The following is a 56,385-nucleotide window of genomic DNA, read 5'->3' on the forward strand; positions in this document are numbered from 1 at the left end:
CGGATGCCGTCGTTGTCGTTGTCGGCGCTCTTGCCGTCCCAGTCGCCCGGCACGTACGAGTCGCGGAAGCGCAGGTTGCGCACGACGACGTTCTCCACGTGGTCGAGCCGCAGCCCGACGCCCACCAGCTCGGCGCCGGACGCGAACCCGACGATCGTCTTGTCGCTCGCCACGTCGATCATCGAGCCGAACTCGGCCGGCTCGATGGTGCCCTTGACGTAGATCGTCAGGGGTCCGTCGGATGCCGCGGCCTCGGCGAGCGCGGCCGCGTCGCGGACGGTGACGGAGCCCCCGCCCGCGCCGCCGGTCGTGCCGTGCGGCAGGTCGTCGGTGGGAGTGGAGGCGAAGCCCGTCGCCACGGGCGACCAGACGGGCCCGTCGGCCGTCGACGTCGCGGGCGCGCCGATGCGCTCGAGGACGGCGGCGCCTGCCGCGGCCGGGTCGACGTCGGAGGGCGCCGCCTGCGCGGCGGGGGCGAGCAGGGTCAGGGCCAGCACCGGGGCGCCGAGCAGCGCGGCCGTGCGGGTGGTCGTGAGTCTCATCGTTGCTCCTCGGTCAGGGTCAGGAGTGGCGGGGGTCGTCGGTGGAGAGTCCGCCGCCCACCAGGGGGACGTCGTCCAGCACGGTGCCGGCGGCGGCGTCGCGCAGGGCGAGGGTCTCTCTCGGGCCGCCGGCCTCGGCGTCGTAGGCGTTCTCGAGCGTGAGGTGGCGCAGGGTGACGCCGTCGGCGAGGACGGTCGCGGTGGCCCAGTCGCTCGCGGGCTTGTCGTAGGTCACGACGACGTCGGCGGGATCGCCCGTCGCGCCGCGGATCGTGAGCCCCTCGGCGCCCGGCCAGACGGTGAGCACCTCGCGGTACGTGCCCGGTCCGACGACGATCTCGACCGGCCGGGGCGACCGCGACGCCGCGCCCACGGCGGCCTGGATCGAGAGGTAGTCGCCGGTGCCGTCCTGCGCCACCGTGACCTGCCGGCCGAGCCGGTCGTCGCGGGTGGTGCGGGTGCCGGCGTACCGGCTCAGCAGCGGCACGACGTCCTCGACGGGATCGGCTTCGTAGTCGTAGAGGTCGGACGCCTCGAACGTGGGCCCGGTCTCGGCCGGCTTCTCGCCCCAGTTCCCGCGGAACAGGTTGTCGCGCTGGTGGAGCCTGGCGGCGTCGCCGCTGAGGATGAGCGGGTTGCGGGCGTTCTCGTAGACGCTCGACTCCACGAGCAGCTGGGAGCCGCCGCGCGACGTCGTGCCGTACGAGCTCACCCCGGACAGCCAGTTGTTGTACAGGTGGCCGAGCGCCACGTTGTCGATGCTGGCGTTGCGCTGGTGCACGTTCGAGAACCGGTTGTGGTGCAGCGTCAGCGTGGTCACCACGTTGTCCGTCCACCCGACGCCGAGGGTCTTGTTGTGGTCGTGGAAGAAGTTCCACGACGCCGTCACCGCGGTGGAGTCCTTGCGGACGTCGAGCTGGCCGTCGCCGAGCCGCGCGAACTCGTTGTGGTCCACCCAGACGTGGTCCGACGTGTCGATGCGGATGCCGTCGTTGTCGTTGTCCGCGCTCTTGCCGTCCCAGTCGGCCGCGACGTACGAGTCGCGGAACGTCAGGTTGCGGATGATGACGTTCTCGACCTCCAGCAGCCGCAGCCCGCCGCCGACGAGCTCGCCGCCCGCCGCCGCGCCGACGATCGTCTTGTCGCTCGCCACGTCGATCATCGAGCCGAACGGCTCCACGTCGAGGGTGCCCTGCACGAGGATCGTCAGCGGCTCCTCGGCCGCGGCCGCCTCGGCCAGCGCCGCGGCGTCGCGCACGGTGACGGTCCGCCCGCCCGCGCCGCCGGTGGTGCCGTCGGGGAGCTCGTCGGTCGGCACGGACGCGAAGCCCGTGGCGGTGGGGGACCACACGGGCCCGTCCGCGGAGGTCGTGGGCGGGGCGCCGATGCGGTGCAGCAGCGCTCGGCCGGCGGCCTCGGCGTCCGTGCCCGACGTCGCGTGCGCCACGGGGGCGAGCAACGTCAGGCCCAGGACCGGGGCGGCGAGGGCCGCCACGGCACGGCGGGCCCGTGGTCGCGGGCGGCGGGAGCGAGGGGAGGGGGTGCGGTGCGGGGTGGGTCGATGGTCCGCGCTGAAGGGCATCGTCGCGCCTCTCGTGAGACTCGGGCCGGGTGGCCCTCGGGTCGGGACGAGCGGGGCGGCGGCCGGGGCCCGTCGACGACGGCGGGGTGCCCGTGGTGCCTGTCGTTGCTGGTCGTGCTGCTCGTGGTGCGGCCGACGTCGGTGTCGGTCTTCCCGTGCCCGTCGCGCTCTGCGACCGGAAACGCCTCAGAAACCGGTTTCTCACAACGTAGCCGAGGACGAGCGCCCGCGTCAATAGTTCAGCCGCCGATATCAATCGGAGGCGGCGGAGGGCGGAGCCGTCAGGCGGCGATGCCGAGCCTGTCCCGCCAGCGCTCCCACGGCGGGGCGACCGCCCAGTTCAGCCGCAGGGTGCGCACGGCCCGCACCAGGCGTCGACGGCGGGCGTACCGCAGCGACCGGGCGGACACGCCGACGCGGAGCCGGCGGTCCCGGACGATCCGACGGCGGGGCCCGAGGGCGAACGCGAGGTCCAGGTCGTCGTGGATCTCCGGGTCGACCCGTTCGACCTGGTCTCGCACGGCCCGCCAGGTGCTGCGACGGAACGCCATGCAGGAGCCCCACAAGGCCGTGTGGCCGAGCGCCATCCGGGTGCTGGCGTAGTACGCGAAGAGGTACAGCGCGCACGCCCAGCGGCCGCCCCGCAGGTCGGTGAACGTCCCCGTCCCGGTCACGGCGTCGGCCGCGGGGTCGTCGGCCAGGTGCTGGGCGACGGCGCGCACCCAGCCGGGCGCGGGCTGCGAGTCGGCGTCGAGGCGCGCCACGATCTCGCCCCGGGCCGCGTCGTACCCCGCCGCCGCGGCGGCGGGGATGCCGACCCGCGGCTCGTGGACCACGACCGCCCCCGCGCGTCGGGCGACGTCGGCGGTCTCGTCCGTCGAGGCGTTGTCCACCACGACGACCTCGAGCGGGGCGAGGGTCTGCGCCGCGAGCAGCGCCAGGCACCGCTCGAGCGCGGCGGCGTCGTCGCGGGCAGGGATGACGACCGAGACCGTGGGGAGCGGCCGTCCCGAGAACCGGGCACCCCGCGCCCCCGTCACGGGAGCCCCCGTGCCGGAGTCCGGGCGGCAGCCCGGGCGACGAGCCACGCCGCCACGGCGCTGCCCACGAGCGCCGCCGCGAGGTCGCCGACGGTGTCCGGGTACGTCACGTGGATGTTGTCGTCGACGAACGTGTGCCCCACCGCCTCGAGCAGCTCCCAGACGACGGCGAGCAGCGCGCCGAGGCCGACGGTCGTCAGGGCTGCCGTCGCGCGGGGGCGGACGGGAGACGTCGCGAGGCCGTCCCGGGTCAGGACCTGGTGGGCCAGGGCAGCGAGCGCACCGGTCGCGACGGCGTGCACGAGCAGGTCCAGGCCCGCGACCCGCTCGTAGAGACCGGCCACGGCGCACCATGCGGCGGCGAGCACGGCGGTCCCGCACGCGACGTCGAGCCGCGCGGCGGCGCCGGATGCGCGGGGCACCATCGATCCGCCCAGGACGAGGGCGAACAGCGCGACCGCGACCCAGTCCGACGTCGCCGCGGCGACCAGGAGGCTCACCAGGGCCGCGACGCGGACCGCGTCGCCCAGCACGATGCCCCACGTCGGCCGCCCCGGCGAGGGGCTCCAGGCCGTCCTGGCGCGCGTGGTCCATGGTGCCGGCGTCACGTGGCCAGCCTAGGCAGCGATGGCGGAAGCCCACCCGCCGAGGAGGCGGGAGGGCCTCGGCCGCCACCCCTCAGGACAGCCGGGCGGCGCCCACCCGTCCCACCGCGAGGTCGGCGACGTCGCCGGCCCCGGTGATGTCGAGGCGCCGGTCGACGACGGCCGCCACGACGTCGACCTCGAGCGACGACCCCGCCGGCACCGTGCGGACCGTGTCCCAGGCGAGCGCCGGGCCCAGCCCGACGTAGTCGCCGACGCGGGCGAACCACGGGTCGGGCTCCCCGGAGGCCTGGGCCAGCACGAGGGTGGTCCAGGCCGGCCCGGTGCGCCGCACGACGGCCACCCACGGGCTGCGCGAGCCGTGCACGTCGCCGCCGCGGTCGGGACTCAGCGCGAAGGCCTCGTCGCCGGACGGGAGCCGCCAGAACCAGCCGCCGTACCCGGCGCCGGGCCGGCCGTTGGTCGCCGGGCTGCCGATCTCGAGGTCGGCGTCGCCGGCGAGCAGGCTGCCGTGCCAGCCGAGCGCCCAGGCGTCGACCTCCGGCAGCACGACGGCGGTGAGCCGCCGCTCCTCGGTCAGCTGCACGCCGCCACGCTCGTCCAGCCAGCGCACCTGCTGGGTCAGGGTGGCGCCGTCGTCCGTCACCTCCGTACGCCCGGCCTCCTGGCGGCCGTGGTTCGCGAGCAGCGTCGGTCCCTGGTCGCGCACGTACGTGCGCCCGCCCCAGTGGCTGGTGCCGTCCACGTCGGCCACCGCCATCGAGACGCCGTAGTGGTGGCGGTGGTCCAGCGGGCTCTTCGTCGTCATCGCGACGCCCTGCGCCGAGTGCACCGGGTGCAGGAACGGCCGCGGGCTGTGCACCCCGGGCATCCCCTCGCCCCGCGAGTAGCGGCTGAGGGGGCGGTCGTCGCCGACGCCGAGCACCCAGTCGTCGTCGACGGGCCGCCACCGCGCCCGGACGGTGTGGTCGCGGGCGTGCGCGCGCCCCGCGAGGTCCGCCGACGTCACCCCGAGCCGGCGCGCGGGCGGTACCGGCCCGGTGCTGCCCCGCACCACCAGCCCCGGGGTCACGTGCACGGCGATGCCCTCCGCGCCGAGCCGCGTGCGTTCGGTGCCGAGCACGCGGGCGTGCAGCAGCTCCCAGGCGCGACGGCCGAGGTCGGCCTGCGGCACGGCGGCCGTGGTCAGCGACGGCGTCGCGTAGCGGGCGAGCTCGATGTCGTCGAAGCCGCCGATGGAGATGTCTCCCGGCACCGCCACACCGGCCTCGTTGAGCCGCGCGAGGAGGCCGAACGCGACCAGGTCGTTGAACGCGACGACGCCCGTCGCCCCGGTGGCCAGCACCGCGTCCGCCGCGCGGTACCCGGCGTCCACGGTGGGGCCGCACGGCACGGTCGTGACGCGCAGCCCCGGGTGCCGCTCGCGGGCGTCGTCGAGGGCGCGGGCGCGCAGCCCGTTCGACGCGCTCGAGCGCGGGCCGGCGACGTACGCGAGCTCGCGGTGCCCGAGCGCGACCAGGTGGTCCACCATGCTGCGCACGCCGGCCGCGTAGTCCACGCGCACGCTCGGCACGGTGAGGCCGGGCACGTGCCGGTTGACCACGACGACCGGCTCCAGGCGCGGGAGCAGCTCGAGCAGCGCGTCCTCGGACGTGCGCGGCGCGGCGAGCACCAGCGCGTCGCACCGCTGCCGCGCCTCGAGCGCGACCTCGGCCTCGTCGGCCGTGTTCTCGGCGGTGTCGGCCACCAGGACGCGGTAGTCGTGCGGCGCGGCCGCCGCCATCGTGCCGCGCAGGATCTGCTGGAACATCGGGTTGGCGAGGTCCGGCACGACCAGCGCCACGGAGTTGGTGCGACCCAGGGACAGGCTGCGCGCCACCCGGCTGGGCTGGTAGCGCAGGTCCTTCGCGGCGACGCGCACCCGCTCGGCGATGTCCCGGGCGACGCTGGCCCGGCCGTTCATCACCCGCGAGACGGTGGCCCGCGACACGCCTGCGGCGGCCGCCACCTCGTCGATCGTCGGGCCGCCCGAGCGGGCCATCAGGCGTCCTTCCCGGCCACGGTGACGCGCACCGGGCCGAAGGTGCCGCCGTCGCCCGGCCGCAGGTCCGCCCCGAGCGGGGCGCTCGCGAACAGGCCGACCTCCGCACCGATCCAGTGCCCGACGACGGCCTGCCACGGGGGCGCGGCCTCGTGCCACTCCGCGTCGTCGTCCCCTGGCGGGGCGTCGTCGCGCCAGGCCCAGGTGACGCGGCCCTCGGCGTCGACGGCGGTGCGCAGGACGACGCCCGTCGCGCCCGCGGCCACGGGCTCCTGCGCGAGGATCTCCTCGTCTCCGTAGGTGCCGCCGCGCCGCACCGTCACCTCGACGCCGCCGGGCGTGCGCACCAGCCCGGCCCAGGCGTACTCGCGGCCGAGGACGACGACGCCCGCCCGGGTGCCGGGCGCGTCGCCCACGAGCCCGACCCGGGTCTCCCACGTGCTCGGCTGCCCCGGCAGCTGCTGGCACAGGACGGCGCCCTGGTCGCGGAGGTTGCCCCGGGGCGAGGGCTGCGCGGGCAGGCGCAGCGCGCCGCCGCCGTCGGCCACGGCCCAGCCCTCGGCGGGGTTCGCCTGCCAGTGCCAGCGCGGTGCGAGGCCCGGGGAGGCGAAGTCGTCGCTGCGCACCGGCTCTCCGGGCTCGGCGCCCGGCACCGGCATCGGGTGCGTGAGCACCGGGGAGCCCTTCTCGCCCATGACCGGCCAGCCGTCGTCGTCCCACCGCATCGGCTGCAGGTGCACCACGCGGCCGAAGACGCCGCGGTCCTGGAAGTGCAGGAACCAGTCGGCGCCGTCCGGCGTGTCCACCCAGGCGCCCTGGTGCGGGCCGTTGACCGGGGTGTCGCCCTGCGCCAGCACCACGCGGTGCTCGTACGGGCCCCACACCGACCGCGCGCGGAACGCCGTCTGCCAGCCGGTCGCGACGCCGCCCGCGGGGGCGAAGATCCAGTACCAGCCGTCGCGGTGGTACAGCTTGGGACCCTCGAGCGTGCGGAAGCCCGGCAGCTCGTCGCCGTCGACCACGGTGCGCGCCGGCCCGACGACGCGGCGCAGGCCCGGGTCCACCTCGACCACCGTGAGGCGGTTCTTCACACCGGCTCGGCTCTTGGCCCAGCCGTGCACGAGGTAGGCGCGGCCGTCGTCGTCCCACAGCGGGCAGGGATCGATGAGGCCCTGGCCCGGCACCAGGCACCAGGGCTCCGACCACGGGCCGCGCGGGTCGGCGGCCGTGAGGACGAAGATCCCGTGGTCCGGGTCGGGGTAGACGATCCAGAACAGGCCGTCGTGGTGGCGCAGGCTGGGCGCCCACACCCCCGAGCCGTGGCGGGGGAGCGCGTAGTGACCCGCGGGCGGCACGGCGGGCAGCGCGTTCGCCACGTGCTCCCAGGACACGAGGTCGCGCGAGTGCAGCACGGGCAGCCCGGGGGCGCGGTTGAAGCTGGACGCGATCAGCCAGTAGTCGTCCCCGACGCGCACCGCGTCGGGGTCCGGCCAGTCCGCGTCGAGGACCGGGTTGCTGTAGTGGGTCATGGTCGCCTTCCGTCACGTCGCTGGGACAGTCGGCGAGAAACCGTGAGAAACCGGTTCCCGCCGTGCTGTGCCCAGCCTAGCAACCGGTTTCCGCCGGAGGGAACGCCCGGTCGCGTCGAAACGGTGCGGCGGCGGCCCCTCAGCCGGCGAGCACGTGCGACACGTAGAGGGCCGCGGCGCCGACGAACGAGACCGTGCCGACGGCGAGCGCCAGCGTCTGCACGCGGCGGTTGCCGACGCCGGCGCGGAGCCGGACGACCGCCCAGATCACGGCGGCGGCGGCCACGAGCGGGACCACGAAGAGCGCCAGGGACGCGACGGCGAGGACGACCAGCCAGACGTCCGCGGCGGGCGTGGCGGCGGGGGCCGCCGGCGCGGCGGCGGCCGCGGGCGCGGCCGGGGTCGACGCGGCGGCGATGGCGTCCACCGGGCCCAGCTCGTCCAGCACGCGCCGGGCGCCGGCATCGTCCGACCCGTGCAGCGCGAGCGACTCCGCCGCGTGCTCGCGCACCGCGGCGAGGGTCTCGGCGCGCTCGCGCGGCTCGCTCGCCGCCAGCGCGTGCTCGAGGTCGGCGAGGTACGCCTCGACGAGCGGGGGGAATGCGGGTGCTGCGGTCATCAGGGCTCCAGGGTCGTGCGGACGTCGGCGGTGAACCGGGACCAGGTGGCGGTGAAGGTCTCGAGCGCCGCCCGCCCCTCGGTCGTGAGCTCGTAGTACCGGCGCGGCGGGCCCATCGGGGACGCGACCTGCGTCGTCGTGACCCAGCCCTGCTGGCGCAGCCGCGAGAGCAGCGGGTACAGCGTGCCCTCGCTGGTCAGCAGGGTGCTCGTGGCGCCGAGGCGCTCGGCGAGCTCGAGGCCGTAGGCCGGCCCCGATCGCAGGCAGGCCAGGACGCAGTACTCCACGACCCCTTTGCGGAGCTGGGTGAGGACCACGTCGGAGCTCGGTACCATGCGACACAAGGTAGCACTCTCTTGCGTCGCAAGGTAGTGGTCGCCGGGGTCCGACGACGACCCGCCCCCGTCAGCCCGCCGCGCTGCGCACCAGGGCGGTGAGCTTCTCCTCGAACGCGGGGGTCCAGGCCAGTACCGCGAAGGCGGTCGGCCAGAAGTCGCCGTCGTCGAGCTGCGCCGCGGGGTCGAAGCCGACGGTCGCGTAGCGGGTCTTGAACTTCGCGGCGGGCTGCACGAAGACGACCATCTTGCCGGCGGCGTCCGCGAAGCCGGGCATGCCGTAGTACGTCTTGGGCACGAGGTGGGGCGCGACCTCGGTGGCGACCCGGTACAGCCCCTCGGCGATGTCCCGGTCGGTGCCCTCGAGCGGCTCGATCGCCTCGCGCACCGCCTGCTCGCCCGCGGCACGGTTCTTGCCGGCCTTCTCCTGCTCGCGCAGCTCCTTGGCACGCTGCTTCACTGCCGCGCGCTCGTCGGCGCTCAGACCCTCGGACGTGGCCATGACGTTCCTCCCGGTCGGTGGGGCGGCGCCGTCGTGCGCCGCTGAGGACCAGGCTAGGGAGACACCTCGCCGCCGCGCTTCTCCGTTCCTGATCAGTACGGGACCGGTGCGGGACCGGTGCGCGACACGGGCCCGCGCACGACGACGCCCCGCCGCCCGGGGAGGCGACGGGGCGTCGTGCGGCGGGCCGGCGTCGGCGACAGACCCGCACCGGGGTGTCAAGGCCCGGTGTGCTGGAGGGCGGTCGGCCCTACAGGTGCGGCAGCACGTGCCGCGCGTACCGCTCGCCGACCGTGCGGGCGGTGTCGCGGGGGTCGTCGGCCCAGATCTCCTCGTTGAAGATCTCGGTCTCGACGTCCCCGGCGTAGCCCGCCTCGGCGACCCAGCGCGAGATCGTCGGGAAGTCGACGTACCCGTCGCCCACGTGGCCGCGCGAGTTGAGCGGGTCGGCGGCGAGCGGCAGGTTCCAGTCGCAGACCTGGTAGCCCGCGATCCGCCCCTCCGCCCCGGCCCGCGCGATCGACTCGCGCAGCTGCGGGTCCCACCACACGTGGTACGTGTCGACGACGACGCCCACGGTCTCCGGTGCGAACGGCGCCGCGAGGTCGAGCGCCTGCCCCAGGGTGGAGATCACCGCGCGGTCGGCGGCGAACATCGGGTGCAGCGCCTCGAGCACGATCCGCACGTCGTGCTCGGCCGCGAACGGCGCGAGCTCGGCGATCCGGTCGGCCACGCGGGCGCGGGCGGCGACGACGTCGCGGTCGCCCGGCCCTGCGTCGGGCCGCGGGCCCCGACCGGGCTCGCTGAGGGCGGGCAGGCCGCCGACGACGAACACCAGCTCGCGGGTGCCGACGCCCGCCGTCTCCTCGATGGCGCGCTTGTTGTCGTCGAGCGCGGCGGCGATGCCCGCCGCGTCCGCTGCCGTGAGGAACCCGCCGCGGCACAGGGACGAGACGCGCAGGCCGGCGTCCGACACGATGCGGGCCGCCTTCTCCGCGCCGTGCTCCTGCACCTGGTGGCGCCACAGGCCGACGGCGCCGAGCCCGGCCGCGGCCGCGGCGTCGACCGCCTCCGCGAGCGTGGCGTGCTTGACCGTCGCGGTGTTGAGGGAGCAGCGGCTCAGGTCGGTGTCGGACGCGTGGCGCACCCCGGTGGGCTCCGTGCCCGACAGGCTCATGCGGTCACCCCGTTCGTCACCAGCAGGGCGTCCAGACGGCGGGCGGCCAGCGCCGGGTCGAGCAGCATGCCGCAGCCGTCGGCGAGACGGGCCAGCTCCACGAGGTGCGCCAGCGAGCGGCCCGACTGCAGCCCTCCCACGAGCTGGAAGCCGGACTGGAAGCCGTTCAGCCACGACAGGAACGCCACGCCCGTCTTGTAGTAGTAGGTCGGCGCCGCGAAGATGTGCCGGCCCAGCTTCTCGGTCGAGGCGAGGATCGCGTGACCGCGTGCGCCCTCTCCCGCGTCGAACGCCTGGAGGGCCGTGGACGCGGCCGGGTAGATCGCGGCGAAGATGCCGAGCAGGGCGTCGGAGTGCCCCTGCTCGTCGCCGGCGATCAGCTCGGGGTAGTTGAAGTCGTCGCCGGTGTACAGCCGCACGGGGGAGCCGTCGAGACCGGCCAGCGCCCGGCGCAGGCCGATCTCGTGCTGTGCGTCGAGCAGCGACACCTTGACGCCGTCGACCCGGTCCTGGTGGGCCTTGACGAGGTCGAGGAACGTGGCGGTCGCGGACGTGACGTCGTCGGACCCCCAGTAGCCCGCCAGGGCCGGGTCGAACATCGTGCCCAGCCAGTGCAGGACGACGGGCTTGTCGGCCTCGGCCAGCACGGCGTCGTAGACGCGGGCGTAGTCCTCGGGGGAGCGGGCGACCTTCGCCAGCGCGCGCGAGGCCATGACGATGACCTGCGCCCCGGCGTCCTGCACCACGTGCACCTGCTCGCGGTAGGCGTCGATCACCGCGGCGAGGCCCGCCTCGCCGGGCTCGACCGACGCGGGGTCGAGCTGGTCGGTGCCCGCGCCGCACGCGATGCGCGCGCCGACGGACGCGGCCTCGGCCGACGACCGGCGCACCAGCTCCTGCGTCGCGGCCCAGTCCAGGCCCATCCCGCGCTGGGCGGTGTCCATGGCGTCGGCGACGCCGAGCCCGAACCGCCAGATCTCGTGCCGGTAGGCGAGCGTCGCGTCCCAGTCGACGACGGCGGGCGCGCCCGGCACGTTCTCCGCGCCGACCTGCGGCACGACGTGCGCGGCCGCGAACGCGACGCGCGACGTGATCGGCGCGGCCGGGGCGTGCCACGGGCCCGGCGCGTTGAGCTCGCGCACCTCGGTGCCGGTGGCGCGTCCCGCGGCGTCGAACCGCGGGAGGCGCACGGTGACGCCGCTGGGCGCCAGCTCGGGGGCGAGCGCGGGGTTGAGCGTCTGCGTCGTCACAGCGTGATCTCCGGGACGTCGAGGCGGCGGCCCTCGGCCGACGACCGCAGCCCCAGCTCGGCGAGCTGCACGCCGCGCGCGGCGGACAGCAGGTCGAAGCGGTGCGGCCGGCCGGCGACGACGTCGCGCAGGAACTCCTCCCACTGCAGCTTGAAGCCGTTGTCGAGGTCGGCGTTCGCGGGCACCTCGAGCCACTGGTCGCGGAAGGGCTCCGTGACGGGCAGGTCCGGGTTCCACACGGGCTTGGGGGTGTGGGCGCGCTGCTGCGCGACGCACTTGCGCAGGCCCGCCACGGCGGAGCCGTGGGTGCCGTCGATCTGGAACTCCACGAGCTCGTCGCGGTACACGCGCACCGCCCAGGAGGAGTTGATCTGCGCCACGACCGGGTCGCCGCCCGGCGTCTCGATCTCGAAGATGCCGTACGCGGCGTCGTCGGCCGTGGCGGCGTACTCCTTGCCCTGCTCGTCCCAGCGGGTGGGGATGTGGGTGGTGGTCTGCGCGTTGACGGTCTTGACCGCGCCGAGGATGCCCTCGAGGACGTAGTTCCAGTGGCAGAACATGTCCGTGGTCATGCCGCCGCCGTCCTCCTTGCGGTAGTTCCACGACGGGCGCTGGGCGGCCTGGTGCTCGCCCTCGAACACCCAGTAGCCGAACTCGCCGCGCAGCGACAGGATGCGGCCGAAGAAGCCCTCGTCCACGAGACGGCGCAGCTTGACCAGGCCCGGCAGGTACAGCTTGTCGTGCACGACGCCGGCGGTGACGCCGGTCTCCTCGCGCAGGCGGGCGAGCTCGACGGCCTCGACCAGCGTCTCGGCGGTCGGCTTCTCCGTGTACACGTGCTTGCCGGCCTGCATCGCCTTGGTGAGGGTCTTGGCGCGCAGCGACGTCATCGAGGCGTCGAACACGATGTCCGTGGCCGGGTCGGCGACGATCCCGTCGAGGTCGGTCGTGTACTCCGTGACCCCGTGCTGCGCGGCCAGCTCGGCGAGCTTGGACTCGTTGCGGCCCACGAGGACGGGCTCCACCTGCACGCGCGAGCCGTCGGGCAGCTCGACGCCGCCCTGATCGCGGATCGGCAGGATCGAGCGCACGAGGTGCTGGCGGTAGCCCATCCGGCCCGTGACGCCGTTCATCGCGATGCGCAGCGTGCGCGTGGGTGTGGTGCTCACTCGGGACTCCTTCGTCGATGCGTCTCGGCGGTGGCTGCGACGCGATGGCGGAATGCGCTTTCCATCAAGTTAGGCGCTGCTGCTGCTGCCCGTCAAGCAGGAGCTCGGGCCGGCTCGGCGCGCGGCGGGTGAAGACCGAGCCGGTTGACACTCCGAAGCCCTCCGTGTTTCCTATAGGAAACACGATTCCACGATCGACGGAGATCTCCTTGCGCACTGCGGACACCTGGCCCATCGCCGCCAACATGCTGTCCTTCGGCTCCACCGCGGCCGACGGCACCCCCAACGTCGACGCCCCCGCCGAGTCCTGGCGCGGGCAGCTCCAGCAGGTCGCCGACCTGGGGTTCGCGGACGTCGACCCCACCGACGCGTGGCTGTCGATCGGGGAGATGACCGACGCCCGGTTCGCCGAGCTGCTCGTCGTGCTCAAGGAGGTCGGCCTCGCCGTCCCGTCCGTGTCGACGACACGCCGCAGCGTCGTCGACGCCACCCGCGGGGAGGACTACCTGCGCTTCGGGCACACGATCATCGACCGCGCACCGGCGCTCGGCGCCGAGGTCGTGAACTTCGGCTTCATGCAGGCGCTCACTCCGGCGCAGGAGAAGGCGCTCTGGTTCTGGCTGGCCGAGGGGCACCACGACGACCTCGCCGACGCCGAGAACCGGGACCTGGCCGTGCGGCGCATCCGCGAGCTCGCCGACCACGCGGCCGAGGTGGGGGTGCAGGTCAGCCTCGAGATGTACGAGGACACCTACATCGGCACGCCGGACCTGGCCGTGCGCTTCCTCGAGGACGTCGACCGCGACAACGTGGGCCTCAACCCCGACCTCGGCAACCTCGTGCGGCTGCACCGCGAGATCGAGGACATCCCGACGATGTTCGCGAAGGTGCTGCCGCACACGAACTTCTGGCACATCAAGAACTACACGCGCGACGTGGACCTGGCGACGGGCGCGTACGCGACCCACCCGACCCCGCTGGTGCAGGGCGTCGTCAACTACCGCGTGATGATCCGGCAGGCGCTCGAGCTCGGCTTCGAGGGCGTGTTCGTCTGCGAGCACTACGGGTCGGACAGCCTCGGCGTCGCGGCGCTCAACCGCGAGTACATCCGCGGCGTCCTGCGCTCCGCGGGGCGCTGAGCAGGTCCCTCCGGCGCCACGCGCCGCCCCACCCCCGTCACCGCACGAGCAAAGGTGCTGCCCCCATGACGTACGTCCACAACCGTCCCGAGGACTTCGCCCGCGAGGCGCTCAGCGGCCTCGTCAAGGCCCACCCCGGCGTCCTGCGCCGCGTGCCCGGCGGCGTCGCGCGCGCCGAGGGCACGCGCCCCGGCAAGGTCGCCGTCGTCGTCGGCGGCGGCTCCGGCCACTACCCGGCGTTCGCCGGGCTCGTGGGGGAGGGCGTGGCCGACGCGGCGGTGTGCGGCGAGGTCTTCGCCTCCCCGTCCACGCGCCAGGTGCTCGACGTGTGCCGGGCCGCGGACGCCGGGGCGGGCATCTGGCTGTCCTTCGGCAACTACGCCGGGGACGTCCTCAACTTCGGCGCCGCGGCGAGCCGGCTGCGGGCGCAGGGCGTCGACGTGGCCGTGCGCCTCGTCACCGACGACGTCGCCTCCGCCCCCGCCGACCGCGCCGAGGAGCGGCGAGGGGTCGCGGGCGACCTCGTGGTCTTCAAGGTCGCGGGCGCGGCGGCGGAGTCCGGCGCGGACCTGGCCGAGGTCGACCGGCTCGCGGGCCTGGCCAACGAGCGCACCCGCTCCTTCGGCGTCGCCTTCGACGGCTGCACGCTGCCCGGTGCCGACGCGCCGCTGTTCAGCCTCCCGGAAGGGACGGCCGGCTGGGGCCTCGGGATCCACGGTGAGCCCGGCATCGGCGAGGAGGCGGTGCCGCCCGCCGCGGACCTGGCCGCCGAGCTCGTCGACCGCGTGCTCGCGGACCGGCCCGACGACGCCGACGGCCGCGCCGCCGTCGTCCTCAACGGCCTCGGCACCGTCAAGTACGAGGAGCTCTTCGTGCTCTGGGACCGGGTGCACGACCTGCTGACGGAGCGCGGCGTGACGCTGGTGGCCCCGCTCGTCGGGGAGTACGTCACGAGCCTCGACATGGCGGGCTGCTCGCTCACCGTGGCGTGGCTCGACGACGAGCTCGAGCCGCTGTGGCTCGCGCCCGCCACGACGCCCGCGTTCCGGCACGGGGGCTGGCGCGCGGCGCCGGTCGCGGCCGCGCCCGACGTCGTCACCGAGCCGGAGCCGCCGCTCGTCGTCGCGGCGTCGGCCGAGGGCACCGAGGCGGCCCGCCTCGTGGTGCGCGCGCTGCACCGCGCGCAGCAGGTGCTGCACGACGCGGAGGACGAGCTCGGCGCGCTCGACGCGATCGCCGGCGACGGCGACCACGGGCGCGGCATGTGCCGTGGCGTCGACGCCGCGGTCGAGGCCGCCGACGAGGCGCTCGCCGCCGGTGCGGACGCCCCGTCCGTCCTGCGGCGCGCCGCGGACCGCTGGGCCGACCGCGCGGGCGGGACGTCGGGGGCCCTGTGGGGCGTCGGCCTGCTCGCCCTCGCCGACCGGCTGCCCGCCGACGAGGCGCTGACGGGCGTCCACGTCGCCGACGGCGTGCGCGCCGCGCGCGACGAGGTCTGCGCGGTGGGCGGGGCACGGGCGGGCGACAAGACGCTCGTCGACGCCCTCGACCCCGCCGTCGAGGCCCTGGCCGCGGCGCACGGGAACGGTGCGGCGGCACCCGACGCCTGGCGGGCCGCCGTCCGCGCCGCCCGGGACGGCGCGGACCGCACCAAGGACATCACGGCACGCCGCGGTCGCTCGCGCGTGCTGGGGGACAAGAGCCTCGGGGTCGCCGACCCGGGGGCGACGTCGCTCGCGCTCCTCCTCGCGGAGGTCGGGGACGCGCTCGGCGTCAGCACGGACGACGTGGAGGTGGCGGCACGATGACCACGACCCAGGGAACGACACACGAGACGACCGCGCTGCGGCTCGCGATCGGTTCGGACGACGCCGGGTTCGACTACAAGGAGCTGCTCAAGGCCGACCTCGAGGCCGACGACCGGGTGGCGTCGGTGACCGACGTCGGCGTCGGGGGCGACGAGCACACCCCGTACCCCTACGTGGGCGCGGCGGCCGCGCGCCTCGTCGCCGAGGGGAAGGCCGACCGTGCGCTCCTCGTGTGCGGCACCGGGCTCGGCGTCGCGATCGCCGCCAACAAGGTGCCGGGCGTCCGCGCCGTCACCGCCCACGACTCGTTCTCGGTCGAGCGGGCGGTGCTGTCCAACGACGCCCAGGTGCTGTGCTTCGGCCAGCGCGTCGTGGGCATCGAGCTCGCCCGCCGCCTGCTGCGCGAGTGGCTGGGCTACCGGTTCGATCCCACCTCGGCGTCGGCCCCCAAGGTCGCGGCGATCGGCGAGGTCGAGGCCGACGCGGGCACGGGGGCGGTCGCCGAGCCCGCCGGGTCCTGCGGATGACGCGCCGCCCGCTCGTCGCCGTCTCGCTCAAGGCGTACCTCGGGGCCGCGGACACCGAGCGCTGGCTCGCCGCGGTCCGCGACGCCGCCCCTGCGGGCGACGTGGACCTCGCCGTGCTGCCCGCCTTCCCCCTGCTACCCGCGGCCGCGCGGCTGCTCGGGGGGACCGGCGTCGCCTGGGGCGCGCAGGACGTGGCCCCGGCCGCGCACGGCGCCCAGACCGGCGAGGTCACGGCGGCCCTGCTCGCCGAGCTCGGCTGCACGCTCGCCGTCGTCGGCCATGCCGAGCGACGCGCGACGTTCCACGAGGACGACGACGTCGTCCGGGCCAAGGTCGCGCGCCTCGCCGAGGCGGACGTCACCCCGCTCCTGTGCGTGGGGGAGTGCGAGCAGGTCTCCCCAGCCGAGGCGGCCGACGTCGCGACGGCGCAGCTCGAGAGTGCGCTGCGGGGCCCCGCCCCGCGCGAGGTGGTCGTGGGGTACGAGCCCGTCTGGGCGATCGGCGCCCCGCGGCCGGCACCCGCCGAGCACGTCGTGACGGTCGCGCACGCGCTGCGCGAGCGGCTCGACGCGCTGGGCGTCGACGGCCGCGTGCTCTACGGCGGGGCCGCCGGCCCGGGCACGCTCACCGCCCTCGCGGGCGCCGTCGACGGCGTGTTCCTCGGGCGCTTCGCCCACGACGTCGCCGCCCTGCGCGACGTGCTCGACGAGGCCGCGGCCGCGCGACCTGCGGATTCGGCCGCCCGGCCGTGACCGCCACAGACTGGACCACGAGAGAGGAAGCAACGATGGTCACCAGCATCAGCAGCGTCGCCGTGATCGGTGCCGGCTACATGGGAGGCGGCATCGCGCAGTCGCTCGCGCTCGCGGGCCTGCCCGTCACGATCGCCGACGTCTCCGCCGACGCCACCGAGGCCGCCTTCGCGCGCCTGCTCGCGGAGGCGCAGGAGTTCGAGGACGCCGGTCTGTACGACGCCGGCGCGACGGCGACGATCCGTGCGAACCTGCGCACCGCCCCGTCGATCGAGGACGCGGTCGCGGACGTCGACTTCGTCGAGGAGGTCGTGTTCGAGTCGGTCGAGGTCAAGCACGACGTGCTGGGCCGCATCTCGGCCGCGGCGCGCGAGGACGCGATCATCGGCTCGAACACCTCGACCATCCCGGCACGCGTGCTCGCGACGGCGGTGAAGAACCCGGAGCGGTTCCTCACCGTGCACTTCTCCAACCCCGCCCCGTTCATCCCCGGCGTCGAGCTCGTGCTGGGGGAGCGCACCGACGAGGCCGTCGTCCCCGTCGTCAAGGAGCTGCTCGCGAGGGCCGACCGGGAGGCGGCGATCGTCGCCGACGTGCCCGGCTTCGTCCTCAACCGCCTGCAGTACGTGCTGCTCAAGGAGGCGATGTCGATCGCCGAGGAGGGCATCGCGTCCCCCGAGGACATCGACACGATCGTCCGCACGACCTTCGGCTTCCGCCTGGGCTTCTTCGGCCCGTTCGCCATCGCCGACCAGGCCGGCCTCGACGTGTACGCCGGCGGCTTCCGGACGTTCGAGGAGGCGTTCGGCGAGCGGCTCAGCACGCCCGCGCTCGTCCAGGACGCCGTCGCCGCCGACCGGCGCGGCGTGAAGAACGGCAAGGGCCTGCTCAAGGACTACACGCCCGAGCAGGTCAAGGCGCTCGTCGCGCACCGCAACAAGGCGTACAGCGAGATGGGCCGGCTCGTCCGGTCGCTCGGGCCCTCGCCGGCCTGACCGCTCCACCTCCCGCGGCGCGACCCCCGACCGGGTCGCGCCGCGCCCCCGTGCACGGCTCGTCGTCGCGCCGTGCCCCCGCACGAGACACAGGAGTCCTCGAACGTGACACAGGTCAACGAGCCCGCCCTCGTCCGGAAGGTCACGCTGCGGCTGCTGCCGCTGCTGGTGGCCCTCTACACGGTGGCCTACATCGACCGCTCCGCCGTCGGCTTCGCGCAGCTCAGCATGGGCGCGGACGTCGGCATCGGTGACGCGGCGTTCGGCCTCGGCGCCGGGCTGTTCTTCATCGCGTACTTCCTGTTCGAGGTGCCGAGCAACGTGCTGATGCAGAAGTACGGGCCGCGGATGTGGTTCGTGCGCATCCTCGTCACCTGGGGCATCATCACGGCCGCGATGGCCCTCACGCAGGGACCGATCAGCTTCTACGTGCTGCGCTTCCTCCTCGGCGTCGCGGAGGCCGGGTTCTACCCCGGCGTGATCTTCTACCTCACCACCTGGTTCCCGCACCGGCACCGCACCAAGGCGACGGGCACCTTCGTGATCTCGGCGCCGCTCGCCTTCATCATCATGTCGCCGCTGGCGGGCTGGCTGCTCGGGGTGTCGGGCCTCGGCATGTCCGGCTGGCAGTGGCTGTTCCTCGTCGTGGGCGCGGCCGCGGTGCTCATGGCGATCCCGACGTGGAAGCTCCTCCCCGAGTCGCCGAACCGGGTGAAGTGGCTGTCGAAGGACGAGTCCGACTGGATCGCCCGCGAGCTGGAGAAGGACAAGGCGGAGCGCAAGCAGGAGGACGGCAAGAACCCGCTGCGCACGCTGATCGACAAGCGGGTGCTGGTCTTCGCGCTGCTGTTCTTCCCCTCGACGGTCGGCGTGTACGGGCTGTCGTTCTGGCTCCCGCAGGTGGTGAACCAGTTCTCCACCTCCACCCTGCAGACCGGGATCCTCACCGACGTCCCGTACCTGTTCGCGCTCGTGGGCGTGCTGGTGACGTCCCGCTGGGCGGCCCGGCACTTCCGGGACAACTGGGTGCCGCTCGCCTGCCTGTTCGTCGGGTCCGCGATCGGCATGGGGGTGAGCGCCGCCGTCGCGTCGCCGGTGCTCCAGCTCGCCGCCCTGTCCCTCGCGGCGTTCTGCGTGTACTCCATCGCGGGCGTCTTCTGGTCCCTGCCGAGCGGCGTGCTCGCCGGTGCCACGGCCGCGGTGGCGATCGCGGCGATCAACTCGTTCGGCAACCTCGGCGGCTTCATCGGGCCGTACGTCGTGGGCCTCTTCACCCAGGCGACCGGGAGCACCGAGGCGGGCATGTACTTCCTCATGGTGGTGCTGCTGCTCGGCGCGGCCGGGACGTTCGTCGCGCGGCGTGCCGTCGTGCGGATGCAGCGGGCGGACGACGCCGTCGAGCCCGGTGCCGACGTGCCGGGCACCGAGGGCCGGGGCGCCGCGCGGGTCTGACCCCTGCCGCTGGGAGCCGGCACCCCCGCAGCGCTACGCGCTCGGCGGGGGTGCCGGCTCCTCGCGTTCCGACAGGGACCGCGTCCGGACCCCCTCGATGTGCCGGCGCATGAGCTCCTGCGCCCGCTCGGGCACCCCCGACCGCATGGCGTCGAGGATCGCCCGGTGCTCCTCGACCGCCACGGCCTTGTCGGTGACCCCCTTGCCCGAGAACTGCCGGAAGCGCTGCGCGAGCCCGCCGAGGGCGGCGAAGGCGGCCTGCAGGTAGGAGTTGTCCGCCGCCTGGGCGACCAGGGCGTGGAAGCGCTCGTCGGCCTCCCAGTAGTCGCGGAACTCCTGGTAGGTGGGGCCGTTGGGCGAGCTCTCGAGCTCCGCGACGGCCTCCTCGAGCCCGGCAAGGAACTCCTCGTCGCCGCGCTCGCACGCGAAGTACGCGTTCGCCGGCTCGACGGCGAGCCGGGCGTCCATGAGGTCCGTCAGCTCCTTGGTGGTCGGCGCCGGGGTGACGAAGTAGCCGCGCAGGGCGACCCGCCGCACCATGCCGGTGGCCTCGAGCCGGGCGAGCGCCTCGCGCACGGGGGTCGGCGAGACGTCGAGGTCGCGGGCGATGCCGTCGATGTTGAGGCTGCTGCCCGCCGCCAGGGTGCCGTCCATGAGCCACGAGAGCAGCTCGTCGAACACGTGGTCGGCGAGCGCCCGCCGCGGGACGGGGCGCGCGGTCGAGCTGCTGGTCCTGGGCACGGGCCGATTCTATCGGTGCGGGCCTCGGCGGCCCTCGCGGCGCCGCACCCCGGGCGACCGCCTCGGTCGGGTCCCGGGGCGTCGACGGAAGACGTTTTCCGTGCGCCGATAGGCTGTGCACCGGCGAGCACGTCCGGAGTGCCCGCGTCGGGCGGGTACCGGCCGCCCCGGAGATGGAGGTGTGCTCGTGGCCCGAGCGAGGCTGCAGGACGTCGCCGACCGTGCAGGGGTCTCCCTCGCCACGGCGTCGCGGGTGCTCAACGGCTCGGCGCGGCAGCCCGGGGCCGAGCTGGTCGCGCGGGTCAAGGCCGCGGCCGCCGACCTGGGCTACGTCGTGAACGCGCAGGCGCAGGCCCTGGCGCGCGCCCGGTCGGGGCTGCTCGGGCTGGTCGTGCAGGACATCTCCGACCCCTACTTCTCCTCGATCGCCGCCGGCGCGCAGGCCGCGGCCCGGGCCAGCGGTCGGCTCGTGCTGCTCGCGTCGACCGGCCGCGACCCCGTGGCCGAGCGGGAGGCCGTGGCCGCGTTCGCCGCCCAGCGCGTGGACGCCGTCGTCGTCGCCGGGACCCGGTGGACCCCCGACGACGACGCCGCGCTCGCGGCCGAGCTCGACGCCTTCGTCGCCGCGGGCGGCCGGTCCGTCATCGTCGGCCAGCCGGTGGGCGACGGCTCCGTGGTGCGCCCGCCCAACGCGACCGGCGCCCGCGCCCTCGCGGAGGCGCTGCTGGCGCAGGGGCAGCGGCGGTTCGTCGTCCTCGGCGGGCCGGCGCGCGTCGTGACGTCGCGCGAGCGGACCGACGCGTTCACCGCCGCCGCCCGTGCGGGTGGCGGCGACGTCGCGGAGGTGCTGGTCACCGAGTTCTCCCGCGACGGCGGGTACGCGGCCGGCGACGACGTCGCCGAGCTGGTGCGCGAGCGCGCGGCCGAGAAGCCGCTGACGGTCTTCGCCGTCACCGACGTCATGGCGATCGGGCTCATCGCGCGCCTCCGCGAGCTCGGGGTCGAGGTGCCGCGCGACGTGCGCGTCGCCGGGTTCGACGACGTCCCGACCCTGCGCGACCACGCGCCGGCGCTGTCCACCGTGCGTATCCCGCTGGAGGAGATGGGCAGCCTCGCCGTCCGCGCCGCCGTCGGCGACGCCGCGCCCGGCGCCGTCACCGAGGTCGACTTCGAGGTGCAGCTCCGCGACTCGACGCGCTGACCGCCGTCAGGCGCGCGCGAGCGTCAGCCCCAGCCCGCGGTGGGCGCGCTCGATCGTCGCCGCGTAGGCGGACAGCATGCGCACGTGGCTGAACCGCGGCCGCGCCGCGACGAGCGCGCCGGTGAGGGCGTCCCGACGCGCCGCCGCCTCGCGCCACGCCGCGGCGATCTCCGCCGGGTCGAAGCCGGTGACGAGGCCGATGCCGTCCACGATCCGCGCGCTGTCGCCCACCGGCGTGGTGACCGGCACCGCCCCGCACATGGCGCCCTCGATGAGGCACAGCGGCGCGGCCTCGCCGAACGCGGAAGTCAGCGCGACGACGTCGGAGGCCGCGAGCACCTGCTCCATGTCGTGGCGCACGCCGAGCAGGTGGACGCGGCCCCGCAGGTCGGGCCGGTCGGCGAAGGCGTCGTCCAGGTCGGCCGCGAGGTCCGGGTTGGCGGCGCTCATGCCGGACCCGCACATCACGACGTGCGCGTCGGCGTCGCCCGCCAGCAGCTCGCGGGCCGCGGCGACGAACAGCCGGGGGTTCTTCATCGCGTCGTAGCGCGCGGCGTACGCGACGACCGTCCCGTCCGCGGGGAGCCGGTGCGCCCCGCGGAACGCGAGGCGTCGCGCGGTGCGGGCCGGGCGGAACCGGGTGAGGTCGACCCCGTTGGGGATCACGCGCAGCAGGTGCGCGGGCACGCCGGCGGCCTCGTAGGCGGCTCGCGTGGACTCGGCGCAGCAGACGACGGCGGCGAGCCGGCCGTCGTCCGCCGCGCGCAGCAGGTGCCCCAGGCCCGACCCCTGGTGCTCCGGGTCGGAGCGGTGCAGGCAGGCGACCACCGGCCGGTCGGGCAGCACGTCGGGCCGGGAGAGCAGGCGCAGCGGCTGCTCCTTGAGCGAGAGCACCACGTCGGTGCGCCGCAGCTCGCGGGTCAGCACCTCGGCCTCGGCGTCCGTGAGGGCCTCCGGGTCGTGGGGCAGCTCCGAGGACCGGCCGAGCGACGTCACGCGGACCCCCGCGGCCTTGAGCTGCCGGTACCGGCGGTCGTCGACCATCCGCTGCAGTGCGGCGTCCCGCCGCACCTCGTCGTGCACGCTCAGCGCCGCGTGCCGCTGGCGGCCCTGGGCGTGCAGGCCGGCCACGACCGACGAGTGCAGCACGCGCGCGCCGCCGCTGAAGAAGCCTTCGTAGAGAGAGAGCACGCGGACCGCTCCGTGCTCGTCGCGCCGTTCGATCGTGCGCTGGACGTCCTGCTCGGCCATGGGGACCACCTCCTGCCCCCAGCGTGAGCGGCGATGGTGTAAGGCGGATGACCGGCGTGTGACATTCTCATGACGCGTCGTGGCCCGGGGATGGGCAGGTCTTGGGCATCGCGGCCCGCCGTCACGTCGGGGGCGCGTGCCATCGTGTCCCCATGGCCACGTCCCCGCGCCCCCCGACGTCCGTGGCGCTGCTGCGGGGGATCAACGTGGGCGGCCACCACCGGGTCGCCATGACCGACCTCGTGGCGTGCTTCCGCGACGGCGGCCACGGGGAGGTCCGCACCGTGCTGCAGAGCGGCAACGTGCTGCTGGCCGCCGATCCGGCGAGCGGTCCCGAGCTCGAGGACGCGATCGAGCGGATGCTCGCCGCCCGCCTCGGCTTCGCCGTCCCGACGCTCGTCCGCTCCCGCGACGAGCTCGCGGCCACCGTCGCGGCCGCGCCGCCCGACCACTCCTCCGGCGCGCTGCGCAGCGAGGTCTTCTTCCTCAAGCACCCGCTCACCGCCCGGGAGGTGCTGGCGCAGATGCCCGAGCTGCGCGAGGGCGTCGACGCCGTCGCGCCCGGGCCGGGCGTCGTCTACTTCTCCCGGGTCGCCGCCGAGGCACGGCGCACCCGGATCACCCGGCTCATGGGCATGCCCGCGTTCCGGCAGATGACCGTGCGGACCTGGCGGACGACGACGCGCCTCCTCGCGCTGCTCGACGAGCCGCTGCCCGCGTAGCGGGTCTCAGTCGATGCAGAACTCGTTGCCCTCGACGTCCTGCATCGTGATGCAGGACTCCTCCTCGCCGTCGGCGTACTGCGTGTAGAGGTAGACCGCGCCCAGCGGCTCGAGGCGGGCCTGCTCGGCCCGCAGCGCGGCCAGGCGCTCGTCGCCGACCAGCCCGGTGCCGACGCGGACGTCGAGGTGCACCCGGTTCTTGACGACCTTGCCCTCGGGCACGCGCTGGAAGTACAGCCGCGGGCCCTCGCCGGTGGGGTCCTGCGCGACGCAGTCGACGCCGTCGGGCATGACGTAGCCGAGCACCGTGCACCAGAACCGGGCGACCCGCTCCGGTTCCGCGCAGTCGAAGGTCACCTGGAACTTCCGCACCGTTGCCATGCGCCCACCGTAGGCGCCGAGGTGGCCGGCACCGAAAGGACATCAGGGGGCGAGCAGCGCGCGGATGTCCCGCTCCGCCTGCGCGGGCGTGACGAGGCGGCAGCCGAGGTCCGTCCACCGCCGCACCAGCGCGGGCTCGGCGCGCAGCAGCCCCCATCCCCGGCGCACCAGCGTGGGCAGCGGCTTGCGCGACTCGGCGACGTCGCGCAGGAAGCGGAACCAGAAGTTCATGACGCGCGGCTGGCTGAGGCAGATCGCGTCGGCGAGGATGCCGTCGGCCCGGCACGCGGACACGAGCTCGGCGGCGAAGATCCCCTCGGCGACGACGACGGGCGCGTCGCCCGCCTCGAGCACCGTGCCGCCCGTGCGGCGCGAGGTGGGGATGTCGTACACGGGCACGTCCGCGCGGCCGGCGCGCACCACGGCGCGCAGCGCGTCGAGGGCGGCGGCGGAGTCCCAGCTGCGGGGGTCGTCCCAGTCGACGATGCCGTACCGCATGGGCATCCCCGGGAAGTCGGCGTCGTGGTAGAAGTCGTCGAGGTTCATCACCGGTAGGCCGAGCCGCCGGGTGAGCGCGGTCTTCCCCGACCCCGAGGGCCCCGTGAGCAGCACGATCCGCCGCGCGGGGCGCCGGGCGCCGGGGGGCACCTCGAAGAGGGCGTCGGACTCGTTCGCCGGGTCGTCGGTCGGCGGCGCGCTGTCGGTCACGGGCACCCATTCTCGGCGGCGGCGGTCGTGCTTGTCGAAACCGGGACCCGACCGGCGGGCGCGCCGCCCCGCCCGCGGGTACGTTGCGGACGTGCAGGACCGCGCGCCCCGGCCGGCCGCCGGCGTCGCGCTCGACGCGTCGGTCGCCGTCGTCGTGCTCGCCCTCCCGGTCTCGCTGTGGGCCACGGGGGCGATGCCGTTCGTCCCGTGGGGCGCCGCCGCCACCGTGATCTCCTGCGCGGCGCTCTTCTGGCGCCGCAGCCACCCGACCGTCGTCCTCGCCGTCACCGCGGTGCTCGGCGTCGCGGAGACCGCGGCCGCCGCACCGGGCGGGGCGCTGCTGCTGCCGCTGGCGATCGCCGTCTACACCGTCGTCTCCCTCGGCGAGCGCCGGCTCGGGCTCCTGGCCGCGGCGGGCTCCGCCGTCGTGCTCGACGGCGTGCTCCTGCTGCGGGGCGCGAGCCCGGGCTCGGGCGTGGTCGCGGCCGTGCCGCTCCTGCTGGCGCTCGCGGCCGTGGTCGGGCTCGTCGTCGCGGCCCGGCGGGCGGAGCTGACGACGGCGCGGGACCGGGCCTCGCGCGCCGAGGCGACGCGCGAGGCCGAGGCGAGCCGCGCCGTCGCGGAGGAGCGGCTGCGGATCGCCCGCGAGTTGCACGACGTGCTGGCGCACCAGGTCGCCGTCGTGGGCGTGCAGTCCGGGGTGGCCGAGACCCTGCTGGTCGACGACCCCGACGCCGCGCGGGAGGCGCTCGTGCACGTGCGCACCGCGTCCGCCGATGCGCTGCGGGAGCTTGCGACCCTGCTCGACCTGCTGCGACGCGGCGACGAGGAGGCACCCGAGCGGGCCGCGCCGGCGCCGTCGCTCGCCCGCCTCGACGCGCTGCTCGACGCCGTGCGCGCCACCGGGCTGCGGGTGGACGTGCGGGTCGAGGGCGACGCCCGGCCGCTCGTCCCCGTCGTCGACCTCGCCGCCTACCGCGTGGTGCAGGAGGCGCTCACCAACGCGCACAAGCACGGCGCCGGCAGCGCCCGCCTCACGCTCGCGTGGACGCCGGACGGCCTCGGTGTCGAGGTCGTCAACCCGGTGACCCGCGCCGCGGCGGGCGGCGTCGCGGCGGCCCCGTCGACGGGGCACGGGCTGCTCGGCATGCGCGAGCGCGTCGCGGCGGTGGGCGGGGCTCTCGAGGTCGGCCCCCGCGGCGGCGAGTTCGTCGTGCGGGCGGAGCTGCCTGCCCCCGCCCCGACCCCCACCCGCTCCGAGGAGGGACCGGCATGACCGTCCGCGTGCTCGTCGTCGACGACCAGGAGCTCATCCGCGGCGGCTTCGTCGCCCTGCTGCGGCACGCCGACGGCGTCGAGGTCGTGGGGGAGGCCGGCGACGGCGACCAGGGGGTGCGGCTGACGCGCGAGCTGCGTCCCGACGTCGTCCTCATGGACCTGCGCATGCCGGGTACCGACGGGCTCACCGCCACCGCGCGCATCGCGGACGCCCCGGACCTCGCGGCCGTCCGCGTCGTCGTCCTCACGACGTTCGAGGGCGACGCCGAGGTGCTCGGCGCGCTGCGCGCCGGCGCCAGCGGATTCCTCGGCAAGGGCGTGGCGCCCGCCGACCTCGTCGCCGCCGTGCGGACGGTCGCGGCCGGCGAGGCGCTGCTGTCGCCCGCAGCGACGCGCGCCGTCGTCGCGCACCTGGGCAGCGGCCCGCACGCCGCGCGCGGCATCGACCCCGGGCTCGTCGCGCACCTCACCGAGCGGGAGCGCGAGGTCGTGGCCCTCGTGGGCCAGGGGCTGTCGAACGACGAGATCGCCGAGGAGCTCGTCGTGTCCCCGTTCACGGCGAAGACGCACGTCAGCCGGGCGCTGGCGAAGACCGGCGCCCGCGACCGCGCCCAGCTCGTCGTCATCGCCTACCGGTCGGGGCTGGTCGAGCCGCGCTGAGCCGCGCTGGTGCCCGCCGCTCCGTCGTCGGGCGTACTCCCTGGGGAGTACGCGCAGGTCCACCCGCCAGCACGACGACCGCGGGGGTGCCCGGCGCGCACCCTGGGGTCATCGATGCAGCAGGCATCGGTCGAGGGGCGGGGCCTCACCGAGCAACCCGCACGCCAGGAGCGCACGATGACCACCATGACCAGCAGGAGCGTCACCACCCACGAGGTGCCCACGAGGGGCCAGGCCCCGGACTTCCCCCTCTACGCCGGGGACCCGGTGCGGCTGTCCGGCCGCCGGTGGGCGGTGCTGATGGCGTCCGTCGTCGTGGCCGCCGCGTGCGACCTGCTCGTCGCCGTCCCCGGGCCGGCCTGGCTGGCGCTCGCGCTGCGCGGCACCCTGTTCGCCGGCATCCCGCTGCTGACGCTGCACCTGGTCGCGCCGGGGACGGTCGGCCGGCTCTTCCAGCGGCTGCGGCCGCGGGCCGGGCTGCTCGCCGTCGGCATCGCCGTCGCGAACGTCCTGGCGTCGTTCCTCGTGGGGGCGCTCGTCTCGGTCCTCGTCGGGGCCCAGCCCAACCCGATGGGCGGCGCGATCGCCGCCCAGGGCGGCCTCGACAAGGTGCTCACGTTCCTCGCGATGATCCCGCAGCTGGTCGGCGAGGAGGTCTTCACGGTCCTGCCGCTGCTCGCCGTCCTCACGCTCGGCATGTCGGTGCTGCACCTGTCGCGCCGGTCGAGCCTGGTGCTCGCGGTGGTCGTCTCGACGCTCCTGTTCGCGGCGCTGCACCTGCCCACCTACGGCTGGAACGTGCTGCAGTGCGTGCTGGTCATCGGCACCGCGCGGGTGATCCTCCTGATCCCCTACCTGGTCACCAAGAACCTCACCGCCTCCGCCACCGCGCACGTGCTCAACGACTGGGCGTTGTTCGGCTCGGCCGCGATCCTCGGCTGACCCGTACGGCTCGGGCCGGCGGGGTCAGCCCACCAGGAGGACGTGCAGGGTCCGCGGGCCGTGCACGCCCTCCACGCGGTCCAGCTCGATGTCCGACGTCGCGCTGGGACCGGAGATCCAGGTCAGAGGGCGGTCCGGGTGCTCGCCGAGCAGCCGGACCGCCTCCGGCACGGTCTGCACGACCTGGTCCGCCCGCACGACGCACAGGTGCACGTCGGGCACCAGCGAGATCGCGCGCCGGCCCTGGTCGGGCTCGCCGTCGAGCACGATCGTGCCCGTCTCGGAGATCGCGACCCGCGCCGCGGTGACGACAGCCGCGACGGCGTCGAGCTCCGTCGCGGCGAGCGGGCGCTCGCGCGAGTCCCGCACGACGTCGACGTCCGCCGGCAGCGCCGCCAGCCACGCGTCGTCCAGCCCGTCGGGGACCACCACCCGCACGGACCTGTCAGGGCGGGCGCCGGGAACGTCCCGCGCTGGTCCTGGCAGTTCGGCGACGAGGGCGGCGACGGTGGCGGGCAGGGCGTCGGTGGCGACCTGGTGCACGTGGGCCTTGTAGTCCACCAGCCGGTCGACGAGCTGCTCCAGCACCTCGGGGGAGCCGACGGCGTGCTCCCCGGCGGCACGGTAGGCGCGCGGCACGGGCTCCGGGTGCGGCGCGGTGCCGACCTTGCCCGACGGCGTCGTGCCGGAGCCGGTCTGCCCCAGCGCCGCCCGCACGCGCGCCAGGACCTCGGTGCGTGCCCCGCTCATCGGGCGCCCTCCTCGTTCTCGTGCTCGGCCTGCCACCACTGCCGGAACGTCTGCTGGGGCGGCGCGGGCAGGTCGCGCGCCTTCGTCCACGCCGACGCGGGTGGCGGCGCCACCGAGACGGCGTGATCCCGCCCGCCGAGCCCGCTGCCCAGCGTGGCGGCACGGCCGGCGAGGGCGAACCGGTCGCCGTCGGCCATGACCCAGGACGCCGCCTTCATGGCCGTCTTCCAGGGGTCGACACCGCGCGACGACCGGTCGGCGTCGACCTCGCGGGCGCGCAGGTCGACGAGGATCGACGGGATGTCGATCTTCACGGGGCACACCTCGTAGCAGGCGCCGCACAGCGTCGACGCGTAGGGCAGCGAGGCGTTCGGGTCGTGGTGCCCGGACACGCCGCCCGTCGACGCGGTGAGCTGCGGCGTGAGGATGGCGCCGATCGGCCCGGGGTACACGGAGCCGTAAGCGTGGCCGCCCACCCGCTCGTAGACGGGGCAGACGTTGAGGCACGCGGAGCAGCGGATGCAGTGCAGCGCGGACCGGCCGACCTCGTCGGCGAGCACGTCGGTGCGGCCGTTGTCGAGCAGCACCAGGTGGAACTCCTGCGGCCCGTCGCCCGGCGTCACGCCCGACCACATCGACGTGTACGGGTTCATCCGCTCGCCGGTCGACGAGCGGGGGAGCAGCTGCAGGAACACCTCGAGGTCGTCGAAGGTGGGCACGAGCTTCTCGATGCCCATCACCGTCACGAGCGTCTCGGGCAGCGTGAGGCACATGCGGCCGTTGCCCTCCGACTCGACGACGGCGAGCGTGCCCGTGTCCGCGACGGCGAAGTTGGCGCCGCTCACCGCGACCTTGGCGGACAGGAACTTGCGACGCAGGTGCGCGCGGGCCGCCATGGCGAGCTCGCGCGGCACGTCCGACAGGTCGGGCGGGGCGTCGCCCATGCGGGCGAGGAAGATGTCGCGGATCTCCGACCGGTTGCGGTGGATGGCCGGGACGAGGATGTGCGAGGGCATGTCGTCGGCGAGCTGCACGATGAGCTCGGCCAGGTCGGTCTCGATGGCGGCGATGCCCTCGTCGGCCAGCGCCTCGTTGAGCCCGATCTCCTGCGTGGCCATCGACTTGACCTTGACCACCTCGTCGGCGCCCTTGGCCTTCGCGATGTCGGCGACGATCCGGTTGGCCTCCGCCGCGTCGCGCGCCCAGTGCACGACGCCGCCGCGCGCGACGACGTTCTCCTCGAGCTGCTGCAGCAGGTCGGGCAGCTGCGCCATCACCTGCTGCTTGACGGCGGAGCCGGCGTCGCGCAGCGCCTCCCAGTCGGGCACCTCCCCGACGACGGCGGCCCGCTTGGTGCGGATGACCTGCGTGGCGTGGCCGAGGTTGCGCCGCAGCTGGTCGTTCTTCAGGGTCTGCTTGGCGGCGGCGGGGAAGTCGTCGCCCCAGCGCAGCGGCTCCTGCGGGTGGGGGACCGGGCCGAACGGCTGGTCGGCCCCCGCGTCGTCGGGGCGGCGCAGCGTGCGCGGCAGGCCGAGGAAGGTGCGGCTCATCGGGTGGCCTCCGTCCGCGCCGGGCGCCGGCGTTCCGGGCGCGTGAACGTCGTCTCGGGCAGGGGCGTGGGCTCCTCCCGGGTCGAGGCGAGCACCTCCGCCAGGTGCAGCGCGCGGACGCCGGTGCCCTGGCGGGAGAGCCCGCCGCCGATGTGCATGAGGCACGACATGTCGCCGGCGGTCAGCACCTCGGCGCCGGTGCCCCGCACGTTCGCCGTCTTGTCCTCGAGCATCGCGGCCGACGTGTCCGCGTTCTTCAGCGCGAACGTGCCGCCGAACCCGCAGCACGAGTCGGCCGCCGGGAGCTCCACCAGGTCGATGGCCTCGACGGCGCGCAGCAGCCGCAGGGGCTTGTCGCCCACGTGCAGCATCCGCAGCGAGTGGCAGGTGGGGTGGTAGGTGACGCGGTGCGGGAACCAGGCGCCGACGTCGGTGAGGCCGAGCACGTCGACGAGCAGCTCGGACAGCTCGTACGTCTTGGCGGACACCGCCTCCGCCGTCGCGGCGAGGTCCTCGAGGCCCGCGCGGCGGCAGACCATCGCCTGCTGGTGGCGCACCGACCCCGTGCACGAGCCGGACGGCATGACGACGGCGTCCCACTCGCCGTCCGCCACGGGCGCGAACGTCTCCACGTGGTTGCGGATGACGGGCACCGCCTCGCGGAAGTAGCCGGTGTTGACGTGCATCTGCCCGCAGCACGCCTGGTCGGCGGGGAAGACGACCTCGTGGCCGAGGCGTTCCAGCAGCCGCACGGTCGCGCGCGGCGCCCCGGGGAACAGGGTGTCGGCGAGACAGGTGGCGGCGAGGGCGATGCGCATGCGACTCCTCTGTGCTTCGTGCGGTCGTGCTCGTGCGGTGCCGGCGCCAGGCCGCTGCGGTGCGGCTGTGGTCAGCCACCGTTCGGCTCGGTCCAGCATGACCCGGGCGGGTCGGGGGCGCCACGGCGGCGGCGCCGAGCGGCCACTGTAGCGGATGTGGTCAGACCATTGCTCCGTGCGGTCGTTACGCTGAGCCCGTGCGCACCCACGAACGAGTTCTCGCCCACCTCGAGGAGGGCATCGCCGCCGGCCGGTGGGGCCTCGGCGAGCGGCTGCCCGGCGAGCGGGCGCTCGCGGAGGACCTGGGCGTGTCCCGGCCCTCCGTGCGGGAGGCGATCCGCGTGCTCGACGCGCTCGGCATCGTGCGCCCCGGCGTCGGCTCCGGGCCGACCGCGGGCGCCGTCGTCATCGACCGCCCGGCCGCCGGCCTGGGCGCCGCGGTGCGGCTGCACGTGGCCACCGGCACGCTGCCGGTGCGGGACGTCGTCGCGACCCGAGTGCTGCTCGAGTCCTGGGCCGTGGCCCAGGCGGCGGAGCGGGCGACGGACCTCGCGCCCGGCGCGGCCGCCCACCTCGAGGAGGCGCGCCGGCTCCTGGGCCGGATGGAGGACGACGACGTCCCGCCGGCGGAGTTCCTCGAGCTCGACCAGGCGTTCCACCTGGAGTTCGTGCGCATGGCCGGGAACGTGCTGGTCGAGGCCGTGATGACCGGGCTGCGCGGCGCGATCGGCGGGTACGTCGCCGTCGGGATCGAGCGGCTGCCGTCGTGGCCGCGCACCGCCACGCGGCTGCGTGCCGAGCACCGCGCCGTGCTCGACGCCGTCGCCGCCGGGGATGCCGAGGCCGCCTCTGCCGCGGTGAAGGCGCACATCGAGGGCTTCTCCCGCGAGGCCGGGGTCTGACGCTCGCACGGTGGCACGCGCGACCTGTGGACGACGGGCAGGGGGTGTCCGCGGGGGCCGCTAGCGTCCTGCGGGTGGCCGCGGCTCGGCGGCCGGACGCGACGGGCCCGGACGGGCGGGGGTGACGGATGGAGCGGGAGGACGCCACCCGGCTGGCGCGCGGCCTGATGGCCGAGCACGGGCTGTCCGGCTGGACGTTCCGGTTCGACCGGGCGCGGCGGCGCGCGGGCCTGTGCCGGTACGACCGCCGCGAGATCAGCCTGTCGGGGCCGCTGACGGAGCTGTACGACGAGGCGGACGTGCGCGAGGTGGTGCTGCACGAGATCGCGCACGCGCTGGCCGGCGCGCGGCACGGGCACGACGCCGTCTGGCGCGCGACGGCGCGGTCGATCGGCTCCACGGGCCGGCGTGTGGTGCGCGACGACAGCCCCGAGGTGGAGGGCGACTGGGTCGGCCGGTGCCCGGCCGGGCACCAGGTGACGCGCTTCCGCCGGCCGCAGCGCCCGCAGGCGTGCGCCCGCTGCTCGCCGGTGTTCGACCGGCGCTTCCTGCTCACCTGGACGTACCGCGGCCGGCCGGTGCCCGAGCTCGGCCCGCCCGCGGCGACGGGTGGCGGGGCGCCTCGGACCAGCGGGACCTCGGCGCCCGCGGAGGCGCCGTCGCGGGTGGACCCGGCCGGTGTCCGGCCGGGGGAGCGGCTGCGGGTGGTCGCGCCGGGCCGGTACGACGGCGTCGTCGGCACGCTGCTGAAGCGCGGGCGGACGCGGTTCCACCTGCAGGTCGGCAGGTCGGTGCTCACGGTGCCGTTCGGCCTGGTGGAACGCCCCTGACCGGCGGTCCGCGCGAAGTGGTGCGGACCGGACGCGCCGCCGACGCGGTCGGCACGCCGCCCTGACCTGGGGTTGTGCTTGCCCGGGTCGACGGGCATCATGGTCGCGCACCACCTGCTTGAATCCATTCAACCTCGACGGCCGACGACGGCCGCCGAGGGTGGCTCGACGACGAGACCCCGAGGTGAGCACCAGTGCCAGCACAGAACCGCCCTGCGCGTCCATCGGTGAAAAGCGCTCACCAGACGCCCCGTCGCCCGGCGGCTCGGCCCGCCCGCAGGGCCCTCGCCGCGGGCGCGACGACCGTCGGCCTGGTCCTCGCGGGCCTGTCCGCCACCGTCGGCGCCGCGTCGGGCGCGGCGGCCGCCGACGTCCCCGCTCCCACCGCCGTCCGCGTCGCCCACGCCGTCGACGGCGCGCTGTCGATGCGCTGGAACGCTGTGGAGGGCGCCGCCGGCTACGTGCTGTCCCGCAGCGACGCCGTCGACGGGGAGTACGCCGAGGTCGCGCGCACGGACGAGCGCACGGTCTACGCGACCGACGACGTCGACACCACCGCCGTGCACTACTACCGGGCGCAGGCGATCGGCGCCGACGGCACCCTGTCCGCGCCGTCCGCGGTCGCCGTCGGCACCCTGGTGGGCGACGGGGTCGCGGACCCGGAGATCCCCGAGGGCGGGCTCACCCTCGACTTCGGCAACGGCGCGACGGCGGCGGGAGCGACGCGGATCGTCGCGGGTCCCGCGTACTCGAAGGCGCACCGCGTCGGCTTCGTCGACCCCGCCCAGGTGACCCCGGCCCGGCGCGACGGCGGCGACCCGCTGCGCTCCGACCTGGTCCGCGTGGGCGACACCGAGCTGGTGGTCGACCTCCCCGACGGCGACTACACCGTGGGCGTCGTCGCGGGCGATCCCGAGGCCGCCACCGACATCGCGATCACCGCCGAGCAGATGGCCAAGGTGCCCGCCACCGAGAGGGCCGCGGGGGAGTTCCTCGAGACCGAGTTCGACATCGCGCTGGTCGACGGCCAGCTCAACCTCGACTTCGCGGGCGCGGCGGCGAACCTCGCCGCCCTCACGATCACCCCGCAGGCGCCTCGCGAGGCGGGCGCCGAGCCCACCGTCTACGTCACCGGCGACTCGACCGTCCAGACCTACACCGACTACTGGGCGCCGCAGGCCGGCTGGGGCCAGATGCTGGGGCGGTTCCTGTCCGACGGGGTGACCGTCGACAACCACGCGATCGGCGGCCGGTCGTCCAAGAACTTCATCAGCCAGGGCCGCCTCGACGAGGTGCTGCGCCAGATCCGCCCGGGCGACTACCTCTACGTGCAGTTCGGGCACAACGACAACAGCTACGGCGTCGACGACCGCTACGCGGCGCCGGCGGACTACCGCAACTACCTGCGCACCTTCGTCGAGGGCGCGACGCAGCGCGGCGCGACGCCGATCCTCGTCACCCCCGTGTCGCGACGCAGCTTCGACGCATCCGGGCACGCGAACGTCTCGTTCCCGCAGTACGTCGAGCAGGCGCGGGCGCTCGCCGAGGAGACCGGCACCCCGCTGGTCGACCTGTCCGCCTCCAGCCGCGCCTACCTGGACGAGATCGGGCCCGAGGCCGCCAGGTCGGTGTTCCTGTGGGTGCCCGCGGGCGTCTACCCGGCCCGTCCGGACGGCACCCAGGACGACACCCACTTCCAGGAGTACGGCGCGATCCAGATGGCGCGCCTGGTCGCGCAGGACACCGCCGGCCTCGACGTCCCGCTGGCCGACGAGGTCGTCGAGGCCGAGCCGCCCGCCGAGGTGCCGGCCGCGCCCACGGGGCTCGCCGCCTCCGCGGTGTCGGGCGCGGGCGCCACGCTGACCTGGGACGCGGTCGACGGCGCGGACATCTACCGCGTGCTGCTCAAGGACGCGGACGCCGGCGACGACGCCTACGCCCTGCGGACGACGTCCACCATCGGACGCGTCGACCTCACCGGCCTCGAGTCGGGCGCCTCCTACGACGTGCGCGTCGTCGCGGTGAACGGCCGCGGCGACTCCGCGCCGTCCGAGGCCCTGCGGCTGACCACGAAGGAGCCGCTCTACCGGTTCGACGTGCAGCCCGCGGGCGCCGTGACGATGGACGGCTACCTCCCGCTCGACGGCACGACGCTCTACGCGCAGGGCCTGGGGTACGGCTTCACCTCGGCGACCGGCCCGGGCGGGCGCGACCGCGGCACGGGCTTCGACCCGGTGCCGACGGCGCTGCAGCGCGACTTCCTGCTGCCGTCGGCGAGCACGCCGATCGCCGTCGACGTCGAGGACGGCACCTACTCCGTCGCCGTCGAGTGGGGCGACATGCTCGGCACCGCCGGCCTCGCCGTGACGCTCGAGGGCGAGGACCGCGGCTCGGCCAACGCCGGGCGCGGCACCACCTCGACGCGCGTGCTCGCGCCGGTCGAGGTGACCGACGGCCGGCTCGACGTCGTCGCGTCGGGCTGGCTCAACGGACTGACCATCACGCGCCTCGACGACGAGGCCACGACCACCGGAGGGAACCGATGACGACACCCCTGCACCACCCCACCGCATCACCGCGAAGGAAAGGCCGCCCCCTGGCCGCCGGGGCGCTGGCGCTGGGCCTGGTCCTGCCCGTCGTCTGCGCGGCGTCGGCCGCGCCCGCCACGGCGTCGGACGGCGTCGTGACGTCGTCGAGCACGACGACGCCGAAGCGGCAGGCCGAGCGCCTCGACCGCTCCCCGGTCGCGGTGTCCACCGACGACGGCGTGTACGTCGGCTGGCGCATGCTCGGCGACGACCCCGAGGCGATCGGCTTCCACGTCTACCGCGACGGCAAGCGCCTCACGGACCGTCCGGTCAGGGACTCGACCAACTTCGTCGACCCCGACGGGACGGCGTCGTCGACGTACCGGGTGAGCACCGTCAAGGGCAACGGCAAGGGCAAGGGCAACGAGCGGTGGGCCACGGACGAGTTCAGGGTCTGGGACGGCCAGACCCTCGACGTCCCGCTCGACAAGCCGGCCGACGGCACGACGCCCGACGGCAAGGCGTACTCCTACCGCGCCAATGACGCCTCCGTGGGCGACATCGACGGCGACGGGCAGTACGAGATCGTGCTCAAGTGGGACCCGACCAACTCGCAGGACAACTCCAAGGGCGGGTACACGGGCAACGTGTACCTCGACGCCTACGAGCTGGACGGCACGCAGCTGTGGCGGATCGACCTGGGGCGGAACGTCCGGGCGGGCGCCCACTACACCCAGTTCCAGGTCTTCGACTACGACGGCGACGGCCGCGCCGAGGTCATGGCCAAGACCGCCGACGGCACCGTCGACGGCGCGGGCACGGTGATCGGCGACGCGGACGCGGACCACCGCAACGCGAGCGGCTACGTGCTGGCCGGGCCCGAGTTCCTCTCCGTCTTCGACGGCGAGACCGGCGCCGCGGTCGACACGGTCGACTACACGCCGGCGCGCGGCACGGTCACCGACTGGGGCGACGGTTACGGGAACCGGGTCGACCGGTTCCTCGCCGGCACCGCCTACCTCGACGGCGAGCACCCGAGCGCGATCTTCTCTCGCGGCTACTACACGCGGGCCGTGATCGCGGCCTACGACTTCGACGGCGAACACCTGACGCGACGCTGGGTGTTCGACTCCGACGAGGCGGGCGACCAGTACGAGGGCCAGGGCAACCACAACCTGTCCGTCGCCGACGTGGACGGGGACGCGAGGGACGAGATCGTCTTCGGCTCGATGACGATCGACGACGACGGCTCCGCGCTCTACAACACCGGGCTGGGCCACGGGGACGCGCTGCACGTGGGCGACCTGGACCCGTCCCGGCCGGGTCTCGAGGTCTTCGCGGCCCAGGAGTCGATGAGCGCCTCCGGGAACCGCGGGGCGACGTTCCGCGACGCTGCGACCGGCGAGGTGCTCTGGTCGATCCCTGCCACGCGCGACACCGGGCGCGCCGCCGCCGGCGACATCGACCCGCGGTACGCGGGCGCCGAGGGCTGGGCCGTCGGCGGCGACGCCGCATGGAACTCCCGCGTGGGCGAGCTGCACGCCGCGTCCGGCGAGCTGATCGGGAGCACCATCCCCGCCGCCAACTTCCTCACGTACTGGGACGGCGACCTGCTCGCGGAGATCGGCGACCACGAGTTCGACGACGGCCCCCGCACCGGCGTGCCCACGATCTCGAAGTGGGACTACGAGAACGGCGAGCAGGTCGAGCTCTACCGCGCGACCGGCACGCTGTCGAACAACGACACCAAGGGCAACCCCGCCCTGCAGGCGGACCTGTTCGGCGACTGGCGCGAGGAGATCGTCACCCGCACCGAGGACTCGACGGCGCTGCGGATCGCCACGACCGTCATCCCGACGGAGCACCGGCTGCGCACCCTGATGTCCGACCCGGTCTACCGGCTCGGCGTCGCCTGGCAGAACACCGCCTACAACCAGCCGCCGCACACGTCGTACTTCCTCGGCGAGGGGATGACGACGCCGGCCGCCCCGGCCCTGGCGTACACGACGCCGGCGCGGCCGGGGGAGAAGGTCGGCCGCTGAGCCGCCCGCCCCGCGAGCACGGGTGAGACCAGGGCGGGTGCGGTGGGATGATCGCTCCCATGAGTGAGTCCACCGCACCCGCCCTGACGCTGCCGGCGGGCGCCGCCGGGTCCCGCATCGTCGGCCTCGGGCACCACCAGCCCGAGAGGGTCATGACCAACGACGACGTCGCGAAGCTCGTCGAGACCAACGACGAGTGGATCCGCTCCCGGACCGGCATCGTCACCCGCCACGTCGCGGCCGACCACGTCACCGTCGCGGACATGGCCACGGGGGCCGCCCGGCACGCGCTCGACGACGCCGGCGTCGCGGCCTCCGACGTCGACCTCGTGGTCGTCGCGACCACCACCGCGTTCGACCGGTCGCCCAACACGGCGGGCCGCGTCGCCTACGCGCTGCGCACCGGCGTCCAGCCCGGGGCGAGCACCCCCGAGGGCGAGGAGGTGCCCGACCTGCGCAACGTCGTCGGGCCCGCCGTCATCGACGTCAACACGGCGTGCTCCGGCTTCGCGTACGCCGTGGGCGTCGCCGACCAGGCGATCCGCGCCGGGTCCGCGCGCACCGCCGTCGTGGTCGGCTCGGAGAAGCTCACGGCCGTGACCGACTGGTCCGACCGCAGCAGCTGCATCCTCACCGCCGACGGCGCGGGCGCGGTCGTGCTGCAGGCCACCGACACGCCGGCGGTCGGGCCCGTCGTGTGGGGCTCGGAGCCCGAGCTGACCCCGGCGGTGGTGATCGAGGCGCCGCAGGAGAAGTTCGCGCAGGACGGCCGCGCCGTCTTCAAGTGGGCCATCACCCGCGCCGCCGACCGCGCCCGCCGGATCGTCGAGGCCTCCGGGCTCACGCTGGACGACATCGGCGTCCTCGCCGCGCACCAGGCCAACCTGCGCATCATCGAGCCGCTCGCCAAGTCGCTGGGGCTCGAGGACCGCGTCGTCGTCACCGACATCACCGAGTCCGGCAACACGTCGGCGGCGTCGATCCCGATGGGGCTGTCCAAGTGGTGGCACTCCGGCAGGATCCCGGCGAGCACGCCGGCCCTGCTCTTCGGCTTCGGCGGCGGCTTCACCTGGGCCGGCCAGGTCGTCATCACCCCGTCGAGGTAGTACGGGCTCTGCCGAGGTAGTACCAACCCTGCCGAGGTAGTCGGGATCTCGCCGAGAGAGTACTACCTCGGCGAGATCCCGACTACCTCGGCACGAAGGGAACTACCTCGCGGGGGTGGGGAGGACGGCGGCGCTCGGGTAGGCTGGCGGAAACCGCTTACCCGACGTCGCCGTCGTGGCGACACCCAAGGAGATCGACGATGCCCTCCGTCCCCACCCCCGCCGGCAGCTCGACCGACGAAGGGCGCCGCCGTTACGCCGTCGCGGGCGCCGGCCACCGTGCCGGCATGTACGTGAACGCTCTGATCGGCGACCACGCCGCCGACGGCGAGATCGTCGCCTGGGTGGAGCCCAACCCGGTGCGCGCGGCCGTGCACGAGGCGAAGGTCGCCGCCGCCGTGGGCGGCGAGCGTCCGGTCTACCACCCCGACCACCTGGAGAAGGCCCTCGACGAGCAGCGGGTCGACCGCCTCGTCGTCACATCGGTCGACAACACGCACGCCGACCTCGTCTCCCGGGCGCTCCGCGCGGGCGTCGACGTCGTCGTCGAGAAGCCGATCGCCGCCACCGAGGACGAGGCGCGGCAGATCGCCGACGCCGTCGCCGAGACGGGCCGCGACCTCACGATGACGTTCAACTACCGCTACTCGCCGCGCAACTCCGCGCTGCGCGAGGTCATCGCGTCCGGGGAGATCGGGCAGGTGCTGAGCGTCCACTTCGACTGGGCCCTCGACACCGTGCACGGCGCGGACTACTTCCGCCGCTGGCACCGCGAGAAGGTCAACAACGGCGGCCTGCTGGTGCACAAGTCCAGCCACCACTTCGACCTCGTCAACTGGTGGATCGACGCCGTCCCGCAGCGCGTCTTCGCCAGCGGCGGCCGCCGGTTCTACGGCGACGATGCCGCGCACGCGTCCGGCTACGAGCCGACGGCGGGGGAGAAGGCGCTGAACGACCAGGGCGTTGACCCGTGGCGCATCGACGTCGACGCCGACCCGTACCTCTCCGAGCTGTACGGTCCCGAGGCGCAGGCCGTGGACGGCTACCGCCGCGACCGCAGCGTCTTCGACGCGGGCATCACCACCGAGGACACCCTCGGTCTCGTCGTCGAGTACGCCGGCGGCCCGGTGCTCACCTACTCGCTCACGGCCAGCGCGCCGTGGGAGGGGTACCGGGTCGTCGTCAACGGCTCGCGCGGCCGCGCCGAGCTCGAGGTGGTCGAGCGCGGGTCCGTCGTCTTCGGCGCGGACGGCAAGGCGACCGTGGACCCGAGCTTCACCGCGACCTTCGGCGAGGACACGGTCCGCCCCGAGGGTGAGCGGCTCGTCGTGCAGAAGCACTGGGAGCGTGCGGAGGAGCGGCCGATCGTCGCCGTCGGGCACGGCGGCCACGGCGGCGGCGACGCCCTGCTCCTGGCCGACGTCTTCCGCGGCCGCACCGAGGCCGACCCGCTGGGCCGCGCCGCCGGCTTCCGCGACGGCCTGCGCGCGTCCGGCATCGGCTACGCCGGCAACCGCTCGCTGGCCACCGGCGACCCGGTGCGCCTCGACGACCTGGGCCTCGGCATCGACCTCTGACCTCTGCGCCGAGGTAGCAGCGCCCGTGCCGAGGGAGTTCCTGGCCCGTGGTCAGGTACTACCTCGGCGCGGGGCGTACTACCTCGGCGGGGCTCGTGCTACCTCGGCGTGGTGGAGCGGAGCACGCCCGCTCCGGCACCGGCGTCCACCACGGCGGGCACGGCCCGGGTGGGCAGCAGCCGGTAGCGGTAGTGGTCGGACGGCGTCCAGCGGGCGTCGTCGGCGAGCGGCGCGCCGGCCGTGGCGTTGAACGCGCCGACGGCGTCGACGGGGCGACCGTTCACCAGCGTGCCGGTCTCGCGCAGCATCGTGCCGCCGTAGGCGCCCACGGCCCGCGCGGGCTCGACCCCCGGGGCGAGGCGCAGCGCGTTGTTCTCCACGACCAGGCTCGACTCCTTGCCGGCGCCCCAGAAGTACTGGAACGTCGAGGCCCTCGACTGCTCGTAGGAGTTGTCGTAGACGTGCACGTCGCCGAAGCGCACGCGCGGCGCGCGCTGGCCGATGTCCTGGAAGCGGTTGTGGTGGATCGTCACGCGGTGCTGGCCGCGGTCCTGCAGCCGCGAGTCGGACGAGCCGATGATCATCGTCTTGTCGTGGGACTCGAAGCGGTTCCACGACACGGTCACCAGGTCGCCGCCGTGCGTGACGTCGAGCAGGCCGTCGTGGATCTCGAACGGCCGGCCGAACACCTGCGGCAGGGACGACGCCGGGTGGTCGCCGTCGTCGAAGGTGTTGTGGTCCACCCAGACGCCGGTGGACGTCCAGACGGACAGGTTGTCGTAGGCGGAGTTCCAGCTGCCGAGGTCGCCGTCGGTGGGGTCCCACTGCGGGAAGCAGTCGCGGCCGTCGGAGAGGGTCAGGTTGCGCACGATGACGTTGTGCGAGTCGCGGACCCGCAGGTTCGCGCCGACGACCCGGGCGTCGTCGCCCACGCCGACGATCGTGACGTTCGAGCCGACGTGCACCTGCGTCTGCGCGGCCTGGACCTTGGCGGCCGCGACGCGCGCGTCCTCCAGCGCCCCCGCGGGCTCCTCGGTGCCCCAGACGGCGGGGTCGTACGCCGCGACGTAGTCGTCCATGGAGAACGGGTCGCCGGTGCCCGCCACCGGCACCCGGTCGGCGAAGTCCTGGCAGCCCAGGGCCGCGCCGTCGGCGCCCGTGAAGGCGTCGATCGTGCCGCGCACGTAGACGATGCGCGGCACCTCGAGCCCGCGCCCGTCGTCGAGGTCCGCGCCTGCGCGGCCGCCCAGGGCGTCGCGCAGCTCGGCCCACGTGTCGACGACGTACACCTCGGACGCCGCGGCCGCGGCGCCGCCGGTGACCGGCGCGGCGTCGCGCGTGACGCCCTCCGGGGAGGTGGTCGTGGCGACCGACGCCCAGCCGTCGGCGCCCGGCGTCACGACCTGGCGGCCGAGGTCGGTGCGCGGGGGATGGCCGTGGCCGGCGGGCCCGCCGTGGGCCGAGGCGGCGCCGGCGCCGGCCGTCACCAGCAGCGCGGCGGCGGCAAGGGCGGCGGCCGCGCGGGGACGACGTCCGCCCGGGAGGACAGGGGAGGGCTGGGACATGGTGCGAAACTCCTTCGTTCCGGCGGTCACCCGTCCGACGACGGTGTCGGCCGGGAAGGTGTGGCGCGTCAGCCGGCCCAGGGGGCCCCGAGCTCGGCGAACGTGCGCTGCGTGCGCGCGACCTCGGCGCACCAGCGCTCGACGTCGCGCACCACGGGGCGCCGCTCGTCGCCGTCCCCCTGCCACTCGACGTGCTCGGGCGCGATCGGGGTCGGGTCCGCGCTGGTGCGCACGGCCTCCAGCACGCGCATGAACGCGCCGGTGTCGCGGACGTCGCACAGCAGGGGGCGACGGTCGTCGGCACGGGCGGCCAGCAGGTCGTCCAGCAGGGAGGCACGCCCGTAGGTCTTGTCCATCTGGACCGAGTCCGTGCGCAGCAGCAGGCGGTCGTGCTCGTACTCGAGCACCAGCTCGCCGCGGGAGCCGGTCACGACCACGCGCGCAGGCGTGCGCTCCGCCGCGCACAGGGTGAGGCCGAAGCCGTACCGCCGGCCGGCGGCGTCCTTGACCCGCACCGAGGAGGTGTCGTCCGCCTCGATCGGGTTGGCGCGGTACAGGTCGGTGTCCACCCAGGCGACGTCCTGCGCGGTGGACGCCCCGCCGAGCCGCAGGGTGGTCGCGACGGCGTGCGCCAGCGGGTTGGTCACCACGCCGTCGACGACGTCGCGGCCGTCGAGCCGGCGCCGGCCCGCCCAGGCGGCGCGCTGCCAGTACGACGCGGTGCGCACCCAGGTGCCGACGGCGCCGAGGCCCTGCACCTCGCCGATCTCGCCCCGGGCCAGGAGGTCCGCGGCCGCGGGCAGGGCGTGCGAGCCGAACGTCTGGAAGCCCACCTGGCAGCGGCGGCCCGTCCGCTCGGTCACCGCGACGAGCTCGGCGTGCTCGGCGAGCGACGCCGTCGTCGGCTTCTCCAGCAGCACGTCGATGCCCGCCTCCATCGCGGCGCGCGCGAGCGGCAGGTGCGTGGGGATGGGCGTGCTCAGCACGACGACGTCGACCCGCGCCTGCGGGGTGGACAGGAGGTCGCCGAGCGTCGGGAACCAGGGCGCCCCGGCGTCGTGCGCGTCGTGGCCGGGGCCCGGCTCGCGCGGGTCGACGACGGCGGCGAGCCGCGCCCTTCCGGCGCGCTGGAGCTCGAGGACCCGGCGCACGTGGGAGGCGCCGTGGCCGTGCAGGCCCACGACCGCGATCTGCGGGGCGATCCGGGTGGCAGAGCCGTCGGAGGTCGGGTCGGTCATCGTCGTCCTGTCCGTGTCGTGCCGGGGTTGCCGGGAGGGTCAGCGCAGCGTGGCGGCGAGGGCCGCGGCCTCGTCGTGGTCGAGCGCACGGTCCACGAGTGCGGCCACGACGCCCGTCTCGACGGTGCCGCCTGCGGGCACGACGAGCGGCGTGTCCCAGGCGAGCGCCGGCCCCGCGCCGGGGTACTCCGCGGCGCGCAGGAACCAGGGCCGCGGCGGCGACGTCTGCGCGAGCAGCAGCGTCGTCGGGCGGTCATCGGCGTAGGGGTCGTGGTGCTGCTGGACGTACGCGACCCAGGGCGACGTGCTGCCGTGGGCCAGGCTCTCGCCCTCGCCCGCCTGCGACAGCACGACCGTGCTCTGCGACATCGGCGCGCGCCAGAAGACGCCGCCGTACCCGGCGCCCGGCCGGCCGTTGGTGGCGGGCGAGCGGATCTCCAGCGGCCGGTACGACGCGTGGAGCGTGGTGCGCCAGTCGAGCACCCAGGTGCCGTCGTCGAGGAGGCGGGCGCCGAGCCGACGCTGCTCGTCGAGCAGGGGCTCGCCGTGCTCGTCGTCCCAGCGCACGGTGTCGTGCAGCACGTGGGGCGCGAGCGGGTCGACCTCCGCGCGCGTGCTCACCTGGCGGCCGTGGTTGGGCAGCAGCGTGGGGCCGACGTCGGCCACGAACGTGCGGCCGCCCCAGAAGCTCGTGCCGTTGACGTCGGGCACCGCCACGCTCACGCCGTAGTGGTGCCGGTGGTCCACCGGCTCGGACTCGGTGAGGGCGACGCCCGCCAGCGAGTGCACCGGGTGCAGGTACGGGCGCGGGGAGTGGATGGCCGGCAGCCGCTCGCCGTCGACGTACCGCGCCAGCGGCACCCGGTCGCGGGTGTGCCGCAGCACGATCTCGCGCGGCTCCACGGACCACGTGGGGCCCGGGTCGACGACGTCGGCCTCGGGCGCCGCGACGGGCTCGGGCTCCGTGACGACGGCCCGCGCGATGCCGCGCGGCACCGGCCCGGTGCTGGAGCGGGCCTCGAGGCGGGCGGTGAACCGGGTGGTGGTGGCCGCGTGCGCGTCGTCGTCGATGACGGCGTGCAGCTCGCGCCACGCCTGCCGGCCCAGCTCGGCCTGGGGCACGGACACGGTGGTCAGGCCGGGCGTCGCGTACCGGGCGAGGTCGATGTCGTCGAAGCCGGCCACCGAGATGTCGCCGGGCACGGCGACGCCCGCCTCGTTGAGCGCGGCCAGGAGGCCGAACGCCACCAGGTCGTTGTAGGCGACGACGGCGGTGGCCCGGCTCGCGAGCACCTCGCCCGCGGCCGCGTGGCCGGAGGCCAGGTCGGCGCCCACGGGCAGCTCGACGATCTCGAGGTCCGGGTGGCGCCGGAGGGCGGTGGCGAGCCCGGTGCGCCGTGCCACGTCGGTGGCGGCGGCCCGCGGGCCGGCGAGGTAGGCGAGGCGGCGGTGCCCGTGGTCGACCAGGTGCTCGACGACCTGGACCGTGGCGTCCTCGTAGTCGATGACCAGGCTGGGGGTGGCCGGGTGCTCGACGGCGCGGTTGATCACGGCCGCGGGGGTCACGAGGGGGAGCAGCGCGTCGAGCGCGGTGCCGGGCATGCGCGGCGCGACCAGGATGAGCGCGTCGCAGCGCATGCGCGCCTCGCGGGCGATGGCCGCCTCCTCCGAGGGGTCCTCGGCGGCGTCGGCGACGAGCACGCGGTAGCCGTCCTCGGCGGCGGCGGACGTCACGCCGCGGAGGATCTGCTGGAACACCGGGTTGCCCAGGTCGGGCACCACGAGCGCGACGGTCTCCGTGCGCCCGAGGGACAGGCTGCGCGCGACGTTGCTGGGGCGGTAGTTCAGGTCGATCGCCGCCTCCTGCACGCGTGCGGCGATGGCGGGGTCGACGGTGCTGCGACCGTTCATCACGCGGGAGACCGTGGCGCGCGAGACGCCGGCCGCGGCGGCGACGTCCGCGATGGTGACGGACGGGCGCCGGACGTTCAGCTCAGGCATCGATGCCTCCTCGGGCTCACGAGCCGACGGTACACCATTGGAAACCGGTTCCTCTCGTGGTACGTTCCCGAGAAGCAACCGGTTTCCAGGAGCTGGAGCACTGGAAGCCCTCAGATCGACGAAGATCGGGAGGCCGGCGATGACAGCCACCAGCACGCCGATCGGCAGCGTGCGCGGCCGGACGAACGGCCGGGTGCCGCGATGGCGGTGATCCAGGAGGTCGCGCGCACCCGCGGGGCCGCCCGGGAGCGGCGCAAGGGCGACGGCAAGGCCGCGGCGCTCTTCCTCGCCCCGTGGTTCGTCGGGCTGGTCCTCGTCACGGCGTTCCCGCTCGTCGCGTCCCTGTACCTGTCCTTCACGGACTACAGCCTGCTCGAGGCCCCCGGCTGGATCGGGCTCGAGAACTACACGGCGATGTTCTCCGACCCGCGCTTCTTCCAGGCGCTCAAGGTGACCTTCACCTACGTGCTCGTCTCGGTGCCGCTGCAGCTCGCCGCCGCGCTCGCCCTCGCCATGGTGCTCGACAAGGGGCTGCGCGGCCTCGCGTTCTACCGGTCCGTCTACTACCTGCCGTCGCTCCTCGGAGGCAGCGTCGCCATCGCGATCCTCTGGCGGCAGGTGTTCGGGGCCGACGGCCTCGTCAACCAGGTCCTCGGGTTCTTCGGGATCGAGGGCGTCGGCTGGGTGTCGCACCCCGACTACGCGCTCGGCACCCTCATGATCCTGAACGTCTGGACGTTCGGCGCGCCGATGATCATCTTCCTGGCCGGGCTGCGGCAGATCCCGGCGATGTACTACGAGGCCGCGTCGATCGATGGCGCGGGCCGGTGGCGCCGGTTCCGCAGCATCACGGTGCCCCTGCTCACGCCGATCATCTTCTTCAACCTGGTGCTCCAGCTCATCGGGGCGTTCCAGTCGTTCACGCAGGCGTTCATCGTCAGCGGGGGCACGGGCGGGCCGGTCGACTCCACGCTCTTCTACACGCTGTACCTCTACGAGAAGGGGTTCAGCTCCTACCAGATGGGGTACGCGTCCGCGATGGCGTGGTTCCTGCTGCTCGTCGTGGCGGGCATGACCGCCGTGAACTTCCTCGCCTCCAAGTTCTGGGTCTTCTACGATGACTGACGCTCCCGCGCGCACCGAGCCGCGCCCCGAGTCGCACCCCGCCGGTTCCCGCCCCACGCTCTCCGAGGTGGCGGCGACCTACCCCGAGCGCCGTCCGCCCCGCGGCCGCGCCTGGGCCGCCGTCCGCCGCGTTCTCCGGCACGTCGCGCTGATCGCCTTCGGGCTCGTCATGCTCTACCCGCTGCTGTGGATGCTGGCGAGCTCGTTCAAGCCGACCGAGCTCATCTTCCGCGAACCCGGGCTGATCCCCACCGAGTGGGACTTCGGCAACTACACCGACGGCTGGAACGCCCTGCTCGACCCGTTCAGCCACTACCTGCTGAACTCGGCGATCGTCGTGCTCGGCTCGGTGCTCGGCAACCTGGTCTCGTGCTCGATGGCGGCCTATGCGTTCGCCCGGCTGAAGTTCCGGGGCCGCAACCTGTGGTTCGCGATCATGCTCATGTCGATCATGCTGCCGATCCACGTGATCATCGTGCCGCAGTACATCCTGTTCTCGTCGCTGTCGTGGATCAACACGTTCCTGCCGCTGATCGTGCCGAAGCTGCTGGCGACGGACGCGTTCTTCGTGTTCCTCATGGTCCAGTTCTTCCGCGGCATCCCGAAGGACCTCGACGAGGCGGCCCGCCTCGACGGCTGCGGGCACGGGCGCATCTTCCTGCGGATCATGCTGCCGCTGTCGCTGCCGGCCCTCGCCACCACCGCGATCTTCACGTTCATCTGGACGTGGAACGACTTCTTCAGCCAGCTCATCTTCCTGACGAAGCCGGACATGTACACCGTGCCCATCGCGCTGCGGACCTTCGTGGACGCCACGAGCAACAGCTCGTGGGGGCCGCTGTTCGCGATGTCGATCGTGTCCCTGATCCCCGTGTTCCTCGTCTTCCTGTTCGGCCAGAAGTACCTCGTCAAGGGCATCGCCACCACCGGCATCAAGTAGTTCGCACCCGTCGTTCGAAGGAGAACCTCATGCGAGTCACAGCCACCCGGGCGGCACGACGCCGCGGCGTCGCGCTCACCGCGCTCACCGCGGCGGGGGCCCTCGCCCTCACCGCCTGCTCCGGCGACTCCGGCGCCCTGCCGTCCGACGACGACGGCGGCGGCGACGGGAACGTCGAGATCCGCTTCGCGTGGTGGGGGTCGGACGACCGGCACAAGACCACCCAGCAGATCATCGACCTGTTCGAGGAGAAGAACCCCGGCATCACCGTCGTGCCGGACTACACCGACTGGGACGGCTACTGGGACAAGCTGGCCACCGCCACGGCGGGCGGCGACACCCCGGACGTCATCACCCAGGAGGAGCGGTACCTCTCCGACTACGCGTCGCGCGGCGTCATCGGCGAGATGACCGGGGTCGACACCTCCGAGATCCCTGCGGACATCCTCAGCACGGGCGAGGTCGACGGGAAGCTCGTCGGCATCCCGACGGGCGTCAACGCGTACGCGATGGTCGCCGACCCGCAGATCTTCGCCGACGCCGGCGTCGAGATGCCGGACGACACGACCTGGACCTGGGACGAGTACGTCGACATCGCGGGGAAGATCTCGAAGGGTGCCGGCGACGGCGTCTGGGGCGCGCAGGACTACGGCTTCAACGAGGCCGGGCTCAACGTGCTCGCCCGGCAGAAGGGCGAGACCCTCTACAACGCGGACGGCACCCTCGGGGTCTCGAAGGAGACGGTCGCGGAGTTCTTCCAGACGTCGCTGGACCTCATGGCGAACGGCGGCCAGCCCGACGCGTCGCGGTCGGTGGAGTACCAGAACGCCGGGCCCGAGGGCTCGCTGCTCGGCACCAACGCGGGCGCGATGGGCGTGTGGTGGTCCAACCAGCTCGGCGCGCTCTCCGACGCGTCCGGGCACGAGCTGGAGCTGCTGCGCCTGCCTGGTGAGTCCGAGTTCGAGCGCACCGGCATGTACTTCAAGCCGGCCATGTACTACTCGATCTCCGCGAAGACGGAGCACCCGGAGGAGTCGGCGAAGCTCGTGGACTTCCTGCTCAACGACCCGGAGGTCGCCAAGCTGCAGCTCACCGACCGCGGCCTCCCGGCCAACCTGACGGTGCGCGAGGCGATCCTGCCCGAGCTCGCGGCCGCGGACCAGAAGGTCGCGGACTTCATGGCGGCCCTGGAGTCCGACATCGTCGACAACCCGGCGGTGCCGCCGAACGGCGCGAACGAGATCCAGGACATCATGATCCGGATCAACACCGAGGTGCTGTTCGAGCGCATGACGCCCGACGAGGCCGCCGACGCGTTCCTCAAGGACGTCGGCGCCGCGATCGGCGGCTGACCCGGCTCCCCCTCGAGAAAGCGGTCTGCCGCGTCATCCGCTCGGATGCCGCGGCAGATCGCGTTCTGGAAGGGTTTTCGCAGGGTCACGCGGACGGGTCGACGACGCGCGCGACGACGGCGCAACGGTCGTCGCCCGGCGCGGCGCCGGTGGCGGCGCGCACGAGCAGGTGGCGCAGGGCGTCGCGCTCGGCGAGGTCCAGCCCGGCGAGCAGCTCGTCCTCCGCGACGCGCACGCGGGCGTCGAGGTCGGCCAGCACGGCCCGGCCGTGGTCCGTCACGACGATCCGGCGGGCGCGCCGGTCGGCCGGGTCGGGCTGCCGCTCGACGAGGCCGCAGCCGGCCAGCTCGTCGAGCAGGTAGGTCATCACGGTGCGGTCGATGCCGAGCCGGGCGGCGAGCGCCGCCTGGGTGGGCGGCGCGTCGTGGGTGACGGCGGCGAGGACCTCGTAGCCGCGCCCGCCGTGCGGGACGTCGGCGCAGGCGGCGGCGACGCGGGTGCTCCACTCGCGCAGCAGCGCGGCCAGCGACCAGCCCAGCGGGGACGGGGCGTCCGGGCCGGCGGCGGTCTCCGCGGCGCTGCGCGTGGGGTCGGCGGTGGTGCTCACGGTGCCATCGTAAGCGGAATGCGCGGCTCGCCAGAAGAGTTGCCGCTGATATCGTCTGTGCGACAGACGATCTCCCGGACGACGGGAGCGGTCCTCCCGCGAAAGGTCCCGCATGACGGACTACGGCCACGACCTGGTCTTCGGCACGTTCCTCACCCCCACGAACCGCGACCCGCAGCAGCCGGTGCGCCTCGCGCAGGTCACCGAGGCGGCCGGGCTCGACCTGGTGACGTTCCAGGACCACCCGTACCAGCCCGGGTTCCTCGACACCTGGACGCTGCTGTCGTGGGTGGCCGCGCAGACCGAGCGGGTGACCGTCGCGGGCAACGTGCTCAACCTGCCGCTGCGGCCGCCCGCCGTGCTGGCGCGCGCCGTCGCGTCCCTCGACCTGCTGTCCGGCGGGCGGGCCGCGCTCGGCCTCGGCGCGGGCGGGTTCTGGGACCCGATCGTCGCGATGGGCGGCACCCGCCTGACCCCGGGGGAGTCCGTCGACGCGCTCGAGGAGGCGCTCGACATCATCCGCGGCCTCTGGGACGGCCGGGAGCGCCGCGCGCTGCGGGTCGAGGGCGACCACCACCGCGTCGTCGGTGCCAAGCGCGGGCCCGAGCCCGCCCACGACGTCCCGATCTGGCTCGGCGCGCTCAAGCCCCGGATGCTCCGCCTCATCGCCCGCAAGGCCGACGGCTGGCTGCCGTCGCTCGCGTACCTCGAGGACGGCGACCTGCAGCGCGGGCACGCGATCATCGACGAGGCCGCCGAGGAGGCGGGCCGCCATCCGGCCGAGATCCGGCGCCTGCTCAACGTGCAGGGCGCGGTGACCGCGCAGCCGCAGGGCTTCCTGCAGGGGCCGGTGGAGCAGTGGGTCGACGAGCTGGCGGCCCTCGCGCTCGAGGACGGCATCGGCACCGTCATCCTCGCCGCCGACGACCCGACCCTCATCCAGGTCTACGGCCAGGAGGTCGCGCCCGCGGTCCGCGAGCTGGTGGCGCGCGAGCGGGCGACGTCGGGCACGGCGCCCGCCGCGACGCAGCGCGGCGGGCGGGCCATCGCGCTGCGCCGGCCCGGCATCGACTACGCCGCGGTGCCCGCGGCGCTGGCCGCGTCCGCCGTCGAGCCCGGCGACCGCGCGTACGACGCGGTGCGGCACAACTACCTGCGCTCCGGGGCGCCCGGCCTCGTCCTGCGTCCCCGCGACGCCGCGCAGGTGGCCGAGGCCGTCCGGTTCGCGAGGTCGCAGGACGTGCCGCTCGGCGTCCGGTCCGGCGGGCACGGCATCAGCGGCCGGTCCACGAACGACGGCGGGATCGTCGTCGACCTGGGAGCGCTCGACCAGGTCGAGGTGGTCGACGAGGCCACCCGGCGCGTGCGCGTCGGCGTGGGCGCCACGTGGGGCCGCGTCGCCGAGGCGCTCGCGCCGCGCGGCTGGGCGATCAGCTCCGGCGACTCCGGCGGGGTGGGGGTGGGCGGGCTGGCCACCGCCGGCGGCGTCGGCTTCCTCGGCCGCCTGTACGGGCTGACGATCGACCACGTCGTCGCGGCGGAGGTGGTCACGGCGGACGGGCGCGTGGTGCGGGCGTCCGCCGACGAGAACCCGGACCTCTTCTGGGGGCTGCGCGGCGCGGGCGGCAACCTGGGCGTCGTCACGTGGGTGGAGATCGAGGCGATGGCGCTCGGGGACCAGGGCGCCGTCGTGTTCTCCCAGATGACGCTCGACGCGTCCGACGTCGCGGGCACCCTCGAGCGGTGGGGCGCCGTCGTGGAGTCCGCGCCGCGCGAGCTCACGAGCTTCCTCATCCTGTCGCCGGGACGTCGTGGGGAGGGCCCGGTCGCCCAGCTCATGACCGTGTGGGCGGGCGACGACACGGACGCCGCCGTCGAGCAGCTCGAGCGGCTGGCCGGCGCCGGGCCGCTGCTGGGCCACCAGGCGTACCTGCTGCCCTACGCGGGCGTCGTGCAGGCGGGGGAGAAGCACCACCAGGGCGGCGGGGACCCCGCCGTGCGCTCCGGGCTGGTGGCGCACCTGGACGCCGCGACCGCCCGCGCGTTCGAGAAGCTCGCGCTGTCCGGGGAGGCGTACTTCCTGCAGGTGCGCGCCACCGGCGGCGCCGCGAACGACGTCGACGAGGGTGCGACGGCGTACGCGCACCGGCACCAGAACTTCCTGCTGTCCGCGATGTCGTCGTCGCAGGCCCGGCTCGACGCCGTGTGGGACGACGTCATGGCGCCGTACACGGACGGGCTCTACCTGTCGTTCGACACCGACACCCGGCCGGAGCGGCTCGCCGACGCCTTCCCCGAGCCCACCCTCACCCGGCTGCGCGAGGTGAAGCGCGACTGGGACCCGGACAACGTCTTCCGCGCCAACTTCCCGGTGCGGCCGGCGGAGTGAGCCGGGGGCGCGGCGCGTCGGCCGGGTGCGCGAGGATGGGGCCATGCCTCTCGCACCTCGGTACCTGGCCGACGACGCCCGCTACGAGTCGATGACCTACCGCCGCACCGGTCGCTCCGGCCTGGACCTGCCCGCCCTGTCGCTGGGCCTGTGGCACAACTTCGGCGACGTGAACCCGTTCGACACCCAGCGCGCCATCCTGCGCCGGGCGTTCGACCTGGGCATCACCCACTTCGACCTGGCCAACAACTACGGCCCGCCGTACGGCTCGGCGGAGGAGAACTTCGGCCGCCACCTGGCCAAGGACCTCGCGCCGTACCGCGACGAGCTCGTCATCTCCACGAAGGCGGGCTACGACATGTGGCCCGGCCCGTACGGCGACCACGGCTCCCGCAAGTACCTGCTCGCCTCGCTCGACCAGTCCCTGACGCGGATGGGCCTGGACCACGTCGACGTCTTCTACCACCACCGGCCCGACCCCTCGACGCCGCTGGAGGAGACGATGGGCGCGCTCGCGTCCGCCGTCCAGCAGGGCAAGGCGACGTACGTCGGCGTCTCCAACTACTCGCCGTCGCGCACGCGCGAGGCCGCGCAGGTGCTCGCCGACCTGGGTGTGCCGCTGCTCATCCACCAGCCCAGCTACTCGATGTTCAACCGGCACGTGGAGATCGCCGACCGTGACGACGCTTACGACGGCCACCAGAGCGAGTCGCTGCTCGACGTCGTCGAGGACCTCGGCGTCGGCACGATCGTCTTCTCCCCGCTGGCGCAGGGCCTGCTCACCGGGCGCTACCTGGGCGGGTCGGCGCCGGAGGGTTCGCGCGCCGCACGCAGCGACTCGCCGTTCCTGTCGTCGTCGAACCTCACGGACACCTACCTCGACCGGGCGCGGGCGCTGAACGCCGTCGCCGAGGGCCGTGGCCAGACGCTCGCACAGCTCGCCCTGTCATGGGTGCTGCGCGACGCGCGCGTGACGTCGGCGCTCATCGGCGCCTCGTCCGTGGCGCAGCTCGAGGACAACGTGGCCGCGCTGTCCGCGCCGGCGCTCACCGACGACGAGATCGCCGCCATCGAGCCGCACGCCGTGGACGGCACCGGCCGCTGACCCGCGGTCGGCGCTCATAGGCCAGAAAGGAGCGGTCGATGGTGGTCTGCTGGTTCGTCGGGCTGACGACGCTCGACGTCGTGCACCGGGCGTCGGGACGGCCGGGCGCGAACGAGAAGGTGACCGCGTCGCGGCAGGACGTCGCCGCCGGCGGCCCGGCGGCCAACGCCGCCGTCACGGCGGCCGCCCTCGAGACGCACGCGATCCTCGTCAGCGCGCTCGGCGCCGGGCCGATCGCCCAGGCGGTGCGGGCCGACCTCGACGACCGCGAGGTGCAGGTGCACGACGTCGCGGGCCCGGACGAGGAGTTCCCGCTCGCCGTCTCGGCGGTCCTCGTCGACGCCGCGACGGGCGAGCGGTCGGTGGTCTCGCCCGACGCCTCGCTCGTCGAGCTGCCCGCGCCGCGGCCGGACGCGCTCGCGGGCCTGCCGCGGCCGGACGTCGTCCTCTTCGACGGCCATCACCCCGAGATCGCCCGGGCCGTTCTCGCGCACGTCGACGTCCTGCGGCCCCGGCCGCTGATCGTGGTGGACGGCGGCCGGTGGCGGCCCGTGTTCGCCGACCTGCTGCCCGCCGCGGACGTCGCGGCCCTCAGCGCCGACTTCACCGTCCCGCTTGGCGTCGCGCCCGGCGCGACCGACGCGGCGCACGGCGCGCTGGTGCTCGGTGCGGGGGCCGCCGTGGTCACGCACGGCGGCGACCCGGTGACCTGGGCCCTGCCGCGCCGGCGCGACGACGGCGCCGTCGAGGTCGGTGAGCGCGGCACCGTGCCCGTCCCGACGGTCGACGTGCAGGACACCCTCGGCGCGGGCGACGCGTTCCACGGCGCGCTGGCCGTGGCCCTCGCCCGCGGGGAAGGGCTGGCGGACGCCTGCGCCGCCGCGGTGCGCGTCGCGAGCGTGCGCGTGCGGAAGGTCGGGCCGCGGGCCTGGCTCGCCCATCTCCCCGAGCTGTCAGAGCCGCACGGGGGTCTGGACCGACCGGGGTCTGACAGCTCGCGGGACGAGGGGTGACGGCGGTCGCGGCGACGACGGCGGAGCTCGTCGCGCGGGCGCGACGGCTGGCGGTGCCGGGGGAGCGGCGGATCCTGGGGATCGTCGGTGCGCCGGGGGCGGGGAAGTCGACGCTCGCTCGCGCGGTCGTCGCCGGGCTCGGGCCGGCGCTCGCCGTCGACGTCGGGATGGACGGCTACCACCTGTCGAACGCCGTCCTGGCGGACCTCGGCCGGCGGGAGCGCAAGGGCGCGATCGACACGTTCGACGACGCCGGGTACGCGGCGCTGGTCGCCCGCCTCGCCGACGTGCGGCCCGGCGACCCGCCCGTCTTCGCGCCGGTCTTCCGGCGCGAGATCGAGGAGCCCGTCGCCGCGGGGGTGGCCGTGGCGTCCGACGTGCCGCTGGTCGTGACGGAGGGGAACTACCTGCTCGCGCCGACCGGCGCATGGCCTGCCGCCCGGGCCCGCATGGCCGAGGTCTGGTACCTCGACGCGCCCGACGACGTCCGCCTCGCCCGGCTGGAGGAGCGCCACCACGCCTTCGGCAAGAGCCGCGACGACGCCCGCCGCTGGGCGCGCGGCTCGGACCAGGTCAACGCCGAGCTGATCCGGGCGACGCGCGACCGCGCCGACGTCGTCGTCCGCTGGTCCTGACCGTCGAGCAGGAGATCCGTCGCGGCAGCCGTGGGCCTGCCGCGACGGATCGCGTGCTCGACGGGTGGTGCAGGCCGCGGGAGGAACGTCAGAGGGAGCGCCGGGCCGCCTCGATCAGGGGGCGGATGCGGTAGGGGATCAGCTCGCCCATGGACAGCGACGTCTCGGTGCGCTCGACGCCGTCGATGGCGAGGATGGCGGCGTCGATGCGGAACAGGTGGTCGGTGTCCCGGCACACGACGTGCACGCGGAGGTCGGCGGCGCCGCTGTGCCCGTACGCCTGGACGACCTCCGGGATCTCCGCCAGCCGGTCGACGATGGCGGGCAGCTCGCGCTGGCGCACGGTGACCTCGAGGAACGCCGTCAGCGGGTGGCCCAGGGCAGCGGGGTTGATGCGGCGGTCGAAGTCGAGGAAGGCGCCCGACTCCTCGAGCCGGGTCAGCCGCGCGTGCACGGTGTTCCGGGACAGGCGCAAGCGCTCCGCGAGGGCGGCGACGGTGGCCCGCGGGTCGTCGGCGAGGGCCGTCAGGAGGCTCAGGTCCACGGCGTCGTAGCTGCGCACATCGACCAGCCTAACGGCGTCGGCCTGAGCACTCTGCTCAACGTGTCGTGGGGTGCTGGTCGCACTCTGTGAGCGGCGTTACGTTCGCGGTATCCGGCGCTCGACGCGGAGCGGCCGGCGACACGCGAGGTGAGGCGACGATGCCCAGCACCATGGGTTCGACGTCCCGCGACGACCTGTCACGAGCGGGTGCAGCGCGGGCGGAGACGGCGTCCGGTACGACGGACGGAACGACGACAGACGGCACGAACGGCAGCACGAACGGCAGCACGAACGGCAGCACGAACCCGGGCACGACGGCGGCCGGCACGGCGAGCACGGCGCGGCCGGGCGACATCCCGCTGCGCCTTCTCGACGAGAAGGGCGTGCGGCACCCCGACCCGGCGCTCGACCGCTGGCTGACGGACGTCGACGCGGGCACGGGCGACGCCCGGGCGGCGCTGCTGGCGCTGTACGAGGAGATGGTCGTGGCCCGGCGCATCGACGCCGAGGCGACGGCGCTGCAGCGGCAGGGCGAGCTCGCGCTGTGGCCGCCGCTGCAGGGCCAGGAGGCCGCCCAGGTGGGCTCGGCCGCCGCCCTGCGCACCGACGACTTCGTGTTCTCCAGCTACCGGGAGCACGCCGTCGCCCGCAAGCGCGGCGTCGCCCCCGTGGACCTGCTGCGCGTGTGGCGCGGCATCACGGCGTCGGGCTGGGACCCGTACGCGGTGAACATGGCGACGCCGCAGGTCATCATCGGAGCACAGGCCCTGCACGGCGTGGGCTACGCGCTGGGGATCCAGGCGGACGTCGAGCGCGGCGTCGTCGAGCCGCGCCAGGACGGGACGGACGACGACGGCACGGCCGCCGTCGTGGCGTACGTCGGCGACGGCGCGATGAGCCAGGGCGACGTCAACGAGGCGTTCGTCTTCGCGGCGACGTGGCAGGTGCCGCTGGTGCTGTTCTGCCAGAACAACCAGTGGGCGATCTCCGAGCCGGTGACGCTGCAGTCGGGCGTGCCGCTGGTGCGCCGGGCGGACGGCTTCGGCGTCCCGGGCGTGCGCGTGGACGGCAACGACGTGCTCGCCGTCCTCGCCGTGACGCGCGAGGCGCTGCACCGGGCGCGCACCGGCGGCGGCCCGACGTTCGTCGAGGCCGTGACGTACCGGATGGGCCCGCACACCACCGCCGACGACCCCACCCGCTATCGCGACGCGTCCGAGCTGGACGCCTGGGCCGAGCGCGACCCGGTCGCGCGGCTCGCGGCGTACCTGCGGGCCGGTGGCCTGCTCACCGACGACGACGAGGCGCGGGTGCGCGCGGCGGCCGACGCCGTCGCCGCCGAGCTGCGGGCCGGCGTCGTCGCCCTCGAGGACCCGCCGCCGCTGAGCGTCTTCGACCACGTGTACGCCGAGCCGCACGCGACCGTGGCGGCCGAGCGGGCTGAGCACGCGGCGTACCTGGCGGGCTTCGCCGACGCCGACACCACGACGAGCGGCGAGGGGGCCGACCGATGACCACCCAGACCCTGACCCTCGCCAAGTCGCTCGGCGCCGGGCTGCGTCGCGCGATGACCGACGACCCGACCGTCATGGTGCTCGGCGAGGACATCGGCCGCCTCGGCGGCGTGTACCGCGTGACCGACGGGCTGCAGGCGGAGTTCGGCCCCCGCCGCGTGGTGGACACGCCGCTCGCGGAGTCCGGCATCCTCGGCACCGCCGTCGGCCTCGCGTACCGCGGCTACCGGCCCGTGGTGGAGATCCAGTTCGACGGCTTCGTCTACGTGGCGTTCGACCAGATCGTCAGCCAGCTCGCCAAGATGCACGCCCGCACGAACGGCAAGGTGAGGCTCCCCGTGACGATCCGCATCCCCGTCGCGGGTGGCATCGGCGCCGCCGAGCACCACTCCGAGTCGCCGGAGGCGTACTTCGTGCACACGGCCGGGCTGCGCGTGGTGTCGGTGTCGAACCCGCAGGACGCGTCGACCGTGCTGCGCCAGGCGATCGCGTGCGACGACCCGGTCGTGTTCTTCGAGCCCAAGCGGCTGTACCACGTCAAGGGCGACGTGGACGCGGACCTGCCGCTCGACGACGCGCCGCCGATGGGCACCGCGCGGGTGGTCCGGCCGGGCGACGACGTCACGCTCGTGACGTTCGGCTCGCACGTCGCGACGGCGCTCGACGCCGCCACCGCGGCGTCCGACGAGGGCGTCTCGGTCGAGGTGATCGACCTGCGCTCGCTGTCCCCCGTCGACCACGACACGATCGCGGCGTCCGTGCGGCGCACCGGGCGGCTCGTCGTGCTGCACGAGGGGCCGCGGCAGGCCGGCGTCGGCGCCGAGATCGCGACGTCGGTCACCGAGCGCTGCTTCGACTTCCTCGAGGCGCCGCCCGCCCGCGTCACCGGCTACGACATCCCGTACCCGCCCGCGAAGCTCGAGGGCAACCAGGTGCCCGACCTCGACCGCGTGCTCGTCGCCGTCGACCGCGTGCTCGGCCGGGTGCCGGCGTCGGGCGCCGGCGTGGAGGTGGGAGCGTGATGGCGACGCGCGAGTTCAAGCTGCCCGACCTCGGCGAGGGGCTGACCGAGTCCGAGGTCGTCGAGTGGCGCGTGGCCGTGGGCGACGCCGTCGAGCTCAACCAGGTGATCGCGGAGGTGGAGACCGCCAAGGCGCTGGTCGAGCTGCCGTCGCCGTGCGCCGGCGTCGTGCGGGTGCTGCACGCCGAGGAGGGGCAGACCGTCGAGGTCGGCGAGCCGCTGGTCACCTTCGACCTGTCAGGACCAGGTGCACCAGAACCTGCTCCTGGTCCTGACAACTCGGGT

At 74.7% G+C, this 56,385-nt stretch carries 51 protein-coding genes (2 of these 51 only partly in view); 27 read left to right on the forward strand and 24 right to left on the reverse strand.

All coding sequences use genetic code 11. From position 1 onward, the window contains the following. From ACH443_RS02235 to ACH443_RS02290, 12 genes are all read right to left on the reverse strand, one after another. Positions 1–542, reverse strand: the start of a protein-coding gene (locus ACH443_RS02235; RefSeq protein WP_430589354.1) for a pectinesterase family protein. Its footprint begins 1,501 nt before the window's first position; the window shows 542 of its 2,043 coding nt (coding positions 1–542); its start codon is at positions 540–542; the stop codon falls past the left edge of the window. 19 nt (positions 543–561) lie between these two features. Next, a complete protein-coding gene (locus ACH443_RS02240) occupies positions 562–2,037 on the reverse strand; it encodes a right-handed parallel beta-helix repeat-containing protein (protein ID WP_430589355.1) in 1,476 nt (491 codons plus the stop codon). A gap of 368 nt (positions 2,038–2,405) precedes the next feature. After that, on the reverse strand, positions 2,406–3,164 hold the full coding sequence (locus tag ACH443_RS02245) for a glycosyltransferase family 2 protein (RefSeq protein WP_430589356.1): 759 nt from the start codon (positions 3,162–3,164) through the stop codon (positions 2,406–2,408). Continuing rightward, positions 3,161–3,772, reverse strand: a complete 612-nt coding sequence (locus ACH443_RS02250; RefSeq protein ID WP_430589357.1) for a hypothetical protein — start codon at positions 3,770–3,772, stop codon at positions 3,161–3,163. The genes ACH443_RS02245 and ACH443_RS02250 overlap by 4 nt, the downstream gene beginning before the upstream one ends. A gap of 70 nt (positions 3,773–3,842) precedes the next feature. Beyond that, complete coding sequence (locus tag ACH443_RS02255) at positions 3,843–5,810, reverse strand: DUF6807 family protein (protein WP_429765121.1); 1,968 nt, start codon at positions 5,808–5,810, stop codon at positions 3,843–3,845. Next, on the reverse strand, positions 5,810–7,339 hold the full coding sequence (locus ACH443_RS02260) for a family 43 glycosylhydrolase (RefSeq protein WP_430589358.1): 1,530 nt from the start codon (positions 7,337–7,339) through the stop codon (positions 5,810–5,812). Before ACH443_RS02260 ends, ACH443_RS02255 begins: the two co-directional genes overlap by 1 nt. A 139-nt stretch (positions 7,340–7,478) precedes the next feature. Then, complete coding sequence (locus ACH443_RS02265) at positions 7,479–7,958, reverse strand: HAAS signaling domain-containing protein (RefSeq protein WP_430589359.1); 480 nt, start codon at positions 7,956–7,958, stop codon at positions 7,479–7,481. Continuing rightward, on the reverse strand, positions 7,958–8,293 hold the full coding sequence (locus ACH443_RS02270; protein WP_430557234.1) for a PadR family transcriptional regulator: 336 nt from the start codon (positions 8,291–8,293) through the stop codon (positions 7,958–7,960). Before ACH443_RS02270 ends, ACH443_RS02265 begins: the two co-directional genes overlap by 1 nt. Before the next feature lie 70 nt (positions 8,294–8,363). Then, positions 8,364–8,795 carry a hypothetical protein gene (locus ACH443_RS02275; protein ID WP_429765115.1) on the reverse strand — a complete coding sequence of 144 codons (432 nt, stop codon included), beginning with the start codon at positions 8,793–8,795 and terminating at the stop codon, positions 8,364–8,366. Between the two features lie 250 nt (positions 8,796–9,045). Next, positions 9,046–9,972, reverse strand: coding sequence for a sugar phosphate isomerase/epimerase family protein (locus tag ACH443_RS02280; protein WP_430557235.1), 927 nt, complete (start codon positions 9,970–9,972; stop codon positions 9,046–9,048). Further along, positions 9,969–11,162, reverse strand: a complete 1,194-nt coding sequence (locus tag ACH443_RS02285; protein ID WP_430589454.1) for a dihydrodipicolinate synthase family protein — start codon at positions 11,160–11,162, stop codon at positions 9,969–9,971. Before ACH443_RS02285 ends, ACH443_RS02280 begins: the two co-directional genes overlap by 4 nt. A 56-nt stretch (positions 11,163–11,218) precedes the next feature. Further along, a complete protein-coding gene (locus tag ACH443_RS02290) occupies positions 11,219–12,355 on the reverse strand; it encodes a Gfo/Idh/MocA family protein (RefSeq protein WP_429765201.1) in 1,137 nt (378 codons plus the stop codon). Between the two features lie 245 nt (positions 12,356–12,600). On the opposite strand from ACH443_RS02290, the gene ACH443_RS02295 reads away from it, so the two are divergent. From ACH443_RS02295 to ACH443_RS02320, 6 genes are all read left to right on the forward strand, one after another. Then, positions 12,601–13,530 (forward strand): sugar phosphate isomerase/epimerase family protein, encoded by a 930-nt coding sequence (locus ACH443_RS02295; RefSeq protein ID WP_430589360.1) that lies wholly within the window; start codon positions 12,601–12,603, stop codon positions 13,528–13,530. Positions 13,531–13,595: 65 nt separating this feature from the next. Next, positions 13,596–15,338, forward strand: a complete 1,743-nt coding sequence (locus ACH443_RS02300; protein WP_429765111.1) for a dihydroxyacetone kinase family protein — start codon at positions 13,596–13,598, stop codon at positions 15,336–15,338. After that, entirely contained in the window at positions 15,335–15,865 is a 531-nt protein-coding gene (locus tag ACH443_RS02305; RefSeq protein ID WP_429765110.1) for a ribose-5-phosphate isomerase, read from the forward strand. Before ACH443_RS02300 ends, ACH443_RS02305 begins: the two co-directional genes overlap by 4 nt. Continuing rightward, positions 15,862–16,617 (forward strand): triose-phosphate isomerase family protein, encoded by a 756-nt coding sequence (locus tag ACH443_RS02310; RefSeq protein ID WP_429765108.1) that lies wholly within the window; start codon positions 15,862–15,864, stop codon positions 16,615–16,617. The genes ACH443_RS02305 and ACH443_RS02310 overlap by 4 nt, the downstream gene beginning before the upstream one ends. 35 nt (positions 16,618–16,652) lie before the next feature. Further along, on the forward strand, positions 16,653–17,612 hold the full coding sequence (locus ACH443_RS02315) for a 3-hydroxyacyl-CoA dehydrogenase family protein (protein WP_429765107.1): 960 nt from the start codon (positions 16,653–16,655) through the stop codon (positions 17,610–17,612). 105 nt (positions 17,613–17,717) lie between these two features. Next, on the forward strand, positions 17,718–19,064 hold the full coding sequence (locus tag ACH443_RS02320) for an MFS transporter (protein ID WP_429765105.1): 1,347 nt from the start codon (positions 17,718–17,720) through the stop codon (positions 19,062–19,064). Positions 19,065–19,097: 33 nt separating this feature from the next. Here the strand turns inward: ACH443_RS02320 and ACH443_RS02325 are convergent, their stop codons facing one another. Beyond that, entirely contained in the window at positions 19,098–19,805 is a 708-nt protein-coding gene (locus ACH443_RS02325; protein WP_430557239.1) for a GntR family transcriptional regulator, read from the reverse strand. Between the two features lie 187 nt (positions 19,806–19,992). On the opposite strand from ACH443_RS02325, the gene ACH443_RS02330 reads away from it, so the two are divergent. Further along, positions 19,993–21,006 (forward strand): LacI family DNA-binding transcriptional regulator, encoded by a 1,014-nt coding sequence (locus tag ACH443_RS02330; RefSeq protein WP_429765103.1) that lies wholly within the window; start codon positions 19,993–19,995, stop codon positions 21,004–21,006. A gap of 6 nt (positions 21,007–21,012) precedes the next feature. On the opposite strand, the gene ACH443_RS02335 is transcribed toward ACH443_RS02330, so the two are convergent. After that, the gene (locus tag ACH443_RS02335; protein WP_430557240.1) at positions 21,013–22,257 is read right to left on the reverse strand and encodes a glycosyltransferase; all 1,245 of its coding nucleotides are present in this window, start codon (positions 22,255–22,257) and stop codon (positions 21,013–21,015) included. A 152-nt stretch (positions 22,258–22,409) separates the two neighbouring features. Between ACH443_RS02335 and ACH443_RS02340 the strand changes: the two genes are divergently transcribed. Then, entirely contained in the window at positions 22,410–22,979 is a 570-nt protein-coding gene (locus ACH443_RS02340) for a DUF1697 domain-containing protein (RefSeq protein WP_430557241.1), read from the forward strand. Positions 22,980–22,985: 6 nt separating this feature from the next. On the opposite strand, the gene ACH443_RS02345 is transcribed toward ACH443_RS02340, so the two are convergent. Beyond that, positions 22,986–23,360: a VOC family protein gene (locus tag ACH443_RS02345; protein WP_430557242.1), complete on the reverse strand. Its 375-nt coding sequence runs from the start codon at positions 23,358–23,360 to the stop codon at positions 22,986–22,988. 42 nt (positions 23,361–23,402) lie between these two features. Then, a complete protein-coding gene (locus ACH443_RS02350) occupies positions 23,403–24,068 on the reverse strand; it encodes a uridine kinase (RefSeq protein ID WP_430557243.1) in 666 nt (221 codons plus the stop codon). Between the two features lie 91 nt (positions 24,069–24,159). Between ACH443_RS02350 and ACH443_RS02355 the strand changes: the two genes are divergently transcribed. The 3 genes from ACH443_RS02355 to ACH443_RS02365 all read left to right on the forward strand — a co-directional run bounded on the left by ACH443_RS02355 (position 24,160) and on the right by ACH443_RS02365 (position 26,948). Next, complete coding sequence (locus ACH443_RS02355) at positions 24,160–25,344, forward strand: sensor histidine kinase (protein WP_430557244.1); 1,185 nt, start codon at positions 24,160–24,162, stop codon at positions 25,342–25,344. Then, a complete protein-coding gene (locus tag ACH443_RS02360; RefSeq protein WP_430589361.1) occupies positions 25,341–26,006 on the forward strand; it encodes a response regulator in 666 nt (221 codons plus the stop codon). The genes ACH443_RS02355 and ACH443_RS02360 overlap by 4 nt, the downstream gene beginning before the upstream one ends. Before the next feature lie 186 nt (positions 26,007–26,192). Beyond that, a complete protein-coding gene (locus tag ACH443_RS02365) occupies positions 26,193–26,948 on the forward strand; it encodes a CPBP family intramembrane glutamic endopeptidase (RefSeq protein ID WP_430589362.1) in 756 nt (251 codons plus the stop codon). A gap of 24 nt (positions 26,949–26,972) precedes the next feature. On the opposite strand, the gene ACH443_RS02370 is transcribed toward ACH443_RS02365, so the two are convergent. Genes ACH443_RS02370 through ACH443_RS02380 form a run of 3 tightly spaced genes read right to left on the reverse strand, consistent with a single transcriptional unit; the run spans position 26,973 to position 30,066 of the window. After that, on the reverse strand, positions 26,973–27,698 hold the full coding sequence (locus ACH443_RS02370; protein ID WP_430589363.1) for a lactate utilization protein C: 726 nt from the start codon (positions 27,696–27,698) through the stop codon (positions 26,973–26,975). Beyond that, complete coding sequence (locus ACH443_RS02375) at positions 27,695–29,248, reverse strand: LutB/LldF family L-lactate oxidation iron-sulfur protein (protein ID WP_430557247.1); 1,554 nt, start codon at positions 29,246–29,248, stop codon at positions 27,695–27,697. The genes ACH443_RS02370 and ACH443_RS02375 overlap by 4 nt, the downstream gene beginning before the upstream one ends. After that, entirely contained in the window at positions 29,245–30,066 is an 822-nt protein-coding gene (locus tag ACH443_RS02380; protein WP_429765088.1) for a (Fe-S)-binding protein, read from the reverse strand. The genes ACH443_RS02375 and ACH443_RS02380 overlap by 4 nt, the downstream gene beginning before the upstream one ends. Positions 30,067–30,263: 197 nt before the next feature. Between ACH443_RS02380 and ACH443_RS02385 the strand changes: the two genes are divergently transcribed. From ACH443_RS02385 to ACH443_RS02410, 6 genes are all read left to right on the forward strand, one after another. After that, entirely contained in the window at positions 30,264–30,968 is a 705-nt protein-coding gene (locus ACH443_RS02385; RefSeq protein WP_430589364.1) for a FadR/GntR family transcriptional regulator, read from the forward strand. Positions 30,969–31,096: 128 nt separating this feature from the next. Beyond that, the gene (locus ACH443_RS02390; protein WP_430589365.1) at positions 31,097–31,798 is read left to right on the forward strand and encodes a SprT-like domain-containing protein; all 702 of its coding nucleotides are present in this window, start codon (positions 31,097–31,099) and stop codon (positions 31,796–31,798) included. A 227-nt stretch (positions 31,799–32,025) separates the two neighbouring features. Continuing rightward, the gene (locus ACH443_RS02395; protein WP_430589366.1) at positions 32,026–34,344 is read left to right on the forward strand and encodes a GDSL-type esterase/lipase family protein; all 2,319 of its coding nucleotides are present in this window, start codon (positions 32,026–32,028) and stop codon (positions 34,342–34,344) included. After that, positions 34,341–36,368 carry a rhamnogalacturonan lyase gene (locus ACH443_RS02400; protein WP_430589367.1) on the forward strand — a complete coding sequence of 676 codons (2,028 nt, stop codon included), beginning with the start codon at positions 34,341–34,343 and terminating at the stop codon, positions 36,366–36,368. The genes ACH443_RS02395 and ACH443_RS02400 overlap by 4 nt, the downstream gene beginning before the upstream one ends. A 59-nt stretch (positions 36,369–36,427) precedes the next feature. After that, complete coding sequence (locus ACH443_RS02405) at positions 36,428–37,474, forward strand: beta-ketoacyl-ACP synthase III (protein ID WP_429765081.1); 1,047 nt, start codon at positions 36,428–36,430, stop codon at positions 37,472–37,474. A gap of 200 nt (positions 37,475–37,674) precedes the next feature. Beyond that, positions 37,675–39,051 (forward strand): Gfo/Idh/MocA family protein, encoded by a 1,377-nt coding sequence (locus ACH443_RS02410; RefSeq protein WP_429765079.1) that lies wholly within the window; start codon positions 37,675–37,677, stop codon positions 39,049–39,051. 98 nt (positions 39,052–39,149) lie between these two features. On the opposite strand, the gene ACH443_RS02415 is transcribed toward ACH443_RS02410, so the two are convergent. The 3 genes from ACH443_RS02415 to ACH443_RS02425 form a co-directional block, all read right to left on the reverse strand. Next, positions 39,150–40,616 carry a polysaccharide lyase family 1 protein gene (locus ACH443_RS02415; RefSeq protein WP_430589368.1) on the reverse strand — a complete coding sequence of 489 codons (1,467 nt, stop codon included), beginning with the start codon at positions 40,614–40,616 and terminating at the stop codon, positions 39,150–39,152. A 68-nt stretch (positions 40,617–40,684) separates the two neighbouring features. Then, positions 40,685–41,854 (reverse strand): Gfo/Idh/MocA family protein, encoded by a 1,170-nt coding sequence (locus tag ACH443_RS02420; protein ID WP_430589369.1) that lies wholly within the window; start codon positions 41,852–41,854, stop codon positions 40,685–40,687. 39 nt (positions 41,855–41,893) lie between these two features. Beyond that, positions 41,894–43,855, reverse strand: a complete 1,962-nt coding sequence (locus ACH443_RS02425; RefSeq protein WP_430589370.1) for a DUF6807 family protein — start codon at positions 43,853–43,855, stop codon at positions 41,894–41,896. Between the two features lie 201 nt (positions 43,856–44,056). Here ACH443_RS02425 and ACH443_RS02430 point away from each other — a divergent pair, with 201 nt between their 5' ends. Genes ACH443_RS02430 through ACH443_RS02440 form a run of 3 tightly spaced genes read left to right on the forward strand, consistent with a single transcriptional unit; the run spans position 44,057 to position 47,272 of the window. Next, positions 44,057–44,980: a carbohydrate ABC transporter permease gene (locus ACH443_RS02430; protein ID WP_429765074.1), complete on the forward strand. Its 924-nt coding sequence runs from the start codon at positions 44,057–44,059 to the stop codon at positions 44,978–44,980. Then, positions 44,973–45,920: a carbohydrate ABC transporter permease gene (locus ACH443_RS02435; RefSeq protein ID WP_430589371.1), complete on the forward strand. Its 948-nt coding sequence runs from the start codon at positions 44,973–44,975 to the stop codon at positions 45,918–45,920. The genes ACH443_RS02430 and ACH443_RS02435 overlap by 8 nt, the downstream gene beginning before the upstream one ends. A gap of 29 nt (positions 45,921–45,949) precedes the next feature. Continuing rightward, on the forward strand, positions 45,950–47,272 hold the full coding sequence (locus ACH443_RS02440) for an ABC transporter substrate-binding protein (protein WP_430589372.1): 1,323 nt from the start codon (positions 45,950–45,952) through the stop codon (positions 47,270–47,272). An 85-nt stretch (positions 47,273–47,357) separates the two neighbouring features. Here ACH443_RS02440 and ACH443_RS02445 read toward each other — a convergent pair whose 3' ends face one another. Continuing rightward, the gene (locus tag ACH443_RS02445) at positions 47,358–47,879 is read right to left on the reverse strand and encodes a MarR family winged helix-turn-helix transcriptional regulator (RefSeq protein ID WP_430589373.1); all 522 of its coding nucleotides are present in this window, start codon (positions 47,877–47,879) and stop codon (positions 47,358–47,360) included. Between the two features lie 112 nt (positions 47,880–47,991). On the opposite strand from ACH443_RS02445, the gene ACH443_RS02450 reads away from it, so the two are divergent. Genes ACH443_RS02450 through ACH443_RS02465 form a run of 4 tightly spaced genes read left to right on the forward strand, consistent with a single transcriptional unit; the run spans position 47,992 to position 53,021 of the window. Beyond that, a complete protein-coding gene (locus tag ACH443_RS02450) occupies positions 47,992–50,268 on the forward strand; it encodes an LLM class flavin-dependent oxidoreductase (RefSeq protein WP_430589374.1) in 2,277 nt (758 codons plus the stop codon). A 43-nt stretch (positions 50,269–50,311) separates the two neighbouring features. After that, positions 50,312–51,373, forward strand: coding sequence for an L-glyceraldehyde 3-phosphate reductase (gene mgrA / locus ACH443_RS02455; protein WP_429765066.1), 1,062 nt, complete (start codon positions 50,312–50,314; stop codon positions 51,371–51,373). A 38-nt stretch (positions 51,374–51,411) separates the two neighbouring features. After that, positions 51,412–52,386: a carbohydrate kinase family protein gene (locus ACH443_RS02460; protein ID WP_430589375.1), complete on the forward strand. Its 975-nt coding sequence runs from the start codon at positions 51,412–51,414 to the stop codon at positions 52,384–52,386. After that, positions 52,383–53,021 carry a nucleoside/nucleotide kinase family protein gene (locus ACH443_RS02465; protein ID WP_430589376.1) on the forward strand — a complete coding sequence of 213 codons (639 nt, stop codon included), beginning with the start codon at positions 52,383–52,385 and terminating at the stop codon, positions 53,019–53,021. The genes ACH443_RS02460 and ACH443_RS02465 overlap by 4 nt, the downstream gene beginning before the upstream one ends. A gap of 88 nt (positions 53,022–53,109) precedes the next feature. Here the strand turns inward: ACH443_RS02465 and ACH443_RS02470 are convergent, their stop codons facing one another. Continuing rightward, positions 53,110–53,583, reverse strand: coding sequence for an Lrp/AsnC family transcriptional regulator (locus ACH443_RS02470; RefSeq protein WP_430547689.1), 474 nt, complete (start codon positions 53,581–53,583; stop codon positions 53,110–53,112). Between the two features lie 140 nt (positions 53,584–53,723). On the opposite strand from ACH443_RS02470, the gene ACH443_RS02475 reads away from it, so the two are divergent. The 3 genes in view from ACH443_RS02475 to ACH443_RS02485 are tightly spaced (each overlapping or abutting the next) and all read left to right on the forward strand, a layout consistent with a single transcriptional unit that may run on beyond the window. Continuing rightward, on the forward strand, positions 53,724–55,079 hold the full coding sequence (locus tag ACH443_RS02475; protein ID WP_430589377.1) for a thiamine pyrophosphate-dependent dehydrogenase E1 component subunit alpha: 1,356 nt from the start codon (positions 53,724–53,726) through the stop codon (positions 55,077–55,079). Beyond that, positions 55,076–56,101 (forward strand): alpha-ketoacid dehydrogenase subunit beta, encoded by a 1,026-nt coding sequence (locus ACH443_RS02480; protein WP_430589378.1) that lies wholly within the window; start codon positions 55,076–55,078, stop codon positions 56,099–56,101. The genes ACH443_RS02475 and ACH443_RS02480 overlap by 4 nt, the downstream gene beginning before the upstream one ends. Then, positions 56,101–56,385, forward strand: partial view of a dihydrolipoamide acetyltransferase family protein gene (locus ACH443_RS02485; RefSeq protein ID WP_430589379.1) — the 5' end (the start) only. 1,185 nt of this gene lie beyond the right edge of the window; 285 of the gene's 1,470 nt are visible here — the first part of the coding sequence; it begins with the start codon at positions 56,101–56,103; the stop codon falls past the right edge of the window. The genes ACH443_RS02480 and ACH443_RS02485 overlap by 1 nt, the downstream gene beginning before the upstream one ends.

Source organism: Isoptericola sp. NPDC019571, from assembly GCF_044389385.1.
Classification (GTDB): Bacteria; Actinomycetota; Actinomycetes; order Actinomycetales; family Cellulomonadaceae; genus Isoptericola; species Isoptericola nanjingensis.

Coding starts and splice junctions, on each gene's coding strand:
- ACH443_RS02435 (WP_430589371.1), top strand. CDS start 44,973: ATGACTGACGCTCCCGCGCGCACCGAGCCGCGCCCCGAGTCGCACCCC.
- ACH443_RS02255 (WP_429765121.1), bottom strand. CDS start 5,810: ATGGCCCGCTCGGGCGGCCCGACGATCGACGAGGTGGCGGCCGCCGCA.
- ACH443_RS02360 (WP_430589361.1), top strand. CDS start 25,341: ATGACCGTCCGCGTGCTCGTCGTCGACGACCAGGAGCTCATCCGCGGC.
- ACH443_RS02380 (WP_429765088.1), bottom strand. CDS start 30,066: ATGCGCATCGCCCTCGCCGCCACCTGTCTCGCCGACACCCTGTTCCCC.
- ACH443_RS02335 (WP_430557240.1), bottom strand. CDS start 22,257: ATGGCCGAGCAGGACGTCCAGCGCACGATCGAACGGCGCGACGAGCAC.
- ACH443_RS02290 (WP_429765201.1), bottom strand. CDS start 12,355: ATGAACGGCGTCACGGGCCGGATGGGCTACCGCCAGCACCTCGTGCGC.
- ACH443_RS02340 (WP_430557241.1), top strand. CDS start 22,410: ATGGCCACGTCCCCGCGCCCCCCGACGTCCGTGGCGCTGCTGCGGGGG.
- ACH443_RS02480 (WP_430589378.1), top strand. CDS start 55,076: ATGACCACCCAGACCCTGACCCTCGCCAAGTCGCTCGGCGCCGGGCTG.
- ACH443_RS02345 (WP_430557242.1), bottom strand. CDS start 23,360: ATGGCAACGGTGCGGAAGTTCCAGGTGACCTTCGACTGCGCGGAACCG.
- ACH443_RS02400 (WP_430589367.1), top strand. CDS start 34,341: ATGACGACACCCCTGCACCACCCCACCGCATCACCGCGAAGGAAAGGC.
- ACH443_RS02420 (WP_430589369.1), bottom strand. CDS start 41,854: ATGACCGACCCGACCTCCGACGGCTCTGCCACCCGGATCGCCCCGCAG.
- ACH443_RS02365 (WP_430589362.1), top strand. CDS start 26,193: ATGACCAGCAGGAGCGTCACCACCCACGAGGTGCCCACGAGGGGCCAG.
- ACH443_RS02280 (WP_430557235.1), bottom strand. CDS start 9,972: ATGAGCCTGTCGGGCACGGAGCCCACCGGGGTGCGCCACGCGTCCGAC.
- ACH443_RS02405 (WP_429765081.1), top strand. CDS start 36,428: ATGAGTGAGTCCACCGCACCCGCCCTGACGCTGCCGGCGGGCGCCGCC.
- ACH443_RS02475 (WP_430589377.1), top strand. CDS start 53,724: ATGCCCAGCACCATGGGTTCGACGTCCCGCGACGACCTGTCACGAGCG.
- ACH443_RS02310 (WP_429765108.1), top strand. CDS start 15,862: ATGACGCGCCGCCCGCTCGTCGCCGTCTCGCTCAAGGCGTACCTCGGG.
- ACH443_RS02260 (WP_430589358.1), bottom strand. CDS start 7,339: ATGACCCACTACAGCAACCCGGTCCTCGACGCGGACTGGCCGGACCCC.
- ACH443_RS02425 (WP_430589370.1), bottom strand. CDS start 43,855: ATGCCTGAGCTGAACGTCCGGCGCCCGTCCGTCACCATCGCGGACGTC.
- mgrA (WP_429765066.1), top strand. CDS start 50,312: ATGCCTCTCGCACCTCGGTACCTGGCCGACGACGCCCGCTACGAGTCG.
- ACH443_RS02375 (WP_430557247.1), bottom strand. CDS start 29,248: ATGAGCCGCACCTTCCTCGGCCTGCCGCGCACGCTGCGCCGCCCCGAC.
- ACH443_RS02370 (WP_430589363.1), bottom strand. CDS start 27,698: ATGAGCGGGGCACGCACCGAGGTCCTGGCGCGCGTGCGGGCGGCGCTG.
- ACH443_RS02430 (WP_429765074.1), top strand. CDS start 44,057: ATGGCGGTGATCCAGGAGGTCGCGCGCACCCGCGGGGCCGCCCGGGAG.
- ACH443_RS02390 (WP_430589365.1), top strand. CDS start 31,097: ATGGAGCGGGAGGACGCCACCCGGCTGGCGCGCGGCCTGATGGCCGAG.
- ACH443_RS02460 (WP_430589375.1), top strand. CDS start 51,412: ATGGTGGTCTGCTGGTTCGTCGGGCTGACGACGCTCGACGTCGTGCAC.
- ACH443_RS02440 (WP_430589372.1), top strand. CDS start 45,950: ATGCGAGTCACAGCCACCCGGGCGGCACGACGCCGCGGCGTCGCGCTC.
- ACH443_RS02410 (WP_429765079.1), top strand. CDS start 37,675: ATGCCCTCCGTCCCCACCCCCGCCGGCAGCTCGACCGACGAAGGGCGC.
- ACH443_RS02270 (WP_430557234.1), bottom strand. CDS start 8,293: ATGGTACCGAGCTCCGACGTGGTCCTCACCCAGCTCCGCAAAGGGGTC.
- ACH443_RS02415 (WP_430589368.1), bottom strand. CDS start 40,616: ATGTCCCAGCCCTCCCCTGTCCTCCCGGGCGGACGTCGTCCCCGCGCG.
- ACH443_RS02300 (WP_429765111.1), top strand. CDS start 13,596: ATGACGTACGTCCACAACCGTCCCGAGGACTTCGCCCGCGAGGCGCTC.
- ACH443_RS02305 (WP_429765110.1), top strand. CDS start 15,335: ATGACCACGACCCAGGGAACGACACACGAGACGACCGCGCTGCGGCTC.
- ACH443_RS02275 (WP_429765115.1), bottom strand. CDS start 8,795: ATGGCCACGTCCGAGGGTCTGAGCGCCGACGAGCGCGCGGCAGTGAAG.
- ACH443_RS02315 (WP_429765107.1), top strand. CDS start 16,653: ATGGTCACCAGCATCAGCAGCGTCGCCGTGATCGGTGCCGGCTACATG.
- ACH443_RS02265 (WP_430589359.1), bottom strand. CDS start 7,958: ATGACCGCAGCACCCGCATTCCCCCCGCTCGTCGAGGCGTACCTCGCC.
- ACH443_RS02450 (WP_430589374.1), top strand. CDS start 47,992: ATGACGGACTACGGCCACGACCTGGTCTTCGGCACGTTCCTCACCCCC.